General features: G+C 66.2%; 55 protein-coding genes (2 of these 55 cut by a window edge). 31 read left to right on the top strand and 24 right to left on the bottom strand.

Annotation, left to right across the window (positions count from 1 at the left end; all coding sequences use genetic code 11):
• The 11 genes from NTV05_02855 to hemL form a co-directional block, all read left to right on the top strand.
• A protein-coding gene (locus NTV05_02855; GenBank protein ID MCX6543335.1) for a cobyrinate a,c-diamide synthase crosses the window boundary here: on the top strand, positions 1–486 show its 3' portion. It extends 966 nt beyond the left edge of the window; 486 of the gene's 1452 nt are visible here — the last part of the coding sequence; the start codon falls outside the window, past its left edge; its stop codon occupies positions 484–486.
• A gap of 119 nt (positions 487–605) precedes the next feature.
• Positions 606–1871, top strand: coding sequence for a sulfate adenylyltransferase (gene sat, locus NTV05_02860; GenBank protein MCX6543336.1), 1266 nt, complete (start codon positions 606–608; stop codon positions 1869–1871).
• 16 nt (positions 1872–1887) lie between these two features.
• Positions 1888–2823: a respiratory nitrate reductase subunit gamma gene (locus NTV05_02865; GenBank protein ID MCX6543337.1), complete on the top strand. Its 936-nt coding sequence runs from the start codon at positions 1888–1890 to the stop codon at positions 2821–2823.
• A complete protein-coding gene (locus NTV05_02870) occupies positions 2820–4433 on the top strand; it encodes a (Fe-S)-binding protein (GenBank protein ID MCX6543338.1) in 1614 nt (537 codons plus the stop codon). Before NTV05_02865 ends, NTV05_02870 begins: the two co-directional genes overlap by 4 nt.
• A gap of 136 nt (positions 4434–4569) precedes the next feature.
• On the top strand, positions 4570–4830 hold the full coding sequence (locus NTV05_02875; protein MCX6543339.1) for a porin: 261 nt from the start codon (positions 4570–4572) through the stop codon (positions 4828–4830).
• A 40-nt stretch (positions 4831–4870) separates the two neighbouring features.
• Positions 4871–6166, top strand: coding sequence for a glutamyl-tRNA reductase (gene hemA, locus NTV05_02880; protein MCX6543340.1), 1296 nt, complete (start codon positions 4871–4873; stop codon positions 6164–6166).
• Entirely contained in the window at positions 6153–7130 is a 978-nt protein-coding gene (gene hemC / locus NTV05_02885; protein MCX6543341.1) for a hydroxymethylbilane synthase, read from the top strand. Before hemA ends, hemC begins: the two co-directional genes overlap by 14 nt.
• Positions 7127–7933: a uroporphyrinogen-III synthase gene (locus NTV05_02890; GenBank protein ID MCX6543342.1), complete on the top strand. Its 807-nt coding sequence runs from the start codon at positions 7127–7129 to the stop codon at positions 7931–7933. Before hemC ends, NTV05_02890 begins: the two co-directional genes overlap by 4 nt.
• Positions 7933–9153: a chromate efflux transporter gene (gene chrA / locus NTV05_02895; protein ID MCX6543343.1), complete on the top strand. Its 1221-nt coding sequence runs from the start codon at positions 7933–7935 to the stop codon at positions 9151–9153. The genes NTV05_02890 and chrA overlap by 1 nt, the downstream gene beginning before the upstream one ends.
• A gap of 143 nt (positions 9154–9296) precedes the next feature.
• Positions 9297–10283 carry a porphobilinogen synthase gene (gene hemB, locus NTV05_02900; GenBank protein ID MCX6543344.1) on the top strand — a complete coding sequence of 329 codons (987 nt, stop codon included), beginning with the start codon at positions 9297–9299 and terminating at the stop codon, positions 10281–10283.
• A 26-nt stretch (positions 10284–10309) separates the two neighbouring features.
• Positions 10310–11620 carry a glutamate-1-semialdehyde 2,1-aminomutase gene (gene hemL, locus NTV05_02905; protein MCX6543345.1) on the top strand — a complete coding sequence of 437 codons (1311 nt, stop codon included), beginning with the start codon at positions 10310–10312 and terminating at the stop codon, positions 11618–11620.
• 68 nt (positions 11621–11688) lie between these two features.
• Here hemL and NTV05_02910 read toward each other — a convergent pair whose 3' ends face one another.
• The 7 genes from NTV05_02910 to NTV05_02940 form a co-directional block, all read right to left on the bottom strand.
• A complete protein-coding gene (locus tag NTV05_02910; protein MCX6543346.1) occupies positions 11689–12072 on the bottom strand; it encodes a response regulator in 384 nt (127 codons plus the stop codon).
• Position 12073: 1 nt separating this feature from the next.
• Positions 12074–13522, bottom strand: a complete 1449-nt coding sequence (locus NTV05_02915; protein MCX6543347.1) for a PAS domain-containing protein — start codon at positions 13520–13522, stop codon at positions 12074–12076.
• Positions 13523–13600: 78 nt separating this feature from the next.
• The gene (locus tag NTV05_02920; GenBank protein ID MCX6543348.1) at positions 13601–15349 is read right to left on the bottom strand and encodes a response regulator; all 1749 of its coding nucleotides are present in this window, start codon (positions 15347–15349) and stop codon (positions 13601–13603) included.
• Between the two features lie 68 nt (positions 15350–15417).
• The gene (locus NTV05_02925) at positions 15418–16113 is read right to left on the bottom strand and encodes a hypothetical protein (protein ID MCX6543349.1); all 696 of its coding nucleotides are present in this window, start codon (positions 16111–16113) and stop codon (positions 15418–15420) included.
• Positions 16114–16149: 36 nt separating this feature from the next.
• Positions 16150–16722, bottom strand: coding sequence for a macro domain-containing protein (locus NTV05_02930; protein ID MCX6543350.1), 573 nt, complete (start codon positions 16720–16722; stop codon positions 16150–16152).
• A complete protein-coding gene (locus tag NTV05_02935; GenBank protein ID MCX6543351.1) occupies positions 16715–16939 on the bottom strand; it encodes a hypothetical protein in 225 nt (74 codons plus the stop codon). Before NTV05_02935 ends, NTV05_02930 begins: the two co-directional genes overlap by 8 nt.
• Positions 16940–17206: 267 nt before the next feature.
• On the bottom strand, positions 17207–18967 hold the full coding sequence (locus NTV05_02940) for a sigma 54-interacting transcriptional regulator (GenBank protein MCX6543352.1): 1761 nt from the start codon (positions 18965–18967) through the stop codon (positions 17207–17209).
• A gap of 528 nt (positions 18968–19495) precedes the next feature.
• On the opposite strand from NTV05_02940, the gene NTV05_02945 reads away from it, so the two are divergent.
• The 9 genes from NTV05_02945 (at position 19496) to NTV05_02985 (ending at position 27609) form a co-directional block, all read left to right on the top strand.
• Positions 19496–20911, top strand: a complete 1416-nt coding sequence (locus NTV05_02945) for a (Fe-S)-binding protein (GenBank protein MCX6543353.1) — start codon at positions 19496–19498, stop codon at positions 20909–20911.
• A 20-nt stretch (positions 20912–20931) separates the two neighbouring features.
• Complete coding sequence (locus NTV05_02950) at positions 20932–21672, top strand: hypothetical protein (GenBank protein ID MCX6543354.1); 741 nt, start codon at positions 20932–20934, stop codon at positions 21670–21672.
• Between the two features lie 21 nt (positions 21673–21693).
• Positions 21694–22446: a 4Fe-4S dicluster domain-containing protein gene (locus NTV05_02955; GenBank protein ID MCX6543355.1), complete on the top strand. Its 753-nt coding sequence runs from the start codon at positions 21694–21696 to the stop codon at positions 22444–22446.
• Positions 22439–24289 carry a Ni/Fe-hydrogenase cytochrome b subunit gene (gene hybB / locus NTV05_02960; protein MCX6543356.1) on the top strand — a complete coding sequence of 617 codons (1851 nt, stop codon included), beginning with the start codon at positions 22439–22441 and terminating at the stop codon, positions 24287–24289. Before NTV05_02955 ends, hybB begins: the two co-directional genes overlap by 8 nt.
• Positions 24286–24711, top strand: coding sequence for a PAS domain-containing protein (locus NTV05_02965; protein ID MCX6543357.1), 426 nt, complete (start codon positions 24286–24288; stop codon positions 24709–24711). Before hybB ends, NTV05_02965 begins: the two co-directional genes overlap by 4 nt.
• Entirely contained in the window at positions 24708–26159 is a 1452-nt protein-coding gene (locus tag NTV05_02970; protein ID MCX6543358.1) for an ATP-binding protein, read from the top strand. The genes NTV05_02965 and NTV05_02970 overlap by 4 nt, the downstream gene beginning before the upstream one ends.
• Positions 26122–26646, top strand: a complete 525-nt coding sequence (locus NTV05_02975) for a response regulator (GenBank protein MCX6543359.1) — start codon at positions 26122–26124, stop codon at positions 26644–26646. Before NTV05_02970 ends, NTV05_02975 begins: the two co-directional genes overlap by 38 nt.
• Positions 26643–27038, top strand: coding sequence for a response regulator (locus NTV05_02980; GenBank protein ID MCX6543360.1), 396 nt, complete (start codon positions 26643–26645; stop codon positions 27036–27038). Before NTV05_02975 ends, NTV05_02980 begins: the two co-directional genes overlap by 4 nt.
• A 118-nt stretch (positions 27039–27156) precedes the next feature.
• Positions 27157–27609 carry a PadR family transcriptional regulator gene (locus NTV05_02985; protein MCX6543361.1) on the top strand — a complete coding sequence of 151 codons (453 nt, stop codon included), beginning with the start codon at positions 27157–27159 and terminating at the stop codon, positions 27607–27609.
• Positions 27610–27720: 111 nt separating this feature from the next.
• Here NTV05_02985 and NTV05_02990 read toward each other — a convergent pair whose 3' ends face one another.
• From NTV05_02990 to NTV05_03015, 6 genes are all read right to left on the bottom strand, one after another.
• Positions 27721–27918, bottom strand: coding sequence for a hypothetical protein (locus tag NTV05_02990; GenBank protein MCX6543362.1), 198 nt, complete (start codon positions 27916–27918; stop codon positions 27721–27723).
• Positions 27919–27985: 67 nt separating this feature from the next.
• Positions 27986–28345: a hypothetical protein gene (locus NTV05_02995; protein ID MCX6543363.1), complete on the bottom strand. Its 360-nt coding sequence runs from the start codon at positions 28343–28345 to the stop codon at positions 27986–27988.
• A gap of 15 nt (positions 28346–28360) precedes the next feature.
• Positions 28361–29530, bottom strand: coding sequence for an aminotransferase class V-fold PLP-dependent enzyme (locus tag NTV05_03000; protein ID MCX6543364.1), 1170 nt, complete (start codon positions 29528–29530; stop codon positions 28361–28363).
• Between the two features lie 337 nt (positions 29531–29867).
• The gene (locus NTV05_03005) at positions 29868–30314 is read right to left on the bottom strand and encodes a CGGC domain-containing protein (GenBank protein MCX6543365.1); all 447 of its coding nucleotides are present in this window, start codon (positions 30312–30314) and stop codon (positions 29868–29870) included.
• Positions 30315–30439: 125 nt separating this feature from the next.
• Positions 30440–30835, bottom strand: coding sequence for a diguanylate cyclase (locus NTV05_03010; protein MCX6543366.1), 396 nt, complete (start codon positions 30833–30835; stop codon positions 30440–30442).
• A complete protein-coding gene (locus NTV05_03015; protein MCX6543367.1) occupies positions 30832–31230 on the bottom strand; it encodes a DUF134 domain-containing protein in 399 nt (132 codons plus the stop codon). Before NTV05_03015 ends, NTV05_03010 begins: the two co-directional genes overlap by 4 nt.
• Positions 31231–31548: 318 nt before the next feature.
• On the opposite strand from NTV05_03015, the gene NTV05_03020 reads away from it, so the two are divergent.
• Positions 31549–32073, top strand: a complete 525-nt coding sequence (locus NTV05_03020; protein MCX6543368.1) for an Rrf2 family transcriptional regulator — start codon at positions 31549–31551, stop codon at positions 32071–32073.
• Positions 32074–32142: 69 nt separating this feature from the next.
• Here NTV05_03020 and NTV05_03025 read toward each other — a convergent pair whose 3' ends face one another.
• The 6 genes from NTV05_03025 to NTV05_03050 all read right to left on the bottom strand — a co-directional run bounded on the left by NTV05_03025 (position 32143) and on the right by NTV05_03050 (position 37893).
• Entirely contained in the window at positions 32143–32787 is a 645-nt protein-coding gene (locus NTV05_03025; GenBank protein ID MCX6543369.1) for an adenylate kinase, read from the bottom strand.
• Positions 32787–33788 (bottom strand): HAD hydrolase-like protein, encoded by a 1002-nt coding sequence (locus NTV05_03030; protein MCX6543370.1) that lies wholly within the window; start codon positions 33786–33788, stop codon positions 32787–32789. Before NTV05_03030 ends, NTV05_03025 begins: the two co-directional genes overlap by 1 nt.
• Positions 33785–34468, bottom strand: a complete 684-nt coding sequence (locus NTV05_03035; protein MCX6543371.1) for a lactate utilization protein — start codon at positions 34466–34468, stop codon at positions 33785–33787. The genes NTV05_03030 and NTV05_03035 overlap by 4 nt, the downstream gene beginning before the upstream one ends.
• A complete protein-coding gene (locus NTV05_03040) occupies positions 34465–35964 on the bottom strand; it encodes a LutB/LldF family L-lactate oxidation iron-sulfur protein (protein ID MCX6543372.1) in 1500 nt (499 codons plus the stop codon). Before NTV05_03040 ends, NTV05_03035 begins: the two co-directional genes overlap by 4 nt.
• Positions 35957–36745 carry a (Fe-S)-binding protein gene (locus NTV05_03045; protein MCX6543373.1) on the bottom strand — a complete coding sequence of 263 codons (789 nt, stop codon included), beginning with the start codon at positions 36743–36745 and terminating at the stop codon, positions 35957–35959. Before NTV05_03045 ends, NTV05_03040 begins: the two co-directional genes overlap by 8 nt.
• A gap of 80 nt (positions 36746–36825) precedes the next feature.
• Entirely contained in the window at positions 36826–37893 is a 1068-nt protein-coding gene (locus tag NTV05_03050; GenBank protein MCX6543374.1) for an NADH:flavin oxidoreductase/NADH oxidase, read from the bottom strand.
• A 44-nt stretch (positions 37894–37937) separates the two neighbouring features.
• Between NTV05_03050 and NTV05_03055 the strand changes: the two genes are divergently transcribed.
• Both NTV05_03055 and NTV05_03060 read left to right on the top strand, forming a co-directional pair.
• Positions 37938–38696 carry an ABC transporter ATP-binding protein gene (locus NTV05_03055; protein ID MCX6543375.1) on the top strand — a complete coding sequence of 253 codons (759 nt, stop codon included), beginning with the start codon at positions 37938–37940 and terminating at the stop codon, positions 38694–38696.
• Complete coding sequence (locus NTV05_03060; GenBank protein MCX6543376.1) at positions 38693–40837, top strand: ABC transporter permease subunit; 2145 nt, start codon at positions 38693–38695, stop codon at positions 40835–40837. Before NTV05_03055 ends, NTV05_03060 begins: the two co-directional genes overlap by 4 nt.
• Here the strand turns inward: NTV05_03060 and NTV05_03065 are convergent.
• A complete protein-coding gene (locus NTV05_03065; protein MCX6543377.1) occupies positions 40824–41828 on the bottom strand; it encodes a zinc-binding dehydrogenase in 1005 nt (334 codons plus the stop codon). The genes NTV05_03060 and NTV05_03065 overlap by 14 nt on opposite strands.
• A 285-nt stretch (positions 41829–42113) precedes the next feature.
• Between NTV05_03065 and NTV05_03070 the strand changes: the two genes are divergently transcribed.
• From NTV05_03070 to NTV05_03100, 7 genes are all read left to right on the top strand, one after another.
• On the top strand, positions 42114–44258 hold the full coding sequence (locus NTV05_03070; protein ID MCX6543378.1) for an acyl-CoA/acyl-ACP dehydrogenase: 2145 nt from the start codon (positions 42114–42116) through the stop codon (positions 44256–44258).
• Positions 44259–44272: 14 nt separating this feature from the next.
• Positions 44273–46135: a 4Fe-4S ferredoxin gene (locus NTV05_03075; GenBank protein MCX6543379.1), complete on the top strand. Its 1863-nt coding sequence runs from the start codon at positions 44273–44275 to the stop codon at positions 46133–46135.
• Between the two features lie 54 nt (positions 46136–46189).
• Positions 46190–47002, top strand: coding sequence for an electron transfer flavoprotein subunit beta (locus NTV05_03080; GenBank protein MCX6543380.1), 813 nt, complete (start codon positions 46190–46192; stop codon positions 47000–47002).
• Positions 47002–48039 carry an electron transfer flavoprotein subunit alpha gene (locus NTV05_03085; GenBank protein ID MCX6543381.1) on the top strand — a complete coding sequence of 346 codons (1038 nt, stop codon included), beginning with the start codon at positions 47002–47004 and terminating at the stop codon, positions 48037–48039. Before NTV05_03080 ends, NTV05_03085 begins: the two co-directional genes overlap by 1 nt.
• Before the next feature lie 203 nt (positions 48040–48242).
• Entirely contained in the window at positions 48243–49418 is a 1176-nt protein-coding gene (locus tag NTV05_03090) for a saccharopine dehydrogenase NADP-binding domain-containing protein (GenBank protein MCX6543382.1), read from the top strand.
• 146 nt (positions 49419–49564) lie between these two features.
• Positions 49565–52138 (top strand): PAS domain S-box protein, encoded by a 2574-nt coding sequence (locus NTV05_03095; GenBank protein MCX6543383.1) that lies wholly within the window; start codon positions 49565–49567, stop codon positions 52136–52138.
• A 55-nt stretch (positions 52139–52193) separates the two neighbouring features.
• The gene (locus NTV05_03100) at positions 52194–52769 is read left to right on the top strand and encodes a DNA-3-methyladenine glycosylase I (GenBank protein ID MCX6543384.1); all 576 of its coding nucleotides are present in this window, start codon (positions 52194–52196) and stop codon (positions 52767–52769) included.
• 68 nt (positions 52770–52837) lie between these two features.
• On the opposite strand, the gene pgsW is transcribed toward NTV05_03100, so the two are convergent.
• The 4 genes from pgsW to NTV05_03120 are packed head-to-tail and all read right to left on the bottom strand — an operon-like array spanning position 52838 to position 56292.
• Positions 52838–53815: a poly-gamma-glutamate system protein gene (gene pgsW, locus NTV05_03105; GenBank protein ID MCX6543385.1), complete on the bottom strand. Its 978-nt coding sequence runs from the start codon at positions 53813–53815 to the stop codon at positions 52838–52840.
• A gap of 28 nt (positions 53816–53843) precedes the next feature.
• Positions 53844–54287 carry a poly-gamma-glutamate biosynthesis protein PgsC gene (pgsC, locus tag NTV05_03110; GenBank protein ID MCX6543386.1) on the bottom strand — a complete coding sequence of 148 codons (444 nt, stop codon included), beginning with the start codon at positions 54285–54287 and terminating at the stop codon, positions 53844–53846.
• A 3-nt stretch (positions 54288–54290) separates the two neighbouring features.
• The gene (gene pgsB, locus NTV05_03115) at positions 54291–55433 is read right to left on the bottom strand and encodes a poly-gamma-glutamate synthase PgsB (protein MCX6543387.1); all 1143 of its coding nucleotides are present in this window, start codon (positions 55431–55433) and stop codon (positions 54291–54293) included.
• 49 nt (positions 55434–55482) lie between these two features.
• Positions 55483–56292: an SDR family oxidoreductase gene (locus NTV05_03120; GenBank protein MCX6543388.1), complete on the bottom strand. Its 810-nt coding sequence runs from the start codon at positions 56290–56292 to the stop codon at positions 55483–55485.
• 113 nt (positions 56293–56405) lie between these two features.
• Here NTV05_03120 and typA point away from each other — a divergent pair, with 113 nt between their 5' ends.
• A protein-coding gene (typA, locus tag NTV05_03125; GenBank protein ID MCX6543389.1) for a translational GTPase TypA crosses the window boundary here: on the top strand, positions 56406–57671 show its 5' portion. It continues 573 nt past the right edge of the window; the window shows 1266 of its 1839 coding nt (coding positions 1–1266); its start codon is at positions 56406–56408; the stop codon falls past the right edge of the window.

The following is a 57671-nucleotide window of genomic DNA, read 5'->3' on the forward strand; positions in this document are numbered from 1 at the left end:
GGTTTTCTTGACGACCTGCGACAGCAGGCACAATCGGGTCTGCCTATCTACGCGGAGTGCGGCGGTCTGATGCTGCTCGCCCAGACGCTCCGCCAGACCAGCGGAGTCAGCCGTATGGCCGGGGTGCTGCCGTGTGACGTCGAGTTATGCACGGCGCCGCAAGGACACGGCTACGCGGAGCTGGTGGTGGAAAACCCCAACCCCTTCTTTCCCGTGGGGCTGCCCCTGCGCGGGCACGAGTTTCACTATTCGCGGATCGTGCCCGAGCCCACGCCCGTCCCGACCGTCTGCGCGGTGCGACGAGGGGCCGGCTGCGTCGCGGGCCGCGACGGCGTGGTCGTCCACAACGTCTGGGCCTCGTACACGCACCTGCACGCCCTGTCGACGCCCGAATGGACGTTGGGGTTGCTGGGCGCTGCCCGGGCTCGCGCGACGTCGGCGCCGGAGACAGGATCTGGACCGGGCCCGGCGCAAAGGCTCGGCTGATCATCGGCGCCCGGGATGCTCGACCCGGTAGGCCGGAACATGGACACGAGCAGGACCGTCGGCGTCCGCCTGCGACCGCAGAAGGGACGCGCGGCGGTACATCATCACGAGGTGCACTCATGAGCAAGCTGGTACCGCCGCATGGCAGTTCGAAACTGAAACCCCTGCTTCTCGAAGGCAAGGCCAGGGACGAGGAGATGAAGAAAGCGAAGGGCCTCAAGAAGGTCCCGATGACGTCGCGCGAGACCGGCGACCTCATCATGATGGGCATCGGGGCCTTCACCCCGCTTGACGGGTTCATGGGCAAGGACGATTGGCAGGGGAGCTGTGACAGCTTCAGCCTGCCCAGCCGCAAGGGGTTGTTCTGGCCCATCCCGATCACGCTGTCGGCCACGCCTGCGCTTGCCGGTTCGCTGGCGATTGGCGAGGAAGTCGCGCTGTGGGACGTCGAGACCGACGAACTCATGGGCACGATGAAGATCGAGGAGAAGTACGGGATCGACAAGGCCCATGAGTGCAAGCAGGTCTTCCACACCAACGACACCGCCCACCCCGGTGTGCAGAAGGTGATGGAGCAGGCGGACGTCAACCTCGCCGGCCCCGTCAAGGTGCTGTCCGAGTCCTTCTTCCCGACGATGTTCGCAGGGATCTACCAGCGGCCGGCCGAGGCGCGCAGCATGTTCGAGGCGCGCGAGTGGAGTACCGTCGCTGCGCTGCAGCTCCGGAACCCGATGCACGGGTCGCACGCGTATCTCGCGTGGGTCGCCATCGAGGTGTGTGACGGCGTCTACATCCATCAACTGATCGGCAAACTGAAGCCGGGCGACATCCCGGCCGACGTGCGAGTCAAGGCCATTGATGCGCTGGTGAACAAGTACTTCCGCAAGGAGCGCGTCATCCAGGGCGGCTACCCGATGGAGATGCGGTATGCCGGTCCGCGGGAGGCTCTGCTGCACGCCGTGTTCCGTCAGAACTTCGGCTGCTCGCATCTGATTGTCGGTCGCGACCACGCGGGCGTGGGCGACTACTACGGGCCGTTCGACGCCCAGAAGATCTTCACCGAGATCCCGCCGGACGCGCTCGTGCTGCGGCCCCTCAACATGGACTGGACCTTCTACTGCTACGAGTGCGGGTCGATGGCGTCGATGAAGACCTGCCCGCATTCGAGCAAAGCCGTGATCGACGACGAAGGCAACTACAAGGGCGGCGCGCGCCTGCTGCTGTCCGGCACGCTGCTTCGCAAACTGATGAGCGAGGGCAAACCGGTGCCGGCGGAGTTCTCGAAGCCCGAGGTCATCGCCGTGCTGAACGAGTACTACAACAACCTCGAGCACAAGGTCGAGATCAAGCTTCACGGCGCCGCCACCGGCGATGTGAAGAAGTAGTCGCGAGGGAACCGCCATGACCACGCTGTTGTATGCCATGTTGTGCCTGTCGGCGGTCGTGTGTGTGGCCGCCACGGTGGTCCGCGCGGTTGGATACGCGCGGGCCCCCATGCACCTGCGGTGGGAACTGTACCCGGTTCCCCACGAGGCGTCCGACCGCGCGGCGCATGGCGGTTCGTACTTCGAGGACTCGAACTGGTGGACCAAGCCTCCCCATTTCAATCTGCGGGGAGAGCTGACGGCCATGTTCACCGAGATGCTGTTCCTGAAGGCACTTCGGGAATTCAATCTCCGGCTGTGGTGGCGGTCCTTCCCCTTCCATGTCGGACTCTACCTCCTGATCACCACCGTCGCGCTCCTCCTGGGGACGGCGGTGGCGACGGTGTTCGTTCCGGCGTGGATGACCGGCTGGCTCGGGCGGGTGGTGTACCAGGTGTGCCGGGCGACAGGCGTCGGTGGCCTGGTTCTGGCCATGGTCGGTGCGGCCGGCCTCGTGCACCGTCGGCTGACCGACAGCGACCTTCGGATGTACTCCACGCCTGGCGACATCTTCAATCTGGTCGCGTTCCTCGTGGCGCTGGGCGTGGTGGCGGCCGGCTACGCTTTCCGGCCCGCGGGGTCGCCTGGCGCGCTCGGGATCGTGATCGGGCTTCTGACCTGGGACACAACCATCCGCGTGCCCGGGCTGCTCGCCGCTGGCCTGCTGCTGTCAGCGCTGCTCGCCGCCTATGTCCCGTTCACCCACATGTCACACTTCGTCGGCAAGTACTTCACGTATCACGCCGTGCGCTGGGACGACCGCGTGAACCGCCGCGGCGGGACGATCGAGCGGACGCTGGCCGAGTACCTGACCTACCGGCCGACGTGGAGTGCGCCCCACGTGACGGCGGACGGCTCGCGGAGCTGGGCCGACATCGCCACGACCAACCCGACGAAGGGGACGAAACGATGAGCCGCAAGACCCGGATTGACCTGTCCGACATGTCGCGTCGCGACGGCGAGCCCATCGGCCACGTGGACCTCCAGGACCTGATGCCGCTGCCTGCGCCGCTCGACGATCCGGCGCGGGAACGGCCGTGGACTCCGCTGAACCCGCAGGCGCGCGCGCGCTACGAGTGCATTCTCGACGACACGTGTGCGGTGAGCGTTCCCAAACCGGCCACGAAAGAGGAAGAGACGGAACTGGTCCGGCAGTTCCTGTCCGGCCTGGACAAGCTGTTCACTCGCGAGAACAACTGGACGTTCCTGCAGCCGCTCCTGCTGAGCATGGAGCACTGCGCCAGGTGTCAGACCTGCGCCGACGCCTGCCACATCTACGAAGCCAGCGGCCGCAACGAGATCTACCGGCCGACGTACCGGTCGGAAATCATGCGCCGGCTGTACTTCAAGTGCGTCAAGCATGGCGGCATGATCTCGGCGTGGCAGCACGGCGACGTCGACGTGAACTGGCCGATGGTGGCCCGCCTCATCGAGTTGGCGTACCGATGCAATCTGTGCCGACGCTGCGCCCAGACCTGCCCGATCGGCGTCGACAACGGATTGATCGCCCACGAACTGCGGAAGCTGTTCAGCCAGGAGATGGGGATCGCGGCCAAGGAGATCCACGACACCGGCTCGATGCTCCAGCTGAAGGTCGGGTCGTCGACGGGGATGTCGGCCGAGGTCGTGAAGGACAACATCCAGTTCATCGATGAAGAGACGTCCGAGCGGACCGGCATCACCGTCGAGACGCCGTGGGATGTGGAAGGTGCCGAAGTGCTCCTGATCCACAACGCGGGCGAGATCCTGGCCTGGCCGGAGAACCCCGGCGCCTTCGCCCTGATCCTGAACGCCGCCGGGATCTCGTGGACCCTGTCGTCGGAACTGGCTGGATACGACTCGATCAACTACGGCCTGTGGTACGACGACGCGCAGTTCGCGCGCGTGGCCATCAAGCACGCCGAGGCCGCGAAGAAGCTGAAGGTCGGGAAGATCGTCCTCGGGGAATGCGGCCACGCCCACAAAGCGCTGTCGGTCATTGCGGATCGCGTTCTGACCGGCGAGCTCAATATCCCGCGCGAAAGTTCCATGACGCTGCTCCGAGACATCGTGGCCAGCGGTCGTCTGAAGCTCGATCCGTCGCGCAACGATTTTCCCGTGACCCTGCACGACCCGTGCAACATGGTACGGCTGATGGGAGTCGTCGAGCCCCAGCGCGAAATCATTCGGGCGATCTGTCCCAAGTTCCGCGAGATGGAGCCGCACGGCGTCGACAACTACTGCTGCGGGGGGGGCAGTGGATTCGCGATCATGAGCGGCCACAACTTCCCGGACTGGCGCTTCCACGTGTCGGGGCGCAAGAAACTCGAACAGGTGCTCAACGCGTTCGGCGACTGTCTCGACCCATCCATTCCGAAGTACCTGTGCGCCCCCTGCTCCAATTGCAAGGGTCAGTTCAGGGACATGCTCGCCTACTACGATCTCTGGGAGAAGAACCGGATCCTGTATGGCGGGCTGGTCGAGCTCATCGTCAATGCGATGAGCGAGGTCAAACCCGGCTTCATCGAGTGGGAGTGGCACTAATCGCCCCGGTCCAACCAAGAAAGTCCTATGGATCGTTCACGTTCTCGAGTCGTCACGCTGGCGCTGGCAGCCGCCTGCATGCTGGTCGCAGGGTGCGTCGCGGTGATGGCCGATTGCATCGCCACGCCGACCGTTGGTGCCGGGCTCAGGTCACTGGGGCGCCGTCGAACTGGCGGCGCGCTATACTCACCTCGACGTCGGTCCGTCCGTCTTTCCGGTTCTCGCAGACCCGGCCTTCACGGTCCGATCGGTTGCGGCCGTTGGCGTGGCGTTGAACTGGCATTGGAACCGGTCGCTGAAGGTCGTGCTGGATTACGAGCACACCCGGTTTGGTGGCGGAGCGGCGGTCGGCAATCGACCTGCCGCGCACATGCTCCTGGGTCGATTGCCATGCTGATTGTAACGCCCCCCTCGCGCCCCCTGTGAGAGACATTGTCATGCACGTGCAGCTGCTCGGCATCAACCATCACACCGCTCCGATCGAACTGCGGGAGGCGCTGGCGATGGATGGCGCCACCGTGCAGGCCGTCCTGCGCGAGATTCGGAGCAACGGGGCCGTCAGTGAAGCCGTCATCCTTGCCACGTGCAATCGAACGGAGTTCTACGTGAGTGCCGCCGACGCGGTTTCGGCGGAGGCCGCGATGCGCCAGATGTTCGTCAGACAGGCGGGCCACCGGGGCTCGCTCGTCGCGCCACACGCGTACCTGCGGAGCGGCGACGAGGCCTGCCGCCACCTGCTGCGCGTGGCGGCCGGGCTCGACTCGATGATCCTTGGCGAGCATCAGATTCTGGGCCAGGTCCGCGGAGCACAAACCCTGGCGCAGGATGCCGAGACCCTTGGACCGCTGATGCACCGGCTGTGGTCGACCGCCATTCACACCGGCAGACGGGCCCGGGCCGAGACCGACATCGGGATGGGAGCCGTGTCGGTCGCGTCGGCGACGGTGAGTCTGGCCGAACGCGTGCTGGGCGATCTGAGAGACCGGTCAGTACTGCTGATCGGGGCCGGCGACACCTGCCGCCTGGCGGCGCGACACTTCGCCGACCGGCGTCCCGCCCGTCTGGTGGTGGCCAATCGGACACTGGCGCGAGCCGCCGCCGTGGCCGAGGCGTTCGGTGGGTATGCGGCGCCGCTTGGCGACGTTCCATCCTTGCTCTCGTCAGTCGATGTCGTCGTGTCCGCCACGCGTGCGCCCGCGTTCGTGGTGACGTGTGAGATGGTGCGCCGCGCCGTCGCCGGGCGCGGCGCCAGACCTCTCGTCCTGGTGGATGTGGCCGTACCCCGCGATATCGAGCCATCGGCGGCGAGCCTCGACAACGTCGTCCTGTATCCCATCGATGCGGTTCGCACCCTGGTCGACCGGAGCTTGGCTCATCGGCTGCGCCAGGTGCCGCGCGTTGAAGCCATCGTCGAGGAGGAGTGTGGAAAGCTGATGGCGTGGACGAGAGGGCAGGGAGCCGCGTCGGTCGTGCGCGAGCTTGCTGACCGCTTCGAACGCGTGCGCGCCGAGGAGGTGGGCCGCAACCTGAAGCACTTCCACCCGGATGAGAAAGCCTCCATCGATCGGATGACCAAGACGCTCATCAACCGGCTGCTCCGTCCGCCCATCACCCAATTGACGTCAGGCACGCTCCCGCCGTCTGTCGAGTCGGCCCGCCTGGAGCTGCTGCGGGAGCTGTTCGCGCTGGAACCGGCTCCCTCCGCGCTTGGGGTCGGCAATGGGACTTCCTGACGCGGGCGCTCCGATTCGAATTGGCTCGCGGGGCAGTGACCTCGCGTTGAAGCAGGCGGCGGAGGTGTCCGACCATCTCCGCATCCACGGGCCCGGGATTGTGGTCGAGCACGTCGTCATCCAGACCCACGGCGACCGCGTGCTCGACGTGCCCCTCGCAAGGGTGGGGGGCAAAGGGCTCTTCACCAAGGAACTCGACGACGCGCTTCTGGCCGGCACGATCGATCTCGCTGTGCACAGCTTGAAGGACGTGCCGACCGCCTGCCCGGCCGGCCTCACCGTCACCGTGGTGCTGGCCCGGGAAGACCCCCGCGACGTCCTGGTCACCGCATCGGGCGCCACGCTCGAGACGCTGCCGCCAGGCGCGCGCATCGGAACCTCGTCGCTCCGCCGCCGCGCCCAACTGCTCGAGCGGCGTCCCGACATCAGGGTGCTCGATGCGCGGGGCAACGTCACGACCCGACTGGCCAAGCTCGACCGCGGCGAGTTCGATGCCCTCGTGCTCGCCCGGGCCGGCCTCGTTCGCCTCGGGCTCACCGATCGCATTGCGCAGGTGATTGCGCCAGACGTGATCGTGCCAGCCGTCGGCCAGGGGGCGCTGGCAGCGCAATCGCGCGCCGCCGATGCCCGTGTAAGTCGCCTGTTGTGCCTGCTCGATCACCGCCCCACGCGCCTCGCGACGTTGGCCGAACGCGCGCTTCTCGCACGGCTCGGGGGCGGATGCCAGGTCCCAATCGGTGCCTTCGGCACATGGCGGGACGGGGTGCTGGCATTGACGGCGATCGTCGCCGACATTGACGGCCGCGGATCGGTGCGTGGACGCGAAAGAGCGTCGGTCGATTGCGAGAGCGATGCGGCCGACGCGGGCACGCGGCTGGCCGACCGCCTGCTGGGGGACGGGGCCCGCGCGTTGCTCGATCGCGCGCGCGCCGCGCTCGGAACCACGGGCGGGGACCAGCCATGACCTCCGCCGCCCGGGAACGTGTCGTCATTGTCACGCAGGACGATGGCGCCGGTTCCCGCCTGTCTGCGCTTCTTGCCGCCAATGGCGTCCGGGTATGGTCGGTTCCGGTCATCGTCTTCGAAGTCGTGCCGGACCAACTCCCGATCGAGCAGGCGCTGGCACGGCTGGGGGAGGTCGACTGGGTCGTGTTTACAAGTGCCAGAGCGGCCGGGATCGTCTGTGCGCGGCCGGAGTGGCGCGGCTGGCAGTGGTCGACCGCTGCCGCTCCGCGCGTCGCGGCTGTCGGACCCGTGACCCGCGGGGCGGTCGCCTCGAGCGGCGCCCCCGTCGCGCTCTGTCCGGCCAACGGCGGCGCCGACGAGTTGGCACGCGCCATCATTGAGATTGATGGCGGCACACTGGCCGGGAAGACCGTGCTCTGGCCCCGATCCGCCATCGCTCGGTCCACGCTGCGCGACTTGCTGGTCGCGGCCCACGCGCGGATCATCGATCCGATCGCGTATACCACCAGGGCGGTTCTGCCAGCCGGCATGGTGGATGTCGTGCGCGAACTCGAGGCCGGACGCGTCGATGCCGTGACGTTCCTGTCGCCGTCGAGTGCCGAGGCTTTCGCCGCAGCGCTTGGGACGACGACCCTGTCCAGTCTCGCCGGCCGCACGGTCGTGGCCAGCGTCGGACCCACGACGACGGCCGCGCTTGTCGGGCTGGGCGCTCCGCCAGCCGTGGAAGCCGCGAACCGGACCAGTGATGGCCTGGCCGCGGTCCTGTTAGGCCGCTTCGATCCCGATCGGGGAGCCTCGTGATGGATCGCCTGGTCGGGATGACGCCCACCATCGCCGATCCTTCCAATCCCGCCGCGTCGGTCGCTGCGGCCCCGTCGCTGGCGGCTCTGTTCCTCGCGTTTCTTCGCCTGGGTGCGACCGCGTTCGGTGGACCCGCGATGGTGGCCTACATCAAGGACCTGGCGGTCGCCAGACGGGGGTGGCTCGCCGAGGCCGACTTTCAGGACGGCGTGGCCTTGTGCCAGACCATTCCAGGGGCTACCGCGATGCAGACGACAGCCTACGTGGGGTTGCGTACGCGTGGTGTTCCAGGTGGCGTGATCGCATATGTGGCCTTCGGTCTTCCCGCATTCGGCCTGATGGTGGGGCTGACTGCCTTGTACCTTCACACCCGCGCATGGCCAGTCACGATCAGCATGTTCCTCGGACTGACGGCGGTCGTGGTCGCGCTCACCGCGAACGCCGCCTGCACTTTCGCCAGCAGTTCCATCACGAACTGGCGCGGCGCGGCGCTGGCTGCCGCTGCGACCGTGGCGCTCACCATCCGAATCAATCCAATTCTCGTCATCGCCGGCTGCGGAATCGTCGGCGCCGGGCTGTTGAGAGGCGGCAACACCGAGCGCACGTCTCGAGGTGACTTGTCCCGCCATCGGGATGTCCTCTACCCGACGCTGGCGCTCGCAGTCGCCGCTGGTGGCGCGGTGGCACTGCTCTTCTGGATGGACCGTCAGTTGTTCGAGCTGGCGGTGACGATGATCCGGGTGGATCTTCTGGCGTTCGGCGGTGGCTTTGCGTCGGTGCCGTTGATGCAGCACGAAGTGGCGGAAGTCCGCGGCTGGATGCCCGTGCGGACGTTCATGGACGGCATTGCGCTCGGACAGGTGACGCCTGGCCCGATCGTCATCACCGCGACCTTCGTGGGCTACCTCTGCCGCGGGATTCCCGGGGCCGTTGTCGCGACGATGGGCATCTTCTCGCCGTCCTTTCTCATGGTGGCGCTCATCATGCCTCACTTCGACAGGCTCCAGCGCCTCGCCATTTTCCGGGGCGCGACCCGTGGCGCGTTGTTGTCGTTTGTCGGATTGTTGGCCGCCGTGACGGTCCGATTCGGGCTCGCGACCTCGTGGACGATCAGGACCGCGATACTGGCATTGGTCGCGTTCGTCGCCCTCCGTCTCAGAATAGACGTCTTGTGGGTTGTCCTGGGCGGAGTCTTCGTGTCTCTGTTGCCTGCGTGGTAGAGGCTCGGGCCGATGATCCTCATCCTGTTCGACCACGGGTCCAGCCGAGAGACGATTTCACGAACCTGGCCCCCAACGCTGGTGCAGACATGCTCGGCGCGATGTAGATTAGACTAGGTCAGTCTCCTCGATGGAGTGTCATGATGAGCTTTCCGACGCAACGTCCCCGTCGCCTCCGCCGAACCGATACGATACGGCGGCTCGTTCGCGAAACGCAACTGAGCCCCGCAAACCTGATTGAGCCTCTGTTTGTGTGCACCGGTGAAGGCGTACGGCGCCCGATCGCCGCGATGCCGGGTTGTTTCCAGTTGAGCGTCGACGAACTGGTCGCCCAGTGCCGCGATCTCCAGGCCCTGGGGATCTCGGGCGTCATCCTGTTTGGTCTTCCTGATGCCAAGGATCCTGATGGGGCGGCGGCCGCCGACCCTCAGGGGCCGGTGGCCACTGCGCTCAAGGCGCTGCGGTGTGAGTACCCCTCGCTGTCATTGTGGGCCGATGTCTGCTTGTGTGAGTACACGGACCACGGCCACTGCGGACCGCTCAGCGCCGGGCCGGACGGTAGAGTCGATGTGGACAACGATCGGGCCCTGCCGCGCCTGGCCGATGCGGCCCTGGCCTATGCGACGGCGGGGGCCGATGTCGTGGCTCCGTCCGACATGATGGACGGCCGCGTGGGGGCGATTCGTGACGCCCTCGATCGAGTCGGCCGTACCGACATTATCATCGTCTCGTACGCCGCGAAGTACGCGTCGGGGTTCTACGGACCGTTTCGTGATGCGGCCGGATCGGCCCCCGCTTTTGGTGACCGCCGGGGCTATCAGATGGATCCGGCCAACGGCCGTGAGGCTCTGCGGGAGGTTGCGTTCGATCTCGAAGAAGGGGCGGACATCGTCATGGTCAAACCTGCCCTCGCGTACCTGGACGTCGTATACCAGGTCAAGACGCGTTTCGAAGTTCCCGTTGCGGCGTACAACGTCTCGGGTGAATACGCGATGATCAAAGCGGCGGCAGCCAATGGCTGGCTCGACGAAAGCCGGATCATGCTCGAGACGCTGTTCTGCATTCGCCGGGCCGGGGCCGACATCATCCTGACCTATTTCGCCAAGGCCGCCGCACGGGCGCTGGCCTGAGCGGACCTCATCCGGAGGAGTGAAGCGTGGCAGACCTGCCGCAGACGGCCGGGGCAGAGAGCCGGGCCCTGTTCGACAGAGCGAGACAGTGCATCCCCGGCGGTGTCAACTCGCCCGTACGCGCTTTCCGCGGCGTAGGCGGCACACCCCTGTTCATTGCCAGCGCACATGGCGCCCGTGTCGAAGACGAGGATGGGCGGAGCTTCATCGACTACATCGGGTCGTGGGGTCCGATGATTCTCGGCCACGGGCATCCAGCCGTGGTGGACGCCGTCACGCATCAGATCACACGCGGTGCTTCATTCGGCTCGCCGTCCCGGCTTGAGGTGGAGATGGCGGAGCAGTTGACCAGTTGGGTGCCATCGCTCGAGCGCGTGAGGATGGTGAACTCTGGCACTGAAGCGACCATGTCTGCTGCGCGCCTGGCTCGGGGCGCGACCGGACGGCCGAAGATCGTGAAGTTCGAGGGGTGCTACCACGGTCACGGCGACTCGTTCTTGATCAAGGCCGGTTCCGGTGCCGCCACGCTGGGCGTGCCCGACAGTCCCGGCGTGACTGAGGGAACGGCGCGTGACACCCTGGCTGCCGCATTCAACGATCTCGACGGCGTGACGCGTGTCTTCGATGAATACCCTGGCAGCATCGCCGCGGTCATCGTGGAGCCAGTGGTGGGCAACATGGGGGTGGTCGCGCCGCGCCCCGGCTTCCTGGAGGGGTTGCGGGCGTTGTGCACCAGGCACGATGCCCTTCTGATCCTGGACGAAGTGATGACGGGGTTCCGCCTGGCCAGGGGCGGTGCCCAGGAACTGTACGGTGTGCGGCCTGACCTGACCACACTCGGCAAGATCATCGGTGGCGGGTTGCCCGTAGGGGCCTACGGAGGGCGGGCGGACCTGATGGCGCTGGTGGCGCCGGAGGGTCCCGTGTATCAGGCCGGTACGCTCTCTGGCAATCCGCTGGCGATGGCGGCGGGACTCGCGACGTTGGGTCAGATCGACGCGACGCCCGGGTTCTACGGCCTGCTCGAGGCATTGGGCGCACGCCTCGAATCGGGGCTGCTGGCGCAGATTCAGCGGGGCGGTTATCGGTGCCGGGTCGCGCGTGCCGGGTCGATGTGGACGCTGTTTTTCACGGCGGACGACGTGGTCGACTGGGCGCGGGCGTCCCGGTGCGACACCGCGCGCTATGGGCGTTTCTTCCACGAGATGCTGCGCCGCGGCGTGTCTTTGGCACCGTCGCAGTTCGAAGCCAACTTCATTTCAATCGCGCATACCGACGCGGATATCGACGACACGATTGCCGCCGCCGGCGCGGCGCTGGGTGTGGCCTGGGCGTGACGGATGCCAAGCCTTGAGCTCACGTGAGTCGAGGAGCGCCGTGTACAGCTGGCCTCGTCGCCGGCTGATCAGATCGGCAGCAGCTTGGCGACAAGCGCCAGCAGTTCCCCGGTATCGACCGGCTTGCTGAGATAGCCGTCCGGAGGCGGCACGTGCCTGCGCGACGAGATGAACGTACGGAAGTCGTCGGACACGCCGGTGATGATGATCACGGGAATCGTGTGCCATGCCTCGGTCTCACGCAGATCGCGATAGCACCGAACGCCGGAGGTTTCCGGCATCGTGATATCCAATGTGATCAGGTCGGGGCGGTGCTTCTTGACCAGGTCGATGGCCTGTGCCCCGTTCCCGGCGGTGATGGTAGCGTACCCATTGTCTTCCAGCAGGCTGGAGAAATAGGTCACCGTGTCCGCGTCGTCATCGATGATCAGAATGGTCTTCTTGTCGGTCATCTCAGTGTGTCCCAAGGGCGGTGACGGCGCCGGGTTCGGCGGCGCTTCCGGATCTGGAGTTCGGAATGGCGACCACAAAACGCGTGCCTGTGCCAGGTGTTGACTCAATCTGGATAGAGCCTCCATGCGCCGTTGCGATCTTGTTCGCCACGAACAGGCCGAGCCCCGTGCCTTCGGAGCCCTTCGAGGAGAAGAACAGGCTGAAGGCCTTCTCCCGGGTCTCCTGTTCCATCCCGATGCCGTTGTCTTCGATCTCGAATCCGGTTGAACGATCTGTCTGACCGGTCCGGAGCGTCACGCGGTGCACCGGCTTCTTCACGTCGAGGCGGCATGCGTCGAACGCGTTCTCCGTCAGGTTCACCAGCATCGCCCGCACGGCCTTCTCGTCCGCCTCGAACGTGCCTGTCTCCGGGGCGACCACCCGGGTGAACTCGATACCAAGCTCAGTGGCCTTGTCCCGCATGGCCTCGAACACTTCGTTGACGACGGCCTCGGCCGACACCGGCTTCCAGTCAGGTTCGCGGTCCTTCGCGTAATAGAGAATATCCAGGACCATGTTGCGGACCCGCTCGATGTTCCGTTCGACGATGCCCCATCCCTTGGCCACACGCGCTTGATCCCCTGCGGCGAGCCCCTTGTTGACCAGGTACACTCCGCCATTCAGCCCGTTGAGCAGGCCTTTGATCCCGTGGGAGATGGACCCGATGAGCAGCCCGATGGAGGCGAGCTGGGATTGGAGCCGGCGGATCTGAGTGATGTCGGCGCTCATTTCCATGATCCGGTCGACCTTGCCGTCGGCGCCAACGATTGGCGTCGTGTGGACGAGGACGTTGATCGGGCGACCGTCCCGCGACGTCACGACCTCCTCATGGACGTGCAACTGGCCGTCGTCGAAGGTCTCCCGGACGGTGCACGGGAAACACTCCTCGGTTCGATGCTTGTAGATCTCGTAGCACTTGCACCCGAGGAAGTCGCCGAACGTCTCGCGATGCAGGCGATTCGCGTCGACCATGTTCAGGTCACGATCCTGGATGGAGATGTAGCAGGGCACTTCCTCGAACAGCCTGCTGTAGTGCGCCTGGCTGTTGCGGAGCTGGTTCTGGAGGCGCTTCACATCGGTGATGTCGGTGGACATCTCCATCACGCCCGTGATGTGGCCCTCTTCGTTGCGGATGGGCTCGGTGTACACGATCACCGATACCTCCGTCCGGTTGAGGCAGGTGACGCGTTCCTCGCCGCTGTGAACCTGGCCGTCGCGGAACGTCTGTTCAACCGGGCAGACCTCGCACTTCTCCGCGCGGTGTTTGTAGACCTGGTAGCAGTATCGCCCTCGGTAGTCACCGAAGGCTTCGCGAAACCGCCGGTTGGCCGCCATCACCTTAAAGTCACGGTCCTGCACGGTGACGTAGCAGGGCATCGCGTCGAAGTACTGCTCGTAGGGAAGATCCATCGCTGCCTTTCGGCCTGTGGCTCGGTGTTCGTCTGCCCGGACGACGCTGCCTCTCGAACGGTCCCCGCGGGGGGCAGCCTAGTGCACCTCCAGGATCTTCCGCACGTTCAGGAGCAGGGTCTCGTCGTCCACGGGCTTGTCCAGGTACCCCTCGGGCGGAAAGACCCCGCGGTCGTAGATCAACCGGCGCAGTTCCGGCCGGCCGGTGATGATGCACACCCGGATGCCCGCCAGATCGGGGTCCTTGCGCAGCGTCTCGAAGACCTTGCCGCCGTCGGTGCCAGGCATCGAGAGGTCCAGCGTGATCAAGTCCGGCTTCTCCCGGCGCGCGATCGCGATGGCGGAATCCCCGTCGCTGGCTTCGAACACGCTCGCGCCATTGTCCTGCAGCACCGCGCTGTAGAAGACCAGCACATCCGGCTCGTCGTCCACGACCAGGATCCGTCGGCCCGCGAGGCTGAGCTGAGCCCGTGGTGCGACGGGCTCGGGTTCGACCACGGCGGGGAGCGCGACCTTCGTCGGTACGACGATGGCATTGGCAACCAGGTTGACGAGCTGGGTGACCTGCATGCCGAGCTTGTAGTGGCGGATGCAGTCGGTCAGGCCGTCCACGCAGTTGTGACATGACGTCACCACGACACTGGCTCCGGTCGCGGCCAACTGGTCGGCCTTGACCTTGGCCGACTTCAAACGTCGGGGCGTGTACTCACTCATCGACATGGCACCGCCGCCGCCGGTGCAGCAGTAGTTCTCGGACCGGTTCGGGTACATCTCGCGGAAGTCGGTGACGACCAGACTGAGCAGCTCGCGCGGTTCCTCGAACAAGCCGCAGCTTCTGGCGTTGTTGCACGAATCGTGGAAGGTGACCGGCGTCGTGTTGCGGGACTTGTCGACCTTGATGCGGCCTTCCTTGATGTACCGCAACATGGTGTTGACCGAGCTCTCCATCACGAACGGGACATCCATGCCGGCCCAATTCGGGCCCTCGCACCGCGTCGACCGATACCCGTGGCCGCACTCGGAGATCACCAGCTTCCTGCCGCGCAACTCGGTGACCTTGTCGTACAGGCGCCGCGCCACGGCGCCGCCGAGGTCGTCGTCGCCGGAGAAGAGCCCGAAGTTCGTCATGTCCCAGCCCTCGCTCGGCATGGTCCACTTCTCACCGGCCAGGTGGAAGATCTTCGCCGCGTCGGCAATGGTCCGGGGGTCGTACTTGACCTCGCGCGGATTGATGGAATACACGACGTCGGCGTCCATGACGTCCACCGGGATCACCGCGGCCGGGTCGTTCAGTTCGCCGCTGAGTTCCTCCGACATCCACTCGAGCGTCTCGAGGTACTCCTCCTTCAGCACGCCCATCTGGTTGCCGATCTCCCATTGATCCTTGCTGACGACGGCGACGCCTTCCGGCATCACGCCGACCGACACCAGGAGGCCGCGCATCATGCGGTTGACAACGGCGAAGTCGACGCCCATCGGACAATTGATCGTGCATCGCCGGCAGTTCGTGCACTTACCGAAGGCGATGTCCTTCAGTTCTTCCAGTTCCTCGTCGGTCGAGACCGTCGACGCGCCCACCCACCAGGGGAAGACCCGGCCCGTCCAGTCGAAGTGCCGCTTGAAGATCTTCCGGACGCGGTCAGCCTTGTAGGCGGGCGCATACGTCGGGTCGTCGGGATTGGTCAGCACGTAGTGACAGGAATCGGTGCACATGCCGCAATGCACGCAGGCCGTCAGGGAGCCCACCACCTGCCGGTTGAGCTTCTTCGCCATGCGCTCGAGGAGCTTGTCGGCCTTGTGCGAGCGGGGTTGGTAACTCGTGGACACGCTGCTCTCCGGTCTATGCCGTTCGGGTGACGGTGCGTCGCATCGGCGGCGCAGTGGCGCGGTGCCGTCTACGGGGTCCTCACGGAACGAGGCCGGGGGCCTCGTTGGATCGGAAAGACACCTCGGTGGGTCAGCGTCCGGCCCAGATAGAAACGCGTGAAGGGGTAGTAGAGGTAGTGCGAGATCTTGCTGAACGGCACGTACAACAGGAAGAAAGCCGTCAGGAAGAAGTAGACGAGCCGCACCGTCTCGAGGGCGTCCACGCGGTTCGGCACCGCCAGGACGGCGAACAGGAACCAGATCGCGAGCAGCGTCAGGGAGAAGTAGTCATCTGGCGTGCTGATCACCCGCATCGTCCTGTTGGACACGCGGCGGACCAATCGCGCGACCGACACGAGGAAGGCCGCGCCTATCATGATCTGGAGCGTGAGCACGAGCCATGAAGCGTCGAGCCAGTGCGGGCCGTAGGGAATGATGAACGACAGTGCAATGGCGGCCACCACGCCGAGATGGAAGACGACGAACTGCGCGTACAGCAGGATGTGCGTGCGCGTACTTTCCATGGCCAGCGGCATCGCGACGTTGAGCCACGAATAGAGGATGCCCCGTCGCATGGCTGGCGGTGTAGGGCCCGTGGGGGCCTGACGGTCCCGACCGGCCTTGAAGCGTAGCAGCCAGGCAATCCGGAGTGCGTAGACACACGCCATGACCAGCAGGGCCGTTTCCTGGAGCCGGTGTTCGGCGAAATGGAGGAGATCACTCATATCCTGTCTCACGCGCGGTTGGTGTCGGCGGCGTCGTCACGACGACGCCGGTGTCATCGCCGCCAGCCTGGCTTCGAACGCCTTGTACTCTCGAGTGTCGTTTGCGCAGATGATCACTTCCCGAATGCCCGTGGTCGTTGAGAGGTATGCCGTCAGCGTCGACAGCATCACCTCCGCGCACACCGGAAGAGGAACACCGTAGAACCCGGCCCCCATCGGGGGAAACGCGATCTGAGCGATCCCCCGATCGTCCGCCAGCTTGAGGGCGTTCACCATCGTCGCGCGCAGCTTCTGCTCAAGGTCCGGCTCCTGGAACACCGGACCCACGGCATGGACGATGAACCTGGCGTTCAAGGTGCCGGCCGACGTGACCACGGCGCCGGTGACCTGAACCGATCCGATCTGGTCGAGTTCCTCCTTGATCGTTGCACCGCCCCTTCGGGCGATCGCATTGCCGAAGCCAGACCCGAGCGCGAGGTTGGGCCTGGCGTAGAAGACGATGGCTTCGGCGTCCAATGTCGTGATGTCGGCCTTGACAAGCCGCACCACGCTCTTGTGAACGGGGATGACGCCCGTCGTGGGGCGATTGACGCTGCTGGTGTCAGCCAACGTTCGGCTCCTTGGTGTCCCGGATACCGGCATTCCTGTGGACCTGCATCTCCTGCTCGGCAAGGTTGCGGAGCTTGTAGGCCGTGTCGCGGAGCGTTCCGAACAGGACACCGCACCCGGTATCCAGACGCGTCTGGTCGCCATGGTCGGCCAGGAGCATCATGTCTCGCGACAACCGGAGCACTTTGAGGATGTTCTGATTGCAGTCCCGTGCCACTCGAGTCTCCAGTGTGTGCAACTACAACAACACTGGAGCATGCGACGTGCCAGGCGCCCACCTTCTGCGCGCAGCTCGAAAGCACTGAAAACGCAGGATATTCCCGGGCGAATCGGACTGGGCTGGTTCGGGAGGGGTCTGCTGATTTCGTGACGGATCGGTCCGCCGCAGAGAGTGGTCAGCGGCCGCCACCTGGTCTCAAGTTACGACAACATCGTGCTTTGCAGTCGTGTCGTTCAGGACGGGGCGTGTCCAGAATCTATTTCGTTACAGGTCTGTATTGTGGAACACCGGGTGACCATCAAGGAAGCGATACAGGGTAGTCCGACTGACGGCAAGCAGCCGGGCCGCGTGCGCCCGGCTGCCCCCCGCCCTGCTGAGCGCGTCCGCCACACGTTCGACGTCGAGCTTACCTGGACGTCCCGCCTTCGTGGCGATCGGATTCTTCTGAAGCGGCACGATCTCCGGGGGAAGATGCTGGAGATCAAGCGCATCGCCGTGGCACTTGATCATGCCGAACTGAACGGCGTTGCCGAGTTCTCGGACGTTGCCCGGCCACGCGTAACTTTCCAGGCGGGCGCGAGCCGCCGGCGTGACGTGGGTCACGCGTTTCGCGGTGTCACTGGAGAACTTGTCGAGGAAGTGTTCGACGAGCAGGGGAATGTCACTCGCGCGTTCGCGCAACGGCGGGACCGTCAGCGGTACCACGGCAAGACGGTAGTACAGGTCCTCGCGAAACAGACCCTGTTGGGTCAGGCGTTTCAAGTCCTTGTTGGTGGCGCAGATGACTCGCACGTCTGCCTTGAGGTTCCGTTCGCCGCCGACCGGCATGAACAGCTTGTCCTGCACCACTCGCAAGAGCTTGACCTGCATGGCCGAGGAGATCTCGCCGATCTCGTCGAGAAAGATGGTCCCGCCCTCGGAGAGCGCGAACCGTCCCTTCCGATCGTGGATCGCGCCGGTGAATGCGCCCTTGACGTGCCCGAACAGCTCGCTTTCCAACGTGCCCTCGGGCAGCGCGCCGCAGTTTACCGGGACGAACGGCCCTGCGCCGCGCCGGCTCAACTGGTGCAGGGCCGTGGCCACCAGCTCTTTGCCCGTGCCGCTCTCGCCCTGAATCAGAATCGGCACGTTGATGTCGGTCAGCTCGCGGATCGAATCAAACACGCGCTGCATCAACGGGTGGCGCCCGACAATGCCGCAGAACCCCCGCGTATGCTCCAGCCGCTCACGCAGATGAACCACCTCGGTCACGTCGCGAAAGACCACCAGCGCACCGGTGACATGATGCTCAGGAGTCTCGGTGGTCACCACCGACATCTGGAGGTCGCGCCGTTCGCCGCGTTTGGTGATGAAGGTGCGGGGGTAGCCCAGCCTCGAGCGTGCGGCATGGCGCTGGTCGGTGCAGAACGAGCAGTCGCCGCCGCAGAACCGGTCGAGGAAGACATCGTGGCAGTCGCGGCCGATGACGTCGCCGTACTCGCGCTCCGTGATCTGTTGTGCCGCCCGGTTGAAGAAGTAGATCCGGCGATCCATATCGTGTGCCAGGACGCCGTCCGTCAGATTGTCGAGCAGCGATCCCAGCGTGATGCGGACCTGGCGGATCGATTCGAGAAACCCGAACTGAAAGAGGCCTTCCACACGATGGCGGATATCGTCCCTGACCTGCCGGAACACCTCGTCAGCCGGGCCGGTCGTTGCCGGGTCCTGTGTGGCGGGATCGACAAGCGGCCAGTGCACACGTGCGGGCGAACCGGGCAACGTCGGGCACGATTCCCGGGAGTGGTTGCACAAGGTCACCACGACGTCGAATGGTTCATATCGGATTTCGTCGAGTGCAAGGGCCACCCGGGGCGCAATCTCGATCCCGAGCTCCGCCATCACCCGAGAGGCGGATGGCGCCACATCCTGATGAACGTCTCCGGCGCAGGTGATTTCCATGTCTTTCGGCGAAATCCTGCGCGCAAACGCCACAGCCATCTGGCTGCGCCCCGCGTTGCCGCTGCATGCGAAGAGGATGCGGAACATGCCAAGTCTCTCTGCCGAGCAACTATAGGGAACTTCGGGACGTGGGGCAAGTGCGCCGACGCGGTCTCACAGATCCGACGCCGGCGGCATCCCGTCCCCCCCCGGGTCCTGCCTGAAGCGTGGCAGACGGGCGGTGGAGGGAGCCGGGCCTTGTTCGACCATCGACGAGACCGTCGTCGCGGCCGGCGCGGCGCTGGCCGGCGTGCGGAGATGACGTCAGAACCGATCCTGCCCTGACGCCCGCGCCGCTCGCCCCGAGTCCGCCACCGATCGCGTTCCTGCATCCGGCGTACAGGGGGACTCGACGACCGGGCTGGCCCGGTCCTTCCACCACCTGAGCGGCCGGGTGCGTTCCCCCTCGCGGGGACGATCAATTCCGATTGTCGACCAAGTAAGTGTAGTATTCGTTTAGATGTGAAATACATCTATATGTGATATTCTCTCTCTGTCACGCCCCTACTGCCGGTCCCTGTTCCTCCCCAGGCGGCTGGCACGCGCATCCCGCCCAGACGGAGGACGAGCGACACCATGCCGGGCGCACCACTCACCGAAGCCGAACGCGCACGCGCGTTCGCCCTGCCGAAAAAGCCGGCCGTCATCGAGCGCCAGCGCTTGGCCGTCCGATACCACGTTGAGGACTTCGACGTCCGAGACCGCCCCAGGCGGTTTCTCGAGGCCTTCGCCGCCATCCTGAAGCACACGAACTACCGGGTGGCCCTCGACCACTACGCGCGCATCAGCACGAAGTGCGCCCGGTGCGCCGTCAAGTGCCAGATCCATGAGGCCACCGGCGACGATCGCGACATTCCCTGCTGGCGCTCGGAGCTGCTGCTGGCGGTCTATCGCCGGCACTTCACCATCTCGGGCATCCTGCGCGGACGGATCCTCGGGGACCCCGGACTGACCGATGAGACCGTCGCCGAAATGGCGGACACCTTCTACGACTGCACGGCGTGCCGGCGCTGTCATTTCGAATGCCCGATGGGCGTCGATCATGGCCTGGTGACGCATCTCGGGCGCTATGTACTCTCGGAGATCGGCATCGTGCCGCGTGCGCTGGCGGTCAGCACCCGCGAACAGCTGCTCGGCGCGAGCGGGAACACGTCGGCGATCCCCGTGCCCGCCCTACTGGACAGTCTCGAATTCCTCAGCGAGGAGATGCAGGACGAGAAACACATCGCCATTCCGTTCCCGGTCGATCAGGAAGGCGCCGAGTACCTGTTCCTGCCGGCGGTCTCAGACTTCATCATGGAGGCCGACAGCCTGATGGGGATCGCGGCGGTGTTCCGCGCGACCGGCGACAGTTGGACGATCGGGACGGGCTATTTCGACGGGATCAACTACGGGCTGTTCTACAGCGACCAGGTCCTGGAGCACGTGCTGCGGAAGGTGCGGGCCGAAGCCGAGCGGCTCAAGGTCAAGAAGATCCTCATCGGCGAGTGTGGCCACGCCTCACGGTCGGCGAAGCACTTCTACCCGATGTTCTGCGGCGGCGCCGAAGCGCTCCCGGTGCTGAACATCATGGAATACACGCATCGGGCGTGGCGCGAGGGGCGGCTCCGGCTCAATCCGGACGTGGTGACCGAGCGCGTGACGTACCACGATCCGTGCAATGTCGCCCGGCCGGGATGGATCGTGGAGCAGCCACGCGAGCTGCTGAAGGCCTTCTGCCGCAACTATGTGGAGATGACCCCGAATCGACGCGACAATATCTGCTGCGGCGGCGGGGGCGGCACGGTCTCGATCGACGAGATCCGGCCCTATCGCACCGCGATCGGCGGCCGGGTCAAGGCCGATCAGATTAGGACCACCGGAGCGGAGTACTGCGTGGCGCCCTGCGCCAACTGCAAGAAGCAGCTCCGGGAACTGATGGAGGATCAGGGGATGGACTGCAAGATTGTGGGGCTCCACGACCTGATCTACAAGGCCCTCGTGCTCGACTGACGCCCGCAGGAGGAACAAGCGTGGAAGCCTGGATCGTGTTCGCGCGTGGCCCGCTATTCCGGTTGTGTTTCTCGATCATGGTGCTCGGCCTCGCGCGCGTGCTGTGGCTGACGGGGATCGGCATCATTGAGGCCTACGGGCGGAGTGACGACCGCGCGCTGGCCTACCGCGAGATCTTCCGCCAGACGCTCGGATGGGCGTTGCCGGTGGGTCGGGCGGGGAGGGCGCGTCCGCTCTACAGCCTGACCTCGGTCCTGTTCCATCTGGGGCTGCTGCTCGTGCCCCTGTTGCTCCAGGCGCATGTCCGGCTCTGGCAATCCGTGATCGGCATCGCGTGGCCGGTCCTGCCCGCCGCGGCCGCCGACGGCCTCACCCTCCTGATGCTGGTGACGGCAGTGGGCCTCTTCGCCGGGCGCCTCGCCGACCGGCGATCCCGCGCCATCAGCCGGCTGCAGGACTACGTGTGGCCGCTGCTGCTGGCCGTGCCCTTCGTGAGCGGCTTCGCGTGCGCGAACCTGACGCTCGCGCCCCTGACCTACCAGGCCGGCATGCTGCTGCACCTCCTGTCGGCCGACGCCGTTATGTTCCTGCTCCCGTTCACGAAGATCACCCACTGCGTGCTTCAGCCCTTGTCGCAACTGGTGACCGCCGTCGCCTGGAAGTTCGTGCCCGAGGCCGGCGACCGCGTCGCCGCCACGCTCGGGTTCGCCGATCGGCCGAGCTGGGCTGAGAGATCCCGGCTCGGTGGGCCGCATTCCTGATTCCGAGGAGACCCGAGTCCGATGAACGCCGCCATCCTTACCGACACCACGCTGTGCATCGGCTGCAACGAGTGCGCATTGGCGTGCAAGAAGGTCAACAAGCTCGAGGCCGACGTGCCGCGTCGATGGGATCTCCAGGATGGGCTCTCGGCGCGAAACTGGACCTCGGTGGTGCGCGGCCCCGACCAGTCGTTTGTGCGCAAGCAGTGCCGGCATTGCCTCGAGCCGGCGTGTGTGGCGGCGTGCCCCGTGGGAGCCCTGTCGAAGACCGAGACCGGCGCCGTGGTGTACGACGGCCAGAAGTGTCTGGGGTGCCGGTACTGCATGATGGCGTGCCCGTACAACATCCCACGGTACGACTGGGACCAGCGCGTGCCCTACGTCCGCAAGTGCGTGTTGTGCTACGACCGCATCAAGACGGGCGGTCAGCCTGGCTGCACGGAGGCCTGTCCGACGAAAGCCACAATCTTCGGCGACCGCGACGTCCTGCTGGCCGAGGCCCATCGTCGAATAGCCGAGCACCCGGAAAAGTACATCGACAGGGTCTGGGGAGAAGACGAGATCGGCGGCACCTCGGTCGTCTACATCTCGAACGTCGACCTGTCGTTCCTGGCCCACGGGATGGCGTTGGGGCGCGTGCCGATTCCCGAGCGGACGTCGATGGCCATGGAGGCCGTGCCGTTCGCGTTCACCGGGGTCGTGGCCGTGATGGCCGGCGTGCACTGGGTCGTCGAGCGGCGGATGAAACGGCAGTCGGAGGACCACGATGAGTAGGGCGCGCAGACTGAAGTTCGTCCTGTGGGCGATCGTGGGGCTCGCCGCCGCCGTCGGGACGACCCGCATGCTGGTCGGGCTCGGCGCCACCAGCCACCTGTCGGACGCCACGCCCTGGGGGCTCTGGATCGGATTCGACGTGATGGCCGGCGTCGCCCTGGCCGCTGGCGGCTTCATCATCACGGCGTCGGTCTACATCTTCAAGCTGGAGCGTTTCCATGACGTGGTCCGTCCCGCGGTCCTGACGGCGTTCCTCGGCTATCTCGCCGTGGTGGTGGGCCTGCTGTTCGACCTTGGTCTGCCGTGGAACATCTGGCACATGATCGTGTTCTGGAACACGCGCTCGCCGCTTTTCGAGGTCGGCTGGTGCGTGATGTTGTACCTGACGGTGCTGGCCCTGGAGTTCTTCCCGGTGCCGGCCGAGCAGTTCAGTGCGCTCGCGAAGATCCGGCGCGTGCTCCTCAAGTGGCGGCTGCCGCTCGTGATCGCCGGCATCGGCCTGTCGACGCTGCACCAGTCGTCGCTCGGATCGCTGTTCCTGGCGATGCCGTACCACGTGCACCCGTTGTGGTACTCCCCGTGGCTGCCCGTGCTGTTCCTCGTCTCCGCGATCGCCCTCGGCCTGCAGATGGTCATCGTCGAGAGCCACTTCACGGCGTACGTGTACCGGCGCAAGCCCGAAACCGGGGTACTGGAGGGGCTGACCACGCCCGCTCGCTGGATCCTGCTCGCCTACCTCGCGTTGCGCTTCGGCGACCTCGCCGCCCGCGGGAACCTCCGGCTGTTGACCGGAGGGGAGTGGCAGGTGAAGATGTTCTGGTTCGAGGTGGCCGTGATGGCCGGGCTTCCGATCGTGCTCCTGTCGATTGGGCGCGTCCGCCGCTCGCGCGCAGGCCAGTTTGCGGCGGCCGGGCTCGGTGTCTTCGGCGTCGTTCTCAATCGGGTCGACGTCGGCGGACTGGTCCACACGGGCCGCGGCGAGGCGCTCTACGTCCCGGCCTGGACCGAGTTCGCCGTCAGCGCCGGCGTGGTGGCCGCGGCGGTGCTCGCCTTCCTGTTCGCCGTCGAGCGGTTTGCGGTCTGGCACGATCGTCCCGCCGATCCCGATGCGGATCCCCTCAAGCTTCCCGAGTTCGACAAGGTCGGCACGACCTGGCTCGGTGTGCCGGCCGTGGCAGATCGGACCGTGTATTCCCTCGTGTTCGTCGTCGCGGCCGCCGTCGGGTTTGCCCTGCTGCCGGCGTCGGCGGCGGCCGGCCGCGGTGTCGAGCCAGGGCCTGCCCACAGAGCGCGCGGCGGAGAGATTCTGTGGATCGACGGCAACCTGGACGGCAACGGTGTCGCCTTTCCCCACGACGCGCACGAACAGCGGGAGGGCGGCAAGGAGTCGTGCCCGCGGTGCCATCACATGAACCTGCCCCGCGACCGGGCATCCGGCTGCTTCGAATGTCACCGGGACATGTGGCAACCGACCGACGCGTTCGGCCACGAGCGGCACGCCTCCCCCACAGGTGGCCGCCTCTCCTGCGCGACCTGTCACCCTTCGGCCGAGCCCCGGAGTGCGTCCACCGCGAAGACCTGCGTGACGTGCCACAAGGACCTGATTCCAGCGGGGGCGTTCATCAAGGTGAACAACGGGTACCGCGCATCCGGATACGTGCGGGCCATGCACGCCCTCTGCATCGACTGCCACACGCATGTGATGGCGGCCCGCAAGAAGCCCAATCTCGGCCGGTGCACCAACTGCCACCGGGAGCGGCGCAGCTTCGTCGATGCGCCCGACCTCGCGGTCCGCGAGCGCATAGGGGCCAGTGTCGTGCTGCCCCAGGGTGTGGCGAGATGACCAGTCGGGTCCGCGATCGGCTCGATGCGCTGCTGGGGCCAGGCCTGTTCGAACTGGTGCCCTTCAACGTCGCCGTCATCGATCGGGACTTCCAGGTGGTGGCCGCCAACAGGAACTTCGAGGAGTACTTTGGCGAATGGCGCGGCGCCAGGTGCTACGAAGTCTGCAAGAACGCCAGCGGCGAATGCTCGTGCTGTCAGGCGCTGGCCACCTTCGAGGACGGCCGCGTCCGGGTATCGGACGAGACGGGCGTCGACCGGCACGGCCGCGCCTGTCACTACGTCGTGCACATCGCGCCGTTGAAGGATGAGCACGGTGTGGTCGAGTTCGTCATCGAGATGACGACGGACCTGACCGAGACACGGCACTGGCGCGCGAATACGATCTGCTGTTCGACCGCGTCCCGTGCTCCGTCTCGGTGATCGACAGGGACTTCCGGGTCATCCGCGCCAACGAGCATCTGCGTGCGACGTTCGGCGAGACCGAAGGACGACGGTGTTACGAGGTCTACAAACGGCGCAAGACGCCCTGCGTCAGCTGTCCCGCCAGCCTGACCTTCGAGGACGGCGGCGATCACGTGGCCAGCCAGTTTGGCGTGCGCCGCGACGGATCACCCGCGCACTATGTGGTGACCACCTCACCGCTGTCGCGGGGCAGGAACGAGGTGGCCCACGTCATCGAGATCTCGACCGACGTGACCGACATCCGCCGGCTCGAGGATACACTCCATCGGACCCGGCACTTCTACGAGAGCCTCGTGCACAACTCCGCCACCGGCATCCTGGCGCTGGACGCGGCCGGCGGCACGCGATTGCTGAATCCGGCGGCGCGGGCGCTGCTCGGCCTCGCGGCAAACAGCAGCCCCTCTCCCCGACGCCTGCGCGAGATGTTGCCGCCGGAGTTCTTCGAGGGATCGCCAGCGGCCGAGTTCGAACTCACGCTCCCAGAAGTGCTCGTCCGGGCCGTCGGCGGGGAAGAGGTGCCGGTTCGGTTCTCGGCCGTCAATCTCAGGAGCCATCGGCAGGCACTCGGGCGCGCGGCGTTCATGCAGGACCTCCGGCCATTAAAACAGCTGGAGAAGGAGAAGCTCGAGGCCGAGCGCCTGGGGGCAGTGGGGCAGACGGTCGCTGGGCTGGCCCACACGATCAAGAACCTGCTGATGGCGCTCGAAGGCGGGATGTACCTGCTCGAGAGCGGCCTGACCAAGGCGGACGTGCCTCGGATCACTGAAGGCTGGGAAATCCTCCACCGCAATCTCGGCAAGACCACGGCGATGGTGCGCGACTTCCTCAGCTTCGCCAAAGGACGTCTTCCGGAGTTCCGGATGACCAATCCCAACGATGTCGCCCGCACGGTCGTCGACCTCTACCGGGAGGCGGCCCGCCAGCAGGGTGTCGAGCTCGTCCTCGATGCGGCGGCCGACGTGGCGCCGGCGCCGCTCGATCCGGCCGGGATCGAGTCGTGCCTGACCAATCTCGTGTCGAACGGCATTGATGCGGCCCTGCTGCGCCGGGAACCCGGGGGCCTGGTGACCGTCCGGACGCGCAGCCGTTCGTCCGACGTGGTCTATGAAGTGGCCGACAACGGCTGCGGCATGGACTCGAAGCTCAAGGAACGGGTGTTCACGACGTTCTTCACCACCAAGGGAAACAAGGGGACCGGACTCGGCCTGCTCACCACACGCAGGATCGTCCAGGAACACGGGGGCCGGATCGAGACCGAGTCGACGGTGGACCAGGGGTCGGTGTTCCGCATTCTGCTGCCGCGTGCCCGCCTGGAGGCGCTGGCGAAAGCCGCCGGCACGGCGGAGGCGGAGGGCCTCGGAGGGAAATATGAACCAGGAAACCCCGATGCGCGTGCTGATCGTTGACGACGAACAGGATGTTCGCAACTACCTCCAGGGCGCTCTGGCAGATGCCGGGTTTGCCGTGGAGACGGCCACCGACGGTCTCGATGCGATGGCCAAGGTGCGTGCGCACGCGCCCGATGCCATCTCCCTCGATCTGGTGATGCCGCGCCACTCCGGAGCCAGGTTCTACCGGGACCTGCAGAAGGACCCGCGTCTGTCCAGAATCCCGGTTCTCATTGTCACCGGCCACGCGCGGGACGAGCTGGGCGGACCGGATTTCGAGGAAATGACCTTGCGCGGACCCGGCGTGTACATCGAGAAGCCCGTCAACCCCGGCACCTACGTGGCGGCGATCCGCGCGCTTCTGAAACTGGAGACCCCATCGCCGCCGGGACCCACTGACCTGCGTCGCACATTGGAAGACGCGCTCGCCAGCGCCGACCATGACGCCCTGCAGCGGGCGCTGGCCGCGCTGCAGAAACCGTCGAGACCGGAGGGACACGAATGAACCCGCAGAAGACGATTCTAGTGGTCGAGGACGAAACCGACGAAGTCGCCTACCTGTCCGCCCTGTTCAAGGACAACGGGTTCGGCGTGCTCTCAGCGAGCAACGGTCGCGAGGGCTTCCTGATGGCGAAGACACACCATCCCGACGCCATCACCCTCGACATCACGATGCCTGAGGAATCCGGCGTACGGATGTTCCGTGACCTTCAGGAGGACGCTTCGACCGCAAACATTCCGGTGGTGATCATCACGGGCGTGTCGCACGAGTTCAAGCGCTTTATCGAGACGAGGAAGCACGTGCCACCGCCGGCAGGCTACTTCGACAAACCGCCGGATCGCCAGCAACTCCTGGCCAAGATCCGCGAAGTGGTGGGCGCGGCCGACGCCGGATGAGCCCGGGCCGATCGCCCGTCCGACCCCAGGCACACCCAATTCGGGAGGCGGACGTGGTTGAGTGCGGCGCATGCTAGACTTCTGCGTCGGAACCCCGCCGGGTCCAGAGGAGGAGCACGTGCCAAGCCGAGTGTGCACACGTCACGGGAAGGACTATCCGTGTACTTGCGCCATGGGCAACCTCTCCAGGTTCGTCGAACCGGTTGTGCTGCTCTTGCTCAGCAAGAAGGGGCATTCGTACGGATACGACCTGTCGGGCGAACTGCAGCAGCATACCCTCACCGACGCCGAAATCGAGCGAGCGGCCCTCTACAGGGTGCTGCGCCGGCTCGAAATGAACGGCAACGTCAAGTCCGAATGGGATGTCGCCCAGGTGGGACCGGCCCGGCGCGTCTACCGGCTGACGCCGAAGGGGCGCGAGCACCTCGATGAGTGGGCCACCGTTCTCGATCACGTGTCTCACTCGATGGCGCGATTCGTCCGCGACGTCCGGAGCCTTGGCGCCCCGGCCACCGGCCGGCCACCGGCGCGCACGCGCACACACCGCCCTGCGGCGCCGGGACGCAGGTAGGTCGCCGGAGACGCTGGCGACGTGCCGACCCCGGCGGCTATCAACCGACCGTTGGGCGCGGCAATGACCCTGCCGGGCGATCACCGACCGGGCGGCGGTAGAGACGGCCGATCAGGAAGATGGTTCAGCGGGAGAGCGGTACAGCGACGCCGAGTACAGTCCACCACCGGTGTAGTCGAGGCAGACATGACCCAGCCTGTCGAGCCGCTCGTAGTCGGTCGCTCGCAAGGTGTCCAGTTTCGAGGTCGCCGAGTAACCGGGATAGTCCCGCAGGAACGCGCGGAAGGCCGCGTCAACGGCGGTGTCCATTTATCGTGCCCGTCCAGTCTGCTCGGAGCTGGCGTGCGTCGCGCGCGTCGGCGCGGGTTCGCTCATGCTAGCTCTTGCACTCGCAGCACGAGGCGGCATGTTCGTCAGTGATTGGCGCCGCAACGCTTAACTCTCCGGCGATGAACCGCCGGACGACGTCATCAACCTGGCCTGTGACGCCGAGTACAGGCTGGACGCCTTTTCCCGTCATCACAGACCGGGCCGTCGGTCCCATGGAACCCGCGATGACGTACTTGATCGAGTTGCGCACGAACAAGTCGGCCCAGAAGGTGTGGCTGGCGCCCGGGTTCGGGATCAGCAGCGTTTCACGGATCCGGCCGTCTTCGACCTCGACAATGCTGCAGAACGGACAGCAGCCGAAGCCCGAGGCGACGAAGTCGTGATCAGTGGCGATAGCGATCTTCATCGTGTCTTCTCCTGTTCAGCGAACCTTTTTCGCACGGGCTGCCGCGATCTCCCGCACGGCGCCGATGGCCGTCGTAATCTGCTCTTCCGTGTTGAACGGGCCTAGTCCGAACCGGACGGCGCCATACAGCTTGTCCAGCCCGAGTTGTTCGTGCACCCTGGGTGCACAATGGAGGCCGGTTCGGCACGCAATGTTGTAGTCGACGTCCAGCATCGTCCCGGTATTGCCCGGCTCGAACCCGTCGACGTTGAAGCTCATCACGGCGATGTGGTTGGTCAGGTCGTCCTGACAGTAGAGGCTCACCCCAGGAATGTCGCGGAGGCCCTCCACCAGCGAGCGCATCAGCCCCATCTCGTGCGCCTCAATGGCCGCCAGACCCGTCTTGTGAATCCACCGCAGACCGGCGTTCACGCCGGCGATGCCCATGATATTGGGTGTGCCGTACTCGAGACGCCACGGGTACTCGTCGAGGTGCGACCGTTGGGCCGATCGGACACCCGTGCCGCCGGCGCGTGTGTGCCGGATCTCAACCCCTTCCCGCACGTACATGCCACCGATACCGGTGGGCCCCATCAGCGACTTGTGGCCCGTAAAGGCCAGCACATCCACGTTCATCGCCTGGACATCGATCGGGATCTTCCCGGCCGTCTGCGACGCGTCCACGACCAGATGGATGCCGCGATCCCGGCACCGACGCCCAATCTCCTGAATGGGCTGGACCGTGCCAATGACATTCGACGCATGGTTGATCGCCACCACACGGGTCGTCGGTCTGAAGCGCGCAGCCACGGCGTCCGGATCAATGAAGCCCCGCTCGTCGAACGGCACATGATCGACCTCGACACCGTGGTGGGTTGCCAGGTGGTACAGGGGGCGCAGCACCGCGTTGTGTTCGATCGTCGTGGTGACCGCATGATCGCCGGCCGAGAGCATCCCGAACAGCGCGAGATTCAACGCGTCGGTGGAGTTGTACGCGAAGATCAGGCGATCAGGATCGGAGCCGTTGAAGAATTGCGTCAACAGCTTTCGCGTGTCATCCACCAACTGGCCCGTCTCCATGCACAGGTCGTAGCCCGAACGGCCCGGGTTGACACCGTGCGTCCGGTAGAACTCGTCCATGAAGACATACGTTTCTTCGGGCTTCGGAAACGACGTCGCGGCATTGTCGAGGTAGATCATGCTCATAGGATCTCTAAAGGCAGTTCCGAGACCTGCGTACGCGGTTGTCGCTCGGGCCGCCAGAATGGGGGTCTTGAAACCGGTTCTAGCGTGGGGCAGGTTCAAACCCAGCAGGCGATGCCATTATAGCCCAGCATCGGGCCTTCAAGTCGGTGCAGACGGCACGTGAGGACACGGCACGTCCGGACCGGCCGGTACGTCCGCTTCGGCTGTGCAGCGCCACCCGGGGAGCCGCGCCGGTCGCGTCGGCGGGGGGTATCCACAGGGGACGAGTCTGCTGTTGATACCCGTGTGTCTGGCCTTCATCCTGGTCTCCTGTGCGCGCGTGGATCGCCCCCGGCGGTCAGTCGTACGCGAGCCGTATGGCCTTGTCGCCCACTGTCGGGGAGAGACGGGCCGGCCACTCAGGTCCGGTCCACGTGCCACATGCCTGGTGGGTGAGGTAGTACTTCTCCGGGATCGGATGCGTGCCGATAACGACCGGAATGCCGTACTTCTCGGTGATGAACGTCTTGAAGTAGTCGATGTGCGGGCACGGAGGATACCCGACGACCAGGCCGGTCGCCAAGTGGATGACGTCGACTCCATTCTTCTTCATTTCCTCCGGCGCATGCTCGACGTTGCCGCCGGGACATCCGTCACAGGTCGTGAACGCAACGAGTTCGACGTCGCGTCCTTCATAGGCACTGAACGCGCCTTCGTGAGCCCTGAGCGCTCGCAGGCACTTCCCGCCAGCGCACGTCCGATACCTGTCGCAGATGATGATGCCAACGCGAATCGGATTCGACACGTTTCCCCCTCCTATCAAGGGACAGGCGCGCCTCAGCGCACCCGTCGATCTGCGAACGTCCCGCGCGGCGGGCTCCGGTGTTGCCGCCACCGTGATCTCCCATCCTTCACCCTCTATCCGCCTCCTCAGCCGCGACCGTGCGCGTGACCGTGTTGATGGCCTTGCCCGTGGCCTCCGCAGGCCGCGTCGGCCGTCATCGCCCGGAGTTTGCCCGCCTTGAACGCGGCCATGGTCATCTCCACGGTCGGGTGCTCGGCACGATAGACCTGGAGCCCGGACGCCAGCAGCTTGCTCAACGCGCCCATTCCGATGCCGCCTACGACGATGCCGCCGAGATCTTCGCCCTGGATGGCCATCAGCGGTTGGCACATGCCATGCGCGTGGTGCTGGTTCCGATTTGGGAGTGCGCGACAGGTTCCGAGCTCGGTGTCGACAATCATGAAGAAGGGCGCCGAGCCGAAGTGGGCGCAAACCGGGCTGGCGATGCCCTCATCCGAGTTGACAGGAATGCAGATGTTCACAGAAGTTCCTCTTCCCGGGGGCATGGTTTCCTGCACTGTGGGTCCCGCCGCTGCGGCTTCTCGCCGAGTGCGTCGTGCAGGCGGCAGCAGCGCCGTCGACCCGTGTGCACCTGTATAGGGCCGCCCTCCATTCTGAGGGCCTTTCCGTGTACCAGCGCGTCAGCGATCTTGGTGCGCGCCGAGTCGATGATGCGCGAGAACGTCGGCCTGGACACCTGCATCTGTTCGGCGGCGCCGTCGTGGTAGAGCTTCTCCAGGTCGACGAGCCGGAGCGCTTCGAACTCGTCGAGGGTCATGACGACATCATCGAGCAGCATCCGGGGAACGCCGGCCGGCACAAAGACGGGGGCGACCGGTCGGCCGGCGATACGGCGGGAGCAGAACGGACGTGGCACTGATCAACGACTCCGGTATCATTATGAGCATATGTCCATAATTGTCAAGAACGCACTCGAGAACTCGGAGTCCTGGGCAAGAGAAGGGTGGTGGCGGTGGGGGGGCCGTGGCGACGAGGAATGCCGGTTTGGTCCAGCCTGGGATCGACCGGGTCGAAGCCTACGTACGACATGGGAGTAGCCGGACTGACTTCGCTTGGTCGGGTATTGGTAAATCGACGCCGCATCGTTCGCTGGCCCGTCGGATTGCGCCACTATTCCCTTGACAGAATCCGAGCGACGACGTAGGAATTAACAATCGCCTGACGGAGGTTTTTGGTGCGCCTGAATACTCGCGGTCGATACGGCTTGCAGTTGCTCACTCAACTGGCCTGCCACGTGAAGGACCCCAAGCCGGTCGGCCTGAAGCAGGTCGCCGCCGCGACGGGTCTGCCCTGGCGCTATCTTGAACAGATTGCCGGGCCCTTGCGGAAGGCGGCGCTCATCAAAGGGCGGCCCGGGCGCACGGGTGGGTACGTGCTCGGACGCCTGCCCGACCGCATCAGCCTCCGCGAGGTCATCGAATCGGGCGTCGGCCCACTCTGTCTGATGGACTGCGTCGATCTGCCGTCGATGTGCGACCAAAGCCCGGGCTGCTCGTCTCGCCAGGTGTGGGTCAAGGTGACCCGTGAACTGCGCGACGTTCTTGACCGGTTCACGCTGGCCGATCTGGCGAATCGCCCCTGCTCGGGACTGCGGGATGCCGCCAAACGCGCGCGCGGCGCCAGGAAGACGGCGGCAAAGCCGCCTGCGCGAGGCGGCAGGTCGGCCAAGAAGTGGCGTTTCGTCAGGTCGTACGAGTAGCCGCCTTCGCTGCCTTCGGCAGCTTCTGCGTGCCAAGGGCCGTAAGGGCGTGACGGGTCGCGCCTCCTGCTACGCCGGCGGGCCCAATCCGATGGCGCCGAACATGCGCGATTTCACCGTGTCGACCGAGCCGACGCCGTCTATTCTCCGCAGCAGGCCGGCTTGCTCATAGTATGGAATCAGCGGCTGGGTCTTGCTGTGGTATTCCTGCAGACGCCTGATCAGGACGTCGGCGGTGTCGTCCTGTCGAATCAGCACCCGCGCCGCGATCTCCGCTGTCGGCGGCGGATCGAATTTCAGGTGGTAGATGTGCCCGGTGATCGGGTCGGTTGCCCGGCCCACGATGCGCTCCAGAATCGCGGCATCTTCGACTTCAATCAACAGGACGTGGGAGAGAGACCGGCTGTAGCGGTGGAGCATCTGATCCAGCCACTGGGCCTGGACGACCGTCCGCGGAAACCCGTCGAGCAGGAATCCGGGCTGGCAGTCCGGCTGCGTCAGCCGGTGCTCGACCAGCGCGTGCACGAGCGCGTCGGGCACGAGCGCGCCGGCCTCCGCGTACTTCTTGAACTCGAGGCCTTGAGGCGTCTGGCTCTTGATGGCGGTCCGGATGATGTCCCCGGTTGAGACCTGAAGGATGCCCAGTGCGCGGGTCAGGGCATCAGCCTGCGTTCCCTTTCCCGCCCCGGGCGGGCCGAGCAGCACGATATTCATCAAGCGGCCTCCGAACTTCGAATGACGGTCAGCACGTCGGCGAGCGAGTCGCAGTAGTGCTCGCAGAGCGGACGCGTTCCGCTCTGAATGATATTGCCCCCTGCGATCCCGATAGTGGGGAAGCCGGCCAGCCGAATCGCACAGACGCCGGCGCCGCTATCCTCGATTCCGAGCACATGGTTGCGCTGGTCGAACTCGATCCCGAGCCCGATTCTGGAGATCTCGGCGTAGAGCCACGGGTGCGGCTTGGGAGACAGTTCGCCGAGGGTGCCGGCGCGGCCGTGGCCGACCGGATACCCCGCGGTGATGATGGCATCGTAGAACGCGGCCGGGTCGCCCAGATCCATCGTCCTGAACGCGGCGACCAGTTCGGGCCAGGCCTTCTCGTGCAAGCCTGACGTGACCACGCCAATCCTGATGCCGTCGGCCTTGAGCGCCAGCAGAAAATCCCTAAGGCCAGGCGTCGGCACGAAGACGTCGGTGCGGCCGCGCCCTTCGAGAATCTCGCGCATCTCGCGGCGCGTGTGCTCAAAGTAGTACCGGCGAGCCTGCTCGACGGTCTTGTCCGGGCAGTACTTGGTGATGCAGTACTGCAGATGCTCCGACACGCTGAAGCCGGATACGAACGGGAGGTCGGACGTCTCGAGCGAAAACGACGGCCGCCCGAGCAGGCTGGCGGTGGCCTGCTCGATCATCCACACCCAGAACGGTTCGCTGCGCACGGTGGTGCCGTCCAGATCCATCAGCACCGCGCGAACGGGCCGCTCGATCTGCACGGGGTGCACCGGGTAGTACGCGGCATATCCCAGCGCCGATTTGACGTAGGCCAGTGTGCGGTCAGCAAACACGACAAACTCGACGCGGCCGTCCGCGGGCGTCAGGATCCGCTCCACGCCGTCGCGGCCGACGCGGAACGTGCCGTCGCTGCAGGCATCGAGCGAGAGCAGGCCCGTCTGGTCGGCCAGCGTTCCGAGTCCGGGGATGCTCAGCGGTTTGCTCATGGGATCAGGATCACGTGCACGTGTTTCGGGCCGTGCACGCCGTGGGTCAACGTCATTTCAATATCGGCCGTCCGACTCGGGCCCGCGATCGCGACCAGGTTGCTTCCAGCCCCCACCAGATCCGGCCGCGCGACCAGGAGCGCCGGTAGCGACGGGAATATCCGGTCCCGCTTCACCACCGCGATGTGCACTGGCGGCAGCAGCGAGGCGAGCCGTCCGCGTCCGGGCCCGCTTGCCAGCACGATCGCCCCGCTGTCGGCCAGCGCCGCGTCAGCGCCGGTCACGCCGATTCCGACCTGCGCCAACACGCGAATACGCTCGTCGCGGCCGTGCTGATCGAATGGGAGATCATATGCCATGCGATGCAGTCCGCGCGACGTCAGCGTGTCGACCAGTCCGGCGCATTCGATAGCGTCCTCGTTCCAGCTCAGATATGACGAGGCTCCAGAGGCGCGGGCGATGCCGATGATCGTGTCGCTGATCGTCGCGAGCGAATGCGCATGATGCACCTCGCCGGCAAGCGCGACAAGCGCCTGCGCGAATTGTTCGATCGGATCTTCCGCGCCCGTTGCCTCTGGCGGGACGGCATAGAACGGACGATCTGCCGACGAATGCGGAAGCTCCGCCCGAAGCAGCGCGTCGCGGACAGCCCCGAGCACCCGATCGCGTGAGTTCGTCATCGGCGGGTCCGTTCCGCCCCGCGCTTCGGGCGCCACGACTGCGTAAACGACTTGGCAGCCGGGGCAGGGAAATCTCGCGACTGGGTCCAGGCCGCGAGCGGTCCGGGGAGCCTCGTCAACCACCCGTCTGGGGCGACGGCCGCGCCGATTCGGCCCACCAGATTGCCCACGTGGCGATACACGGCCGGGCGCGTCGCCACGGCCGCGAAGATCCGCATGCCAAGTCTGAGCCACGCCGGCCCGAGCGATTGGCGAACCGCCTGCGCGCGCAGCTTCAGGAGCAATCGCGGCAGGTCGATGCGGACAGGGCAGACGTCGCGGCATGCGCCGCAGAGGCTGCTGGCCTGCGGAAGCTCCGACCAGGCACCAAGTCCCTCGAGGCCGGGCATCACTACCGATCCAACTGGCCCCGGGTAGACGCCACCGTACGCGTGGCCGCCAATCTGGCGGTAGACTGGGCAGACGTTCAGGCAGGCGCCGCAGCGGACGCAATAGAGGATTTCCGCCAGTTCGGAACCCAGCAGTCTCGTGCGGCCGTTGTCCACGATGACGATGTGGAGCTGGTCGGGGCCGTCCGGTTCGCCGCCGCCAGCATCGGCGGCGCTGCCACGACGCCGTGGCCCCGTCAGCACGTTTGTGTAGACCGGCATCGCCTGGCCCGTTGCGCTTCGTGCGAGCAGCTGCAGCACGACGCTCAGATCGGCCGAGGTCGGGACGAGCCGCTCCAATCCCAGCAGCGCGACGTGGACCCGTGGCAAGGTCGTCGTCAGCCGGCCGTTTCCCTCGTTGGTCACGAGGCAGAGGCTGCCGGTGTCGGCGACGGCGAGGTTGACGCCGCTGACGCCCATGCCGGCACCGACGAACTGGTCGCGCAGCGTCTTCCTGGCGAATGCCGTCATCGCGGGGATGGTCGCCACCTCTTCGTCGGTGGCCCCGAGCTTCTCGCGGAACAGCGCCGCCACGTCCTCGCGGCGACGATGCACGATGGGCGCGATGATGTGCGACGGCCTGTCCCCCGCCAGCTGGACGACGAACTCGCCGAGGTCCGTTTCGACGACGCGGATGCCAGCCGATTCCAGGGCGCTGTTGAGTTCGATCTCCTCGCTCAACATCGACTTCGACTTGACGGCGAGAGAGACTCCGCTGGCCCGGGCAATCTCCACGACCATGCGTGCGGCGTCGGCTGCCGTCTCTGCCCAATGGATGCGGCATCCGGCGCGCTCGGCATTCGTGGTGAACTCGACGAGGTAGCGATCGAGGTGTGCGATTGTGTGGGCGCGAATCCGCTGCGCCGCGACTCGCAGGGCCTCGGCGTACGGCAGCGCGGCAAAGGCGGTGGCGCGGCCCGTGGCGAGCCGGCCCGTGGTCATCGACAGCGCCTGGCGCAGCTTTCCGTCTCCAAGCGCCGTGTCGATGCGCGTGTGGAACGCGGCGCCGGCGACATCGGCCTCGGCGTGGGCCTTCGCAGCCGCTCCGCGGGAGGTCGACTCACTCATGGTCGGATCCCGCGAGGACTTCGGCGATGTGCATGATCCGGACGGGACTGCGCCGCCTGCGGAGCCCGCCGCCGATGTGCATCAGGCAGCTGACGTCGGTCGCCACCACGGCCTCGGCGCCGCTGCTCTCGATTGATGCGATCTTCGCTTCGAGCATCGCCGCCGAGACGGGAGCCATCTTGATCGCGAACAAGCCGCCAAACCCGCAACACGTTTCAGCGTCCGGCAGGTCCGCGCATCGCCCGCCCGTCGCCGCCCCGAGCAACTGACGCGGCGCCTCGCGAAGATCGAGCCCGCGCAGGCCGTGGCACGATGCGTGATAGGCGAGCCGGGTGTTCGTGCGGGATCCGGGATCGCTCTGGCCCAGCACATCGACAATGAACTGCGACAGCTCCCAGGTTCGCGACGCGAGTTCGCGGGCCTTCGGACCGTAGACCGCATCCTGCGCGAGCAGCTCCGGATAGTGGTTCACGATCATGTCGGCGCACGAACCCGACGGCACGACGACCGGGTCGGGGCTGGCCGACAGGACGTCGATCGTATGCCGCGCCATCGCCCGGGCATGATCGGTGAAGCCGCCATTAAGAGCCGGTTGGCCGCAGCATGTCTGGTCGGCTGGCACATCGACGGCGACGCCGGCCCGTTCGAGTACCGCGACAGTCGCGTGGCCCACACCGGGGAAGAACCGGTCGACCAGGCACGTCGCAAACAGCTGCACCCGCGACGGGCGCGCGGTTGGCGGTTGCGGCGGCGGTGCGTCTGTGCTCGTGTCGGTCTTCATCAATGACTCGGCGATGCAGACGGTACCATGGGGCCAATGTCAAAAGCGAGTCAAGGGCACGCCTCCGCGCGATTTCCCAGCTACTTGGCTCTCGCGTACTGATTCGGCCACGGCACGTCGTGGCCGAGCGTGCGCGCCGCGTGCAGCGGCCAGTACGGATCGCGGAGCATCTCGCGCGCCAGCAGCACCATGTCCGCCTGCTCGGTGCGGATAATCTGATCGGCCTGGGCGGGCGAGGTGATGAACCCGACGGCCGCGGTCAACATCGGCACGGTGTCCTTGATCCGCTGCGAGAACGGCACCTGGAATCCCGGTCCGGCCGGAATGGCGATGCCCGGCGCAATGCCGCCCGACGAGCAATCGATGAGGTCGACCCCGTGCCGCGACAGGTGGTGGGCCAGCGCCACGGCATCTTCGGCGCGCCAGCCGCCCTCGGCCCAGTCGGTGGCCGATATGCGGACGAACATCGGCTTCGACGCGGGCCACTCCTGCCGGACGGCAGCGCACACCTGTTTCAGCAGCCGCGTGCGATTGTCGTACGACCCGCCGTATTCGTCTGCGCGCGTGTTGGCTATCGGCGAGAGAAACTCGTGGATCAGGTAGCCATGGGCGGCGTGAATCTCGACGACATCGAATCCGGCATCCCTCGCTCTGCGCGCCGCTGCGGCAAAGGCCGCAACAGTCTCCGCGATGCCGCCGGCGGTGAGCGCTTCGGGGTCGGGTGAGTGCGCGTCGAACGGCACCGCGCTCGGCCCGGCCACGGGCCATCCGCCATCAGCGACGCCGACCACGCGCCCGCCCATCCAGGGCGGCGCCGTGCTGGCCTTGCGCCCGGCATGCGCGAGTTGAATGCCCGCGACGGCGCCCTGTGCCCTGACGAAATCGACCACCCGCCTGAGTCCCGGGATGTGGTGGTCATCCCAGATTCCAAGATCGGCGGGGCTGATGCGGCCCCTCGGCAACACCGCCGTGGCCTCGGTCATTACGAGGCCCGCGCCGCCGACGGCGCGGCTTCCCAGGTGGACCAGATGCCAGTCGGTGGCGCAACCGTCCTCGCTGGAGTACTGGCACATCGGCGAGACGCCAATCCGGTTGCGGAACGTGACGTCACGAATGATCAGCGGCGTAAACAAGTGCGGCACGGCCATGGAAGACTCCCCAGTCTGTTAGGATATCGCAGCCGGAGGTCAGGATGATCCCAACGCTCGTCGCGGAAGGGCTGGTCAAACGATTCGGGGCCGTGTCCGCCGTTCAGCAGGTCAGCGTTTCGGTTGCGTCGGGTGAGGTCGTGGGCCTGCTTGGACCGAATGGCGCCGGCAAGACCACGACGCTGCGGATGCTGGCCGGCATCCTGACGCCCGACGAAGGCCACGTGCGGATTGGCGGCACCGACATTCACGAGTACCCGCTCGAGGCCAAGCGCCGGCTGGGATTCCTTTCCGGCGATACCCAGTTGTATCAACGGCTGTCGACCATTGAAGTGTTGCGCTATTTCGGCCGTCTTTACAGCGTCGCGCCGGCGGCGCTCGAGGCGCGGATTCGGCAACTGGTCGACGAACTCGAGATGAATGATTTCGCCGGCCGGCCGTGCTCGACGCTGTCGACCGGGCAGCGGCAGCGGGCCAATATCGCGCGCGCATTCCTGCACGACCCCGACCTGCTGATTCTCGACGAGCCGACCGCGGCCCTCGACGTGGTCTCGGGGCAGTTCATCGTCGAATCGATCCGTCGGCAGCGCGCCGCCGGGCGCGCCGTGCTGTTCTCGACGCACATCATGAGCGAAGCCGAGTACCTCTGCGACCGGATTGTGCTCCTGCATGAAGGCCGCATCATCGACCAGGGGACCCTGGAGATGCTGCTTGAGCGATCGGGGAGCCGGAACCTGACCGACGCGTTCCTTCACCAGATCGGCCGCGAGGCGGTGACGTCGGGGATGGCGGCGACGTCATGAGGCTTCACCTGGTTCGCACCATCGTCTTCAAGGAACTTACCGAGACGCTGCGTGATCGCCGCACGCTGTTGATGATGGTCGCGCTTCCCGTGCTGCTGTATCCGATCATCATCATGGGGTTCGGCAAGCTCCAGGAATCCACCCGGGAAGCGACCGAGGGGCGGGAATCCCGCGTGGCCGTCTGGGGCAGCGGGCTCTCCGGACTGGAGAACGCGCTGAAGCGTGAGGGCAAGCTCCAGGTGGAAGCCTGGGCCCATGCGCCGCGCGATGTGAAGGAGGGGCTCGAGCAAGGCACGTTGAAGAGGCCGGCGCTCTCGGCCAAGACCGAGAAGGACGCGGCCGGAGCGCGCGATCGCTCGGGCGATCCCGTCCGCGGGACAACCGAATCGGCCTCGCCCGTGCTGGACGCGGCGCGGGCGGCCATTGTCGATCGCCGTGTGGACGCGGTGCTGGTCGTCTGGCCGGACGTCGCATCGGCTGTGGCCGAGGGGCGGGCCGGCGGCGTGTCGATCTACTTCGATTCGGTTCGCGAGGATTCCGCCGAGGCCGAGCGCCGGGTGTTCGAAGGGCTCACCGAACTCCGCCAGTCGCTGGTGCGCGAACGGCAGCGCCAGCGCGGTCTCGACGAGGGCTTCGCGATCGGGCTCGACCTGCGTTCGACCAATGTCGCGCCCGAGAGCCGACGAACCGGGCAGCTGCTTGGCCTCGTCCTGCCGTTCATGCTGGTGACGATGTCGCTGCTTGGCGGGTTCTACCCGGCGATCGATCTGACGGCGGGAGAAAAGGAGCGGGGCACGATGCAGACGCTGCTTTGCGCGCCCCTCCGGTCGGTCGAGATCATTGCGGGCAAGTTTCTGGCCGTGTGGATCGTGAGTCTGATCGCGGCGCTCGCCAACGTGGCGTCGCTCGGTGCGACGCTGATGCGCATCCTGCCGGGCGAGCAGATGAGTGTCGCGCCTTCCACTTTCGTGCTGACGTTCGTCATGCTGCTGCCCGTGACGTTCTTCATCACGGCGATCTTTCTGGCGGTCGCGGCCTTTGCGAAGGACTTCAAGGACGGACAGAACTTCCTCACGCCAGTGTACATGCTGCTCGCGCTGCCGGCCGGCGTCACGATGCTGCGCGGCGTCGAGCTGAACGGCTGGACGGCCTTCGTGCCGGTGGTCAACATCGCCTTGCTGATCAAGGCGCTGCTCGTTTCCGAGGCCGCCGCCGATCTCGTGTTTCTCGTGCTCATCTCGTCGACGGCGTACGCCCTGCTGGCACTGTTGCTGGCGGCGCGGGTGTTCGAACGTGAACAGGTGCTGCTTGGAGGGCACGAATCGGTTCGCAGCCTGCTTGGCTTCGAGCGGACGAGAGGGAGCCGGCCTGGTCCGACGTTCGTGCTGACTGCGTTTGCCGTCGTGCTCGTGCTGACCTTCTATGGAAGCCTTCTACTCGAGCGTGCAGGCACCGTCACCACCCTCCTCGTCACTGAATATGGGTTCTTCCTGCTGCCGACGCTGCTCCTGATGGCGGCGTTCGGCTTCCCGGCGAGGACCACCTTGTCACTCCGGCGCCCGCCCGTACTTGGCGTGCTGGCAGCCGTGCTCATCGGGTGTTCCGCGTGGGCGTTTGTCGGCGGCGTCCTCATCCGGCTCCTGCCTCCCCCCGAGTCGCTCGTGCATGCCCTCGAGAAGGTCCTGCTGCTCGATGGTCAGCCGACCTCGCTCTGGGTGGTGTGGCTGCTGATTGCCGTCACGCCTGCGCTGTGCGAGGAGTTCTTCTTCCGCGGACTCGTGCTGTCGGGCCTGCGCACACTCGGCATGGTGCCCGCCATTTTCGTGTGTGCGCTGCTGTTCGGACTCGCACACAGCTCCATCTACCGCCTGCTGCCGACGATGTTCATCGGGGGGCTGCTGACCTGGCTCGTCTGGCGGACCGGATCGATCTGGTGCGGCATCATCGGCCATGCGCTCAACAACGGCATCGCGGCGACTCTCGTCTTCGACAAGGGCCTGGGCGACTGGTTCGGCGCGAGTACGCAGGCGTTCCTTGGCTGGCCGCTTACGCTGGCCGGCACGCTCGTCCTGGGCCTTGGCGTGCTGATGCTGAAGATGGTCCCGCCCGCGCGGGACGGACGCTCTTCTACGCGATCGTAAGCACGATCTTGCCGAACTGATCGGCCTGGTCCATCCGTCGGTGGGCGGCGGCGCAATCCGCCAGCGCAAATACGCGGTCCACGACGGGCTTGAGACCGCCCTCAAACAACGCCAGCATGCTCGCGAACTCGCGCGGCGTGCCCATCGTGCTGCCAAGAATCGAGATCTGTTTCCAGAAGATCTTGCGCACTTCAATCGTGGAGAGCGACCCGGTAGTAGTCCCGAACGTGACGATGCGGCCGCCCGGTCTGATGATGTCAATCAGCGTGGGAAAGACGTCTTTGCCCGCGCTGTCGATGATGACATCCGGGCCGCCGCCCGCCAGTTGCTGTACCAGTTTGCCCCAGGCCTCGGCGCGGTAGTTCACACCTCCCACCGCCCCGAGGTCGCGGGCGCGGGCGAGCTTGTCGTCGCTGCCTGAGGTGACCAGGACGCGCGCGCCGGCGTGGTGCGCAAAGAGCAGCGCCAGCGTCGCGACGCCGCCGCCGACCCCGGTGACGAGAACCGTCTCTCCCGCTTTCACCTGGGCGCGCGTGAACACCGCACGATAGGCCGTCAGTCCGGCGAGCGGGATGGCGGCGGCTTCCGTCCACGTGAGCGCCGCCGGCCTGGGAAACAGGTTGCTGACGGGAACCGCGACCAGATCGGCGTATGTGCCGTTGTCGGGGAGGCCGAGGATGCGGTACCCCGATCCCTGCGCGCGATCGTCAGCGCCCCAGTCGAGGCTCGGATTGATGACGACCTCTGATCCGATCAATGAGCGATCGACGCCCTCGCCCACGCCCACGACCTCGCCCGCGCCGTCGGAGCCGAGGATGACGGGCAGGGTGATGCCCGCGTAGAGCCCTCTTCGAATCCAGGCGTCCCGATGGTTGAGCGCGGCCGCGCGCACCCGCACCAGCGCCTGCCGCGGCCCTGGCGTCGGATCCGAGACCTGTTCAAGGACGAGTGTGTCGGGGCCTCCGAGCTCACGCAATACTACGGCTTTCATGGTGGTGGTTCTTCCGGCTCCTCGGCGGGCACGGCATGCCGTGCCCCTACGCATCCATTCTGGCCTTCCTGCTCCGTGTGTTCACGGTCCTCGGGAACGGCGGCCAACCTCGGGACACGTTACACCCATTGATCAATCCCTGCCAACCGAAGTACTTTAATGGGGACGGCTTCAAGACCTGCGTGAGCGGTGTGCATTGGGCCCGCAAGCACGGGTCTTGAGACCGGTTGCCTGCGTGTCTCCGCCGTTCGGCCGCCTGCGCTCTTCATCGGAAGGACTCTACTTATGCTTCGCACGTTGCCCGACGACGATGTTCGGGCCATTTTATGGCGGTATGCCGATCGATACGACCTGCAGATGCTGGTGCAGTCGGCGCGGGGTGTGGCCCGCGGCCCCGTGGCCAGGCTGGTGGCCGCCGGGGGGCGTAATTCGCACGAATGGACGCCCGAGAAGGACGAACTGCTCAAGGCGTGCGACGAAGCGGGATTGAGCGCGGTCGGTCTCGACGTCGAACACGGCGGGTTCATCGAAGGCCCGAAGAACCTTGCGCTCGCCATTGTCGCGTTTGAACTGGCCTGGGTCGATGCCGGGGCTGCGACGTCCAATCTCGCCAACTTCCTGGCGCTGGGGCCCATCCACGAGCGCGGCACGGAACAGCAGCGCGCGTTCTACATGTCCGCTGCGGCGCCAGTGCCGGGCGGAGAGCGCGAGCCCTGGCGCGGCGCGTTCGCGTTGACCGAGCCGATTCCGTACGTCGGCGTCGAGACGGGACTGCTCGGCGGGAAGGCGCGCGTGGCCGTCTGGGAGGAGGGCCAGGAGCCGATCCTCCAGATCGACAAGCGAGGCAGGTTCATCACGGGCATGGGATTCGCCGATTTCGTTTCGGCCGCGGTGGATTCGGCCGACGAGCGAATCAAAGGCAGCTGCATGGTGATCCTGGAGAAGACCGATCCCGGGATCTTCGACCGCGGCGTCCCCGCGCGCAAACTCGTGCATCAGCTTTCGTCGACACGCGATCCCGTTTTCAGTCTTCGCGTTCCGGCCAGCAGAATTGTCGGCGGCTACACCGTCATCAATGGCGTCATCATTCCGAACTTCTCGCACGGCGAAGTGATCGAAGCCGTGTTCCGGCGCACGCGCGTGACCGTCGGGCTGATGACCGCGGCCAAGCTGCTGTCGGCCATCGAGCCGGTGATCCGCTATCATCGCGGCCGGTTCCGCGGCGGCGAGGGCATAGTGCCCGGGTCGCCGCGCTACGAATTCGGGCTTCAGCAGAAGGAGGACGTGCTCCATCGCCTCGTGGACATCTGGGCGACCGGCGAGGCGGCGGCGGCGCTTGGTTTCGAAGCGGCGCGCGTATTCGACGAGCTCGATCCGATCGAACGCCAGAAGGATGCCTTCTTCGCCGAACGAGGCATCGACCGCGGCCGCGCTCAGATGAAGGCGCTCGCGAAGATCTCGAAGGACGCGCTCGAGTACCTCGCCCAATCCCATCGCCGGCCCGACCAGCGCAACACCGAGCGGTACGACGCACTCGCCGCCGATCCGATGGTGCGTTTCGTGCTGCTGGATGCCGTGGCCAACGTGATTTGTCCGGCCGTCAAGCTGTGGAATACCGGCCACGGCGCCAACGTGATGCGCGAGGCCGTCAGCCTGGTCGGCGGGTACGGCATCACGGAAGATTGCCCGGGATTCCTGGGTTACAAGTGGATGGACTCGCAGCTCGAAGCCACGTACGAGGGGCCTGAGGCCGTGCAGCGTCGCCAGCTCTCGATCACGATGACCAACGAGCTGTTCCTGGCCCAATTCGGACACTGGACGACCGAGATGCGGCAGGTCGCATCAGAGCATCCGGGCACCGGTGCCTGCACGCTGGCCACCGCGATGCAATTGTGGCTCTGGACGCTCGTGACGTTCCCCCTGGCCGATGCCCTGGCCTGGCTGTTGGCGACGCGTCAGCAGGTACTCGATGTCCTCAACCTGATGACGCGGGGCTGGGAGAACCCGGTGGTGGCGGAGCAACTGCCCACGCTGGCGCCATTCCTGATGGATCTCTGTCACGTGCAGACGGCGCGGGCCGCCGGCGAGGTCGGCCGCATCTCGGCCGAGCTCATCTTCGGCTATCGTCGCCAACCGGCGCCGGACGGACACGGGCTATCCGCGTGCGACCCGGCCGACGGATTCAAGTCGTCCGAGGACGTCATCACCGGGATCGCGGCGACGGCCCATATCGACGGCCACGTCATCGAGGCCGATGGGTCGCATCCGGTGAAAGCCGGCCCGTGTGCCGGCACCGAAGGGCTGGAGCCGTTCTTGCGGATGCGGACGAAGCTGGACAGCTGCCTGGCTGGCGCGCGGCTCGCGAAGGATCGCGCCGCCGAAGGGCTGATGCGCGTGATGATTCCGGAGGCGCTGGGGTACCCGCTGTAGATTGCTTCTTGCCTATGTCCGACTCCGAAGATCCCACCCCGCGCCAGTCGATGGACGTGGATATCGTCTGCGTCGGGTTCGGCCCCGCGGCAGCCGGGTTCCTCAGCACGCTGTCGCGAGCGATCGTCAGAGAGGACGGCACGACGGCCATCGAGAGCCGCGTCGCCCCCGGAATGCCGCTGCAGGTTACGTGTTTTGAGCGTGCCGACGATCTTGGCACGGCAGTGTCTGGCGTCGTGACCCGCGCACGCGCGATCCGGGAAACATTTCCGGACTTCGATCCCGCGCAGGTCCCGATGGCGGCGGCCGTCCGCCACGAGCGTGTAGCCTACCTGCTCGATCCGATTGGCGCCAGCCGCCGGTCGCTCGCCCTGCAGGTTGGTGATCGCGTCATTCGCGGGCTGAGCGCCGTGTTGCCCTATCGTCATCACGCACTCGAACTGCCGTACATCCCCGATTTCCTTCGGAAAGATGACGGACTCATCCTGTCGCTCGGTCAGTTCATGCAGTGGGTCGGAGGCCAGGTGATGGGGTCGGGTACCATCCAGTTGTGGCCGGGCACGCCAGTCGCCGAGGCGCTCATCGAAGGCGACGCGGTCGCTGGAGTGCGCCTGGTCGATCAGGGGACGACCCGTACCGGCGAGCCCGATGCAGGGTACATGCCGGGCATGGACGTTCGCGCCGCGCTCACCGTGGTCGCCGACGGCCCGGTCGGCCCGGTCGGGCGGCAGCTTGACGATCACTTCGGCCTTCCGCCCGGTCACCACGTGCGCGATTGGGCCCTCGGCATGAAGATGGTCGTGGACCTGCGCGAGGACTCAGGACTCGAACCTGGGACGGTCGTGCATACCTTCGGCTATCCGGAGCCAGAGATCTTCGGATTCCTGTACGTCAACGACGCGCGCACCGCGTCGCTGGGCATCTTTGTCCCGTCCTGGTTCGACAGCCCGGTCCGAACGGCTTATCGCTACCTGCAACACTGGATGATGCACCCATACTTGTGGCGGCATCTGCAAGGCGGCCGGATGCGATCGTGGGGAGCCAAGTCGCTGCAGGAATCGGGCAAACGCGGAGAGCCGTACCTGGCGGGCAATGGCTACGCACGGATCGGCGAAGGCTCGGGCAGCACGAACGTCCTGACCGGATCGGGCGTCGACGAGGCCTGGATGACCGGCGCGCTGCTCGCCCACGCCGTCACCGACCTGCTGGCTGCCGGCAAGCCGTTCACGCGAGAGGCGCTCGACGAGGCGTACGTCGCGAGGCGCCGCCGCAGCTGGGTCGAGCACGAAGGGGTGGTGGCCGAGCGGGCTCGTGACGGATTCCACATCGGCGTAGTGACCGGACTTGTCGGCATGGCGCTCTCCGGGCTCTCCGGCGGCAGACTGTTCGTGCCGGTCGAGCCGAAGCGGCCGCACGAACGCGTGCGCACGCTCATGCAGTACTTCGGCCATCGCATCCCGGCCGCCGAGATCGATCGGATCACGCGCGAGTGCGCGCAGTCGGGCCAGCCGCTGCACATGGCGATGTTGGATCGCGCGGGCTGGCCCGCCATCCCGTACGACGGCGCGTTGCTGGTCTCCCATCAGGACGCACTGCTGGTCGGCGGCAAGGTGCAGGCGGCTGCCGGGTACGCCGACCATGTGGTCTTCCACGATCCCGCCCTCTGCAGGGACTGCCAGACAAAGCTCTGCATCGAGATCTGTTCGGGGCAGGCGCTGATGCCGGGCTCCGGCAACGTGCCGGCGTTCGATCGGGAGAAGTGCATTCACTGCGGCGCGTGCTACTGGAGCTGCACCCGGCCGCTTCCTGGGAATCCGGATCGGCCCAATCTCCAGTTCCGCGCCGGCTCAGGTGGGCTGCATTCGACGGAGAATTGAGAAGCGGTTCGTAGGGGCGCGATTCATCGCGCCCGTGTGCAAGGAGAATACGTCGTGAGCCATCCGTTTCACATCGTCGTGTGCGGCAGCGTCGCACCCGACCCGCTGCAGACGCTCGAGCCGGTGATCCTTCCAGGCGGCCCCGGGCTGAAGAACGAAATGCTGCTGCCCAACGTACTCGATCCGTGGGCCGCGCACGCGCTGTACGAGGCGGCCAATCTCGCAAAGAGCGCGCCCGGCAGCAGGGTCTGGCTTGTCAGCCTCGGGCCGAAGGCCAAACTGCAACAGGTGATGATGACGATCGCCCAGAAGGTGCCGTTCGAACTGGTAGCGCTCGACGGTCCGGCGGGCGGATTCGTGGATGCGCACGCGACGGCCGCGGTGCTGGCCGACGCCATCAACGGAATCGCGGGCCTCGACAAGACCAGGCTGCTGGTGTTCGGGGGATGGGAATCGGCGACCCGGTGCTCCGGTGTCACGATGCAGCTGGTCGGCGAGCGGCTCGGCATTTTCGATCAATTCCAGGGAGTCGATCGGCTGACGGTGGAAGACGACGGGTCGCTGCGGGTGCTCGAGCGAATCGAGGGAGGCCGTCACCAGGTGTCGAGCGTGCAGGGTCCGCCCGCGGTGATCGGGTGGGCGACCGGCCATCTCGCCGAGCCCCCGAACAACCCGCAGGTGGGGATGGCCAACATGCGGGGCGTCATGCCGGCGCTCCAGAAGGCCAAGGCCACGCCTGTGGCCGGAGGCGGCCTGAGCTTCGTGCGTGTCGAGCAGCCAAAACAGTTGCGCGACACGCGCATCGTCAAAGACGTGTCGCCAGACGAGATTGCGCGCGAGATCGTCGCGTGGGTGCGGGGGGCGTAATGGAAACGATTCTGGTACTGCTGCACAACGACGCGGACGGCGCGCTGCCGAAAGCGGCACTCGAGGCCGTCGCGGTGGGCGCGCGCATCAGCGGCGAACTTGGCGCTGCAGGGTTCACCGTCGGCCTCATCGGTCATGGGTTGCAGCCATCGATTGACCGCCTGGCCACGTGCGGGGCGGAGAAGTTCGTGGCCGCCGACGCGCCGGAATTCGGACAGTCGCGTTACGCGACCGACGCGGCCGCCGCCGAAGCGGTCGCCCGTCACGTGGGAGCCAGCGTCATCGTTGCCCCCATGACGTCGCGGTTTGCGCGTGTGCTGCCGGGGGTGGCGCACCGTCTGGGTGGCCGCGTCGACACGCACGCGACCGGATTGGGCGTCGCCGATGGCGCGCTTGGGGCGACGCGGTGGTTCTACCGGCAGCGCATGGAGGGCACGCTGCGGCGCACCGAGCGCCCATGGATGGTGCTGATCGATCCGGGCGCGTGCCCCGCGTGGTCAGGGGCTGCGGGCCACGCCTCGGCCGAAGCCATCACCGTCCCGCCCGATCCGTCGCTGGCGCGGACGACCGTCACCGGCATCGCCGCACCGGCGGCGGAACAGCAGACGATCCGACCGGATGCGGACTTGCTGTTTGTGGCCGGCGCTGGCTGGACCAAGAAGCAGGCTGATGGGCTGCCGCACCCGGCCGACGCTGAGGCCTACATCCTGGATTTCCTCAAGAAGAGCCGTGCCTCGCTCGGCGGCAGCAAGTCGCTCGTCGACCTGAGCGGGGAAGGGCAGCTCATCCTGCGCTTCATGACGCACCTCAACCAGATTGGCCAGACCGGTGCGAGCCCCCGCCATCCGAAAGGGCTCGCCACGTGCTGTCACGGCGAAGAGCCACACGTGGTAGGCTGGAGGTTCGTCACCGAGCGTCGGGCTGTCAATCTCGATCCGAACTGCGGATGGGGGCGCGGCAAGGCCGACGTGCTGTATGTCGCCGACGCGTTTGCGGTGATGAAGAAGGTCAACGAACTGCTCGCCGATCAACTATAGCTGCTCCAGAGAGTCCAGATGTCAGAGGCCAGGTTCATCTACACGTGGACGCCGAGCCGCCTGTGCGCGCTCAGCGCCGGCCTCTGACGACACCTCCCCACGGACGTGTGATCGCGGCCCCCGGGTTTCCGCCCCCCCGGGGCGCGACCGCGTTGAGCGGTCTCGCCCCGACGTCCTGAGATCATTTCCACGCAGGAGGAATCATGTCTTACGCATACGCAGTTATCGGTGCGGGCCGGCAGGGTGTCGCCGCGGCCTACGACCTCGGAAAGTTCGGAGACGCGTCGCGCGTGCTGCTGGTCGATGCCAACCTGGAGATCGCGACCGCGGCCGCTGCAACGGTCAATCGTCTGCTCGATCGTTCGATCGCGCAGGCCGCACAGTGTGACGCCACGAATCTGGCGATGCTTCGATCAGTGCTGCACGGCACTGATGCGATCCTGAGCGCGGCTCACTACAACCTCAACCTCGGCCTCACCGAACTGGCTGTGTCGATCAAGGCGCATCTATGCGATCTCGGCGGCCACACTGGCGTGGTGCGCCAGCAGCACGCCTTCGACGGCGAGGCAAAACGGGCGGGCATCACCGTCGCGCCCGACTGCGGGATGGGGCCCGGCCTCAACGTGTCACTCGCGGCCTACGTGATGGAGAAGCTCGATCGTCCCCGCGAGGTGCTGATCTGGGATGGAGGGCTCCCGCAGGATCCGCAGCCGCCGTGGAACTATGTCTGCACGTTCGCGATGAGCGGCCTCACGAATGAATACGCCGGGTCGGCCTACTTTCTTCGCCATGGCGAGGTGACCGAAGTGCCGTGCCTGACCGACCGCGAGGAACTGGAGTTTGCGCCACCGGTCGGACGACTTGAAGCCTTCGTCACGTCGGGCGGGCTGTCCACCGCGCCGTGGACCTGGAAAGGCACGCTCGACCGGCTCGAGAACAAGACCATGCGGTACGTGGGCCACTGCGCGCTCTTGAGGGCCTATGACCAACTGGGCCTCTTCAGCCTCAATCCGATCGAGGCCGGCGGCGTGACCGTCGTGCCCCGGGAAGTTCTGCACGCCCTGCTGGAGCCGCGCATTGGCGCGCGTGGCGCGGCCGTTCGCGATATCTGCGTGATGCGGGTCACCGGGCGCGGCGATCTCGCCGGTCAGCCCTCCGAGGTCACCGTGGAGTTGATCGATCGCTACGACGAAGCGACCGGCTTCACCGCCATGCAGCGGCTGACCGGCTGGCACGCCGCGATCGTCCTCGGCCTGGCGGTACGAGGTCAGCTCACGCCTGGCGTCCGATCCGTGGAAAGTATTCCGGGCTCGCTCATCGTCTCGGAGGGACGGAGGCGCGGCTGGGTGTTCAACGAATCGATCCGCCCGGCTATGTAGGGGAAATATAGCGGAATCGGCTTGCGTTAGAGGGTCACGGGTCCCATACTCTGGCATACGGGTCGGCGATTTCTCTAAAGTCGTGGGCGTCCTGTGTCGGCGCGACTCAGGGCGACAGCGGGAGCGCGTGCGTCCAGACACTTAGCATGACCGACTCCGAGCCTCCATCGCGGTCAGCCGATTCGGCAGCCAGGCGCCGGTACCGGCGGATCGTGTTCCTCGCCGTGGGGCTGACGCTCGCCTACCTGTGCGGCTCGGCCTGGATGACGTGGGTCTCTTACCGCGATTTTGAGGCGTCCCTGTCGCCGGCGTCCCGCCTGGCGGAGGCGAGCGCGCTGATCGGCGAACTCGACGAGGCGCTGACCATGTCGGCGCGCCTGGCAGCGGCGACGGGCGAGGAGCAGTGGGAGACACGCTACCGTCAGACGGAACCGAAACTGGACGCGGCGCTCCAGCAGGTTCGGCGGGAGGCGCCCGACCTGTTCGCACATGAGGCGGCTCGGCAGACGGATGCCGCCAATCGCGTCCTGGTCGCGCTGGAATACCAGGCGCTCGATCTGGTGCATCGAGGTCAACGAGTCGAAGCCTCCGCACTCCTGGCGTCTCCGGCCTACGAGGTCGCGAAGCAGTCCTACGCCAGCGGTCTGCAGCGGCTCCGCTCCACGCTGAGCGCCAGATACGACGCGCACCTTGCCGCGCAGCGCCGGCACGTGTCGGCTTCGTTGATTGCCGCCGCGGTCGCGTTGCCGGCGCTGGTGATGATCTGGGTCGGCGCGCTGCGCGCCGAGCGCAGACACGCTGGCGCGAGGCTCGATGCCGAGCGCGATCTGCGCGCCAGTGAAGCCCGCTACCGCGACCTGTTCCAGTCGAACCCGCACCCGATGTGGGTCTACGACGTCGAGACGCTGCAGTTCCTCGCCGTCAACGAGGCTGCCGTCGCGCACTACAGCTACACGGAAGACGAATTTCTGTCGATGACCATCGCGGATATCCGTCCGACGGAGGACGTGCCGCGGCTGCAAGAGAGGGTGGATCATCTGGCGGGGCAGTCGGGCCTGGGCACCTCAGGGACGTGGTTGCATCGCAAGCGCGACGGCACGATCATCGATGTCGAGATTACGTCCCACAATGTGAACTTTCTCGGCCGCCGGGCGAGGCTGGTGCTGGCCAACGACGTCACCGACCGCAAACGGGCGGAAGCGGAACTGCGGTTGCAGAGCGCGGCCCTGAACGCGGCGGCCAACGCCATCGTCATCACCGACCGCGATGGCGCCATTCGCTGGATCAACCCCGCGTTTACGGCCCTCACTGGCTACGGGGCGGACGAAGCGCTCGGCAGGAATCCCCGGGATCTGGTCAAGTCCGGCGTCCACGACCGGGCGTTCTACACCCGCCTCTGGGAGACGATTCTCTGCGGCCAAGTCTGGTGCGGTGAGATGACGAACCGCCGCAAGGACGGGAGCCAGTACGTCGAAAAGCAGAGCATCACACCCGTCAAGGACGTCTCCGGCCAGATCACGCACTTCGTTGCCATCAAGCGGGATCTCACCGACGAGAAACAGCTGCAGGCCCAGTTCCTGCAGGCCCAGAAGATGGAGACGGTTGGACGGCTCGCCGGCGGCATCGCCCACGACTTCAACAACCTGCTGACCGTCATCAACGGCACGGCGGATCTGGCCTCGGCGGATCTCGCCAAGGACCATCCGCTCCGCGCGGACCTGCAGGACATTCACGAAGCCGGAGAACGAGCGGCCGCGCTCACCCGACAACTGCTCGCGTTCAGCCGCAAGCAGATCATGAACCCGATCGTGCTCGATCTGCGTTCGGTCATGGCCGACATGCGGAGCATGCTCCAGCGCCTGATCGGCGAACACATCAAGCTGGTGGTGAAGTCGGCGACGGGTGTCGGCTTCGTCAAGGCCGATCCGGGGCAGATCCAGCAAGTGGTCCTGAACCTGGCCGTCAATGCCCGTGACGCCATGCCCGATGGCGGCACGCTGACGATCGACACGCGAGACGTCGAGATCGACGCGTCCAACGGGGCGGTTTACCCATTGCTGCGACCCGGTCCACACGTGATGGTGACGGTCAGCGACACGGGCGCGGGAATGGACGCGGCCACCCGCGCGCACATATTCGAGCCGTTCTTCACGACGAAGCCGTCAGGGAAGGGGACCGGGATTGGACTGGCCACCGTGTACGGCATCATCAAGCAGAGCGGCGGCAGCGTCGATGTGGAGAGCGAACCGGGCAACGGGACAACATTCACGATCTACCTGCCACGTGTGGACAACCGGATATCGCTGGAGGAGCCGGTTTCCGCTCGTGCCCTCGTCACCGGTACCGAGACCATCCTCATCGTCGAGGACGAGGAGGCGCTCGCCGGCGTGGCCCGGCGGATGCTGCAGTCGGCCGGCTACCAGGTGCTCATAGCTGGCAACGGCGAGGAAGCCCTGAGGGTGCTGGCGCAATGCGACGGCTCCGTGCACCTGGTGTTGACAGACGTCGTCATGCCGGGCATCAGCGGCCCGGACCTGGTGGCACGGATTCTGGTCACCCACCCGAAGATGAAGGTGCTCTACACGTCCGGCTATACCGACGATGCGATTCTGCGCCATGGCGTGCTGGACCGCGTGGCCCACTTCGTTGGCAAGCCGTATTCGGTTGAGGAGCTGCCGCGCAAGGTGCGCGAAGTGCTCGATCGACATGACACCACATGACCACGGGGCAGGACCACAACCGGGTCGCCCGTGTGACGTGCCGCCCGGCGGCGCGATGACCGCCCAGAATCGCTGTCCGTGGGCTGGTACCGATCCGCTCTACGTTCAGTATCACGATCACGAGTGGGGCGTGCCCCTGCACGACGAGCACCGCCTGTTCGAAATGCTCGTGCTCGAGGGCGCGCAGGCCGGGCTGAGCTGGATCACCGTGTTGCGAAAGCGCGATCACTACCGGGAGGCCTTCGACGGATTTGATCCGGTCAGAGTCGCTCGATACAGCAAGACTCGTGTCGAACGGCTGCTTCGCAACCCTGGCATCATCCGCAACCGGCTCAAAGTGGAATCGGCGGTTTCCAATGCGCGCGCGTTTCTGGCGGTGCAGGACGCGTTCGGCAGCTTCGACGAGTACATCTGGCGACGGGTTGACGGACGGCCGATGGTCAACGCGTGGACGTCGACGCGGCAGATTCCCGCACGCACGCCGGAATCGGATGCGATGAGCCGGGACCTGCGGCAGCGCGGCTTCAGGTTTGTAGGTCCGACGATCTGTTATGCCCACATGCAGGCCACCGGGATGGTGAACGACCACCTGGTCTCCTGTTTTCGCTATGTCGCCTGTAGTGGAGAATAGCCCGAGCTGCGCCGGTCCAGGCCGCGGCACCCGCGTTGGGGTGCCAAGCCCGGGTGATGAACTTCGAGTCAGGTCACGATCCCCCATCGCACGGCGAGATCGCGGATGTTCAGCAGGTGAAGCACGCTGACCCCGCGTCTGGCCATCTGCGCCATGACTCCGGCGTCGGGTCCGTCGTCGAACGACTCGCGCCCAAGCCATCCGCTCTTGAGCTTGAGCACCGTCATCGAACGGCCGATGCTGGCCTGTGATCCGCCGATGTTGATGTAGACCGCGATGGGCCGGCGGCCGGCGGCGCGGTCGAACAACTCGAGCCGCAACGCCACCGCCTGCGAGTAGTGTGACGGTCGCAGCCTGACGGCCTGAAGCGCCGCCGCGGCGCGGTCAGCGATCTGGTCGGCGAGCATCCGTCGGTCGGGTTCCAGGTCAGCCGCGCGGTCGTCCTCACCCCCGGTCGAGACCCCGATCGACACCGCCTCGATGAAACCGGCACCGACGAGGCGCGCCTCCATCTCCGGCCACGTGAAGCCCGGTTGGTTGGCGCCCCAGGTTGAACTGGTGACAGAGGACGCCGCAACCAGTCGCGCGCCCAGGGCGCGACATGCGCACGTGACGGCGAGGTTCAGCCCAGGAAACGATCCCGAAAACGACGCGGCGACGATCGACCCACGGGTGACGCCGGCTCCCGCCAGTTGAGCCACCAGCACGCGAGCCCAGGCCGGCGACGTCGACACCTGCTTCGATTCCAGGCTCCCAAGCGTCGTGACCAGCGGCGTCATTTCGGCGCCCACCAGTCCCGATGGATCATCAGCCCCGCTCTCATCGAGTGGGATGCCGGCCCCTTCCTTTGCGCTTCGGATGAGTCGCGACGCCTGTCTCATCATGGACTCGGCCTGATCGGCGAGTCGGGCATCGGCCACGGGATGGCGGGGGGAGGCCAGCGCCGGCCAGCGCGGTTGCGGCAGGAGGCCGGATGCCACACCCAGCAGCGCAGCCGTCAGCGTCACTCCCAGCGTCACGGGCAACCACGCCGGCAGTCGAATCATCTCTCGTCGCATCGATCGGCGTTGCTTGTCATCCCATCCAGCCGGCAGCGAGGCCCATCAGCAACCGGACGATCACGGTGATGACGAGTGTCATCCCGACGGTCGACCAGAGCCCTTGCGACAGCGCGCTGTTGGCGATCAGCCCGGGCACCAGATAACCGACGACGCGGAGGTCGGCGGGCAGAGGTCCGGCGGAACCGATCCACGCGGTGGCCAGGCCGTGGAACACGAACCCGGTGAGCACCGTGACGCCGAATCGCCGCCGGCCGTACAGGATGACCAGCCGCATCCATCCGTAACGCACCACTCCCCAGGTGACCGCGGCGACCGCGAGCGTCGACGCGATGCGCGCGGGCTCGTTGAGGTGCAGCGCGAGGTAGCCCGGCACGATCAACCCACCCGACGCGAGGCCGAACAGCTCCGTGCAGATCAGGTTGATGGCGATGCCCAGCGCCAGGGCCAGTTCGACCATGCCTCAAGCCTCCCCAACTGTTGCGCGGAATCGATCGATGTCAAATCCTCTGGTGTTGCCGCAACAGACAACCGCCGACGCCGCCGGAAGAGTGACCAGCATGCGGCGGACAGTTTCGGCCAGCCGGCGGGTTGGAATGATCGAGGCGCGCCGCGATCCGAGGCCCCGCTTCACGCGCCGCCATGTCTGCCAGTCCGGGCGATCGCCTGTCAGCAGCACCACGTCCTCCGGATGGCGCCAGGGGACCGCATCGGCGAATTGCCGCAGCCGAAACGGACGGTCGGCTCGGTGCTGGAACACGAAGAGATGAGGGGTCGTACGCCGCCCAAGGATGGCGTCGAGCGAATCGGGGTCGTTGGCCGCCGTCGCATCAACGACGGTCCTGTCGCGTGTCCCGACGTGCACCAGCGCGGTCGTCACTGCTCCCGGATCGGGGCGGGCCCGTTTCATCCCGCGCAGCGCCACCTCGTCGCTGATGCCGAGCTCGCGCGTCACGGCGATTGCGGTTGACACATTTGCGCGCATCCAGCCGGGTTCAGCCGACGAGTCCGGCTGGGGGACGCTCTGCCACGCTCGCACCACGCGGGCGCCGTTGCTGGCGGCGATCCGTTCGAGGATGTCCGCGCCGGCCGGGTCCCCAATCACGAGCACCCCGCGGCGGGGGACGGTGCCGCCGAGCGCGGACGCGACGTCCTCGATCGTTGTGCCCATCACGTTGCCGTGATCGTGACGGACGTTGGTGATCACCCCAATCGAGGAACGGACCATCTCGTGCTCGGAGACGCGTTGGAGCTCCGGGTCGATCGCCATGCACTCGACCGCAACGGCCTGGGCCCCGATTCTCGAGGCGCGCCGCAGCACCCAGAGTTGCTCGCGAATGCTGGGCGGTGACCGGCGCTCGATGGGTTCTTCGGTCCCGTCGGGGAGGATGAGCCGCGCCTCGGTCCCCGTGGTCTTGGCCAGCGTCGCGATGCCGGCCTCCCGCAGGGCAGCTGCCACAAGGCGCGTCACGGCGGACTTACCGCGTGTGCCGTTGACGTGAATCCTGAGAGGCACCCGCGTGTGGGCGCGATCCCGTCGCCAGCGCTCGACGGCGCCGAGCACCAACAGCGACGTCAGCAGCGCCGCCGCCCAGATCGTCACCATCGGTACCAGAATCCTGGACGCACGGCGTGGCCAGCCCGAGCGTTCATCGTCACGTCCGTCTGAACTTCCTGGCCACGCGTTTGAGCACACGCATGGTGATCCACCGCGGCATGATGCGCGTGATGACCGCGATCGACCGGTTCACGCGGCCGGTGATGCAGACGATGTCGCCGCGCATGACTGCGGCATATCCCTGTCGCGCCACCGTATCGGCGTCCATCCACATGAAGGCGGGAAGCTGGCTGACCTGCGGGCGCATGCCGTTGACGTCGTGGAACTCGCTGTAGGTGAATCCCGGGCACAGCGCCGTCACGTGCACGTCGTAGCGGATCGCTTCGAGCGCCAGCGACTGCGAGAACGCGATCAGCATCGCTTTCGATGCGGCGTAGAGCGTGTGGCCGGCCGAAGCCGGCACCAGGCCCGCGAGCGAAGCCACGTTGATGATGCGTCCGTACCGTCTGGCCATCATGCCGGGCAGAAAGCGGTGCGTCAGGTCGGCGACGGCCGTTACCATGACCTGCAGAAAATCGCGATGCTGGTCCCAGGTGGAGTCGAGAAAGCTGCCGGCCAGCCCGTAGCCGGCGTTGTTCACGAGTATATCGATCGTGATGCCGGCGTTGGCGATCTCTCGTTCGATGGCCGCCGGCGCCGACGGGTCGGCGAGATCAGCCGCCACGACGTGCACACGCCTCCCGTACTTGGCGGAGATGGTTCCGGCAAGCTCAGCGAGCCGGTCGCCTCGGCGGGCGGTCAGCACCAGATCACAGCCATGTTCCGCAAACACGTGGGCAAAGGCCATCCCGATGCCGGCCGATGCGCCGGTGATCAGGGCGGTCCGCCGGACCGGAGAATCATCCATCCCCTCAGTATACAGACGGGGTCGGGCCGATTTTCACGTTCTGCCACACAAGAGGAGTCAATGGATGAACGTGAAAATAGGTCCGACCCCATTTCGCGGCGTATACTGGAGAGATGCCCAATCCCGAAACAGCGCGTCCGACGGTCGCCAATCCCAGCCGGCGCAACGTCGCCATCATCGCGCACGTCGATCACGGCAAGACCACGCTGGTGGACGCGCTGCTGTTCCAGAGCGGAACGTTCCGCGCCAACGAGCGCGTGGCTGAACGTGCGATGGACAACACCGACATCGAGCGCGAGCGCGGGATTACGATCCTCGCCAAGAACACCGCGCTCCACTACGCCGACATTCTGGTGAACATCGTCGACACGCCGGGTCACGCCGATTTCGGGGGGGAGGTCGAGCGGACGCTTTCGATGGTGGACGGCGTGCTCCTGCTCGTCGATGCGTCGGAAGGGCCGTTGCCGCAGACGCGGTACGTGCTGCGCAAGGCGCTCGAGCGGCGGCTGACGCCCATCGTCGTCATCAACAAGATCGATCGTCAGGACGCGCGCTCTCAGGAAGTGCTGAACGAGGTCTACGACCTGTTCATCGATCTGGATGCGACCGAGGCGCAGCTGGACTTTCCCGTCTTGTACACGAACGCCAGAACCGGCACCGCGACGGCCGACATCGCAACACCCGGCACCGACCTCCGGCCGCTGTTCGACGCCATCGTGGCGCACGTGCCGCCGCCGGTCGGCGACGCGGACGCGCCGCTGCAGCTGTTTGTCGCCAATCTCGATGCCAGCGATTACATCGGCCGCATTGCCATCGGGCGGATCTTCAACGGTCGCGTGACGATCGGCGACACCGTGGCGGTCAGCAAGTTGAACGGCGTCCTGCAACTGACGAAGGTGACCAAGCTGTACGCCTTCGACGGACTGAAACGCGTCGAGATCCAGACAGCCGCCGCCGGCGACATCGTCTGTCTTGCGGGCATCGCCGACATCACCATCGGCGAGACCATCACCGATGCGGAGCGGCCCGACCCGCTTCCGCCGCTGGCGATCGACGAACCGACGGTCTCGATGGTCTTCGGCGTCAATACGTCGCCGATGGCCGGACGCGACGGGCAGTTCGTCACGTCGCGCCAGGTCCGTGATCGTCTGAACAAGGAACTGCTGGGCAACGTGTCGATCCGCGTCGAGGATGCCGAATCGCCGGAGCAGGCGAAAGTCATCGGGCGCGGTGAACTGCAGTTGTCGATTCTGATTGAGATGATGCGGCGCGAAGGCTACGAGTTGCAGGTGTCGCGCCCGGAGATCGTGACCAAGGAAGAGAACGGCAAGGTCGTCGAGCCGGTCGAAGACCTCATCATCGACGTGCCGGAAGAGTAC

The organism is Acidobacteriota bacterium (assembly GCA_026393755.1).
Taxonomy (GTDB): domain Bacteria; phylum Acidobacteriota; class Vicinamibacteria; order Vicinamibacterales; family JAKQTR01; genus JBAXOX01.

Bases quoted from the DNA above. Each gene is read 5' to 3' on its own strand.
- sat (MCX6543336.1), top strand. From the start codon at position 606: ATGAGCAAGCTGGTACCGCCGCATGGCAGTTCGAAACTGAAACCCCTG.
- NTV05_02865 (MCX6543337.1), top strand. From the start codon at position 1,888: ATGACCACGCTGTTGTATGCCATGTTGTGCCTGTCGGCGGTCGTGTGT.
- NTV05_02870 (MCX6543338.1), top strand. From the start codon at position 2,820: ATGAGCCGCAAGACCCGGATTGACCTGTCCGACATGTCGCGTCGCGAC.
- hemA (MCX6543340.1), top strand. From the start codon at position 4,871: ATGCACGTGCAGCTGCTCGGCATCAACCATCACACCGCTCCGATCGAA.
- hemC (MCX6543341.1), top strand. From the start codon at position 6,153: ATGGGACTTCCTGACGCGGGCGCTCCGATTCGAATTGGCTCGCGGGGC.
- NTV05_02890 (MCX6543342.1), top strand. From the start codon at position 7,127: ATGACCTCCGCCGCCCGGGAACGTGTCGTCATTGTCACGCAGGACGAT.
- chrA (MCX6543343.1), top strand. From the start codon at position 7,933: ATGGATCGCCTGGTCGGGATGACGCCCACCATCGCCGATCCTTCCAAT.
- hemB (MCX6543344.1), top strand. From the start codon at position 9,297: ATGAGCTTTCCGACGCAACGTCCCCGTCGCCTCCGCCGAACCGATACG.
- NTV05_02910 (MCX6543346.1), bottom strand. From the start codon at position 12,072: ATGACCGACAAGAAGACCATTCTGATCATCGATGACGACGCGGACACG.
- NTV05_02915 (MCX6543347.1), bottom strand. From the start codon at position 13,522: ATGGATCTTCCCTACGAGCAGTACTTCGACGCGATGCCCTGCTACGTC.
- NTV05_02925 (MCX6543349.1), bottom strand. From the start codon at position 16,113: ATGAGTGATCTCCTCCATTTCGCCGAACACCGGCTCCAGGAAACGGCC.
- NTV05_02940 (MCX6543352.1), bottom strand. From the start codon at position 18,967: ATGTTCCGCATCCTCTTCGCATGCAGCGGCAACGCGGGGCGCAGCCAG.
- NTV05_02945 (MCX6543353.1), top strand. From the start codon at position 19,496: ATGCCGGGCGCACCACTCACCGAAGCCGAACGCGCACGCGCGTTCGCC.
- NTV05_02955 (MCX6543355.1), top strand. From the start codon at position 21,694: ATGAACGCCGCCATCCTTACCGACACCACGCTGTGCATCGGCTGCAAC.
- hybB (MCX6543356.1), top strand. From the start codon at position 22,439: ATGAGTAGGGCGCGCAGACTGAAGTTCGTCCTGTGGGCGATCGTGGGG.
- NTV05_02965 (MCX6543357.1), top strand. From the start codon at position 24,286: ATGACCAGTCGGGTCCGCGATCGGCTCGATGCGCTGCTGGGGCCAGGC.
- NTV05_02975 (MCX6543359.1), top strand. From the start codon at position 26,122: ATGAACCAGGAAACCCCGATGCGCGTGCTGATCGTTGACGACGAACAG.
- NTV05_02980 (MCX6543360.1), top strand. From the start codon at position 26,643: ATGAACCCGCAGAAGACGATTCTAGTGGTCGAGGACGAAACCGACGAA.
- NTV05_02990 (MCX6543362.1), bottom strand. From the start codon at position 27,918: ATGGACACCGCCGTTGACGCGGCCTTCCGCGCGTTCCTGCGGGACTAT.
- NTV05_02995 (MCX6543363.1), bottom strand. From the start codon at position 28,345: ATGAAGATCGCTATCGCCACTGATCACGACTTCGTCGCCTCGGGCTTC.
- NTV05_03000 (MCX6543364.1), bottom strand. From the start codon at position 29,530: ATGAGCATGATCTACCTCGACAATGCCGCGACGTCGTTTCCGAAGCCC.
- NTV05_03025 (MCX6543369.1), bottom strand. From the start codon at position 32,787: ATGAATATCGTGCTGCTCGGCCCGCCCGGGGCGGGAAAGGGAACGCAG.
- NTV05_03030 (MCX6543370.1), bottom strand. From the start codon at position 33,788: ATGAGCAAACCGCTGAGCATCCCCGGACTCGGAACGCTGGCCGACCAG.
- NTV05_03035 (MCX6543371.1), bottom strand. From the start codon at position 34,468: ATGACGAACTCACGCGATCGGGTGCTCGGGGCTGTCCGCGACGCGCTG.
- NTV05_03040 (MCX6543372.1), bottom strand. From the start codon at position 35,964: ATGAGTGAGTCGACCTCCCGCGGAGCGGCTGCGAAGGCCCACGCCGAG.
- NTV05_03045 (MCX6543373.1), bottom strand. From the start codon at position 36,745: ATGAAGACCGACACGAGCACAGACGCACCGCCGCCGCAACCGCCAACC.
- NTV05_03050 (MCX6543374.1), bottom strand. From the start codon at position 37,893: ATGGCCGTGCCGCACTTGTTTACGCCGCTGATCATTCGTGACGTCACG.
- NTV05_03055 (MCX6543375.1), top strand. From the start codon at position 37,938: ATGATCCCAACGCTCGTCGCGGAAGGGCTGGTCAAACGATTCGGGGCC.
- NTV05_03060 (MCX6543376.1), top strand. From the start codon at position 38,693: ATGAGGCTTCACCTGGTTCGCACCATCGTCTTCAAGGAACTTACCGAG.
- NTV05_03065 (MCX6543377.1), bottom strand. From the start codon at position 41,828: ATGAAAGCCGTAGTATTGCGTGAGCTCGGAGGCCCCGACACACTCGTC.
- NTV05_03070 (MCX6543378.1), top strand. From the start codon at position 42,114: ATGCTTCGCACGTTGCCCGACGACGATGTTCGGGCCATTTTATGGCGG.
- NTV05_03075 (MCX6543379.1), top strand. From the start codon at position 44,273: ATGTCCGACTCCGAAGATCCCACCCCGCGCCAGTCGATGGACGTGGAT.
- NTV05_03085 (MCX6543381.1), top strand. From the start codon at position 47,002: ATGGAAACGATTCTGGTACTGCTGCACAACGACGCGGACGGCGCGCTG.
- NTV05_03090 (MCX6543382.1), top strand. From the start codon at position 48,243: ATGTCTTACGCATACGCAGTTATCGGTGCGGGCCGGCAGGGTGTCGCC.
- NTV05_03095 (MCX6543383.1), top strand. From the start codon at position 49,565: ATGACCGACTCCGAGCCTCCATCGCGGTCAGCCGATTCGGCAGCCAGG.
- NTV05_03100 (MCX6543384.1), top strand. From the start codon at position 52,194: ATGACCGCCCAGAATCGCTGTCCGTGGGCTGGTACCGATCCGCTCTAC.
- pgsW (MCX6543385.1), bottom strand. From the start codon at position 53,815: ATGATTCGACTGCCGGCGTGGTTGCCCGTGACGCTGGGAGTGACGCTG.
- pgsC (MCX6543386.1), bottom strand. From the start codon at position 54,287: ATGGTCGAACTGGCCCTGGCGCTGGGCATCGCCATCAACCTGATCTGC.
- pgsB (MCX6543387.1), bottom strand. From the start codon at position 55,433: ATGGTGACGATCTGGGCGGCGGCGCTGCTGACGTCGCTGTTGGTGCTC.
- NTV05_03120 (MCX6543388.1), bottom strand. From the start codon at position 56,292: ATGGATGATTCTCCGGTCCGGCGGACCGCCCTGATCACCGGCGCATCG.